Source organism: Huijunlia imazamoxiresistens (genome assembly GCF_037132455.1).
In the GTDB taxonomy this organism is placed as follows: Bacteria; Bacteroidota; Bacteroidia; order Chitinophagales; family Chitinophagaceae; genus Flavisolibacter; species Flavisolibacter imazamoxiresistens.
Genome location: NZ_JBBBEI010000005.1, coordinates 78,305 through 135,975 on the forward strand (window position 1 = coordinate 78,305; position 57,671 = coordinate 135,975).

Below are 57,671 nucleotides of genomic sequence, written 5' to 3' on the forward strand. Positions count from 1 at the left end.
GTCCTTGATGAAGGCGTCGATCAGCAGGTGCGAGGCGCCCAGGGTGCGGCCGTTGGGATGGTTGCCGACCAGGATGTAGTAGGCGCGGCGGTGCGAGAACGTCAGCACGCAGGAAGCCACCAGCTCGCCCCTGGCCGTAAACACCCCGTAGGTAGTGGCCATCTGCCGCGACCGCAGGAGGTGGTACAGGCGCTCGAACCGCTGCAGGTCTTCTTCGGCTACGGCCGCCGGCCCCGTTTGTGCCTTTGCCAGTTCCATCACCCCTTTGATGTCGATATCACTTTTGGCAGCGCAGCCATAGCCCACTGCCTTTTTGAGGTTCCGTTTGAGGTTGTCGCGGTAGGCGGCGTACACTTCCTCGTAGGGTCTATGCAGGTCCAGCACGAAGTTGGTGCGCTGGTGCAGCGGAAAGGCGGGCAGCATAAACAGGTTGTGGCGGTTCAGCGGGAAGCTCCAGATTTTGAATTGTTTGGGGATCGCCTTCAAGAAGGCTTCCAGCAGGGCGGCGTCCAGCCCGTTGCCGAACAGTCCCAGCTGGGCGATGAGGGCGGGGAAGTAGAGGTAATAAATGCCGTACTTCCTGCGCCACGGCAGCGGCATTACGGCTTCATAATCGTTCAGCACCAGGGCCGCCCAGTGGGTGCAGAGAGCGTCCAGGTAAAACGAATAGGCATAGACCGCCCCGTTGGCGGCCCGGTCCACCGCACTGTCCCATTGGGCCGTGTCAATGGCTTCCCGCCAGAGAAACCGGATGTTGCCGCTCATTGCCACAACGATTTGCGGTCCAGCAGGAACCGGTGGTTGATGCGGTGGATGTCGAGGCTGAAGGTCCAGCGCCGCAGCCAGTTGCGCTGCTCGGGCAACTGGGACAGGTTGTCGCGGAACAGCTTGCTGGAGAGTACCGGCACATACACGTTCACCAGGTTTTTCAGCAGCGGCACCTGCAGGCCGGCCACGTACAGGAAGCGGCTGTTGCCGGTTTCGTCCTGCGGCTGCCAGGCTTCGCTGTACGTGCCGGCGTCGAGGAACAGTTTCAGGGGCAGGGGCATAAGCTTTTTGGGCAGCGAGGTGGACAGGTTCAGGGCTGCCACCCAGTTGCCCGAGCGGCCCTGCAGGAACTCGTACTGGTCGGCCCGCAGCTTGAAGGCGCCGTCGCGCAGCATGATCTGGCGGGCGGCTATGCCCTTGTTCTCCACGGGGTCGTCGCCGCTGTAGGCAAACGAAGCCGTCCGTCCCATAAAATAGTTGCTGTAGGTATAATCTTCCTCGCCGGTAACGCCCAACAACTTGGGCCGGTACAGGTAGGTGGAAAGCGGGCGGCTGCTGCCGAGGGTGCCGAAATGGGCGGCAAACAGCCGCAGGTTCAGGCCCCCGCCGCCGGCATAGTTGAAAAAGTAGTGGGCCGTGGCGTTGAGGCGGTACCAGCCTTCGCCCTGTTGCGCCTGCAACTGGTAGTCGTAGGGGTACAGCGCCCGCGTATTGGTTTCGGTAAAGGAGACCTGGTTGATATAGCGCCGCGACCAGCCCATGCTGTCCACGAACAGCGACTTGTTGTCCGACCTCCGGGTTACGCGGTTAGAAAAATTGTTTTCGCTGATAAAGAAGGTTTTCAGCTCCAGGCTACGGTTGCGGCTGCTCTGGACGTCTTCGCGGAAAAAGAACGTCAGGGAGGGCGTGAGGCGGTAAAAGGATTCGAACGACCGTTTGCCGTTGGTGTCCAGTCCTTCTTTTTGGGAAAACTTCATCCCGCTGACCGCCAGCTCCACCAGCCGGAAGCGGTTGTCGGGGTAAACCGAATAGCTGACCCGGCCGAGGCCGTTCCATTTTTTAGAGTGGGTACCGTACAGGGGCAGGGCCAGGAACTGCAGCTTCGAAGGCGGCAGGCCGTAGTTGGTTACCAGGGGGCCCAGCATCAGGCCGTCGTACGCGTTATAGCCCGGGGCGGGCGTCACCAGCAACAGGTTTCCCGGGGGCTGGGCGCCGTATTTCCGCAAACTGGAGGGGGCCAGGGGCGACACCAGGCTCCAGCCTTTATGTGCCGGCTGCCCGAACCCTTTTTCCGTTTGCAGGTGGAAGAGGGAGTCGGTGGCCGTGCCCAGCACCGGCCGGAAGGCTGTTTTGAAATCTTCGGGTTGCGGGTGGCGGAAGCGCCAGCGGGTGTAATAGTCCTGCATGGCCTGCCGGAAGGCGGCGGGTCCGGCGGCCTGTTCGAGCTGCTGCAGCCACAGGGCCGTTTTGTGGTAGGTGACCAGGAAATAATTGATCGTGTGGAGCGAGGGGGCCGGCGCTTCAATCGGCTGGTCGCTGTTTTCCGCAACCCGGGTCTGCAGCAGCATATTATTGAGCTGCTGGCGGCTCCCGTATTTCTGTGCGGCGTACTTATGGTCGTAATACGAATTCAGGCCTTCATCCATCCAGGGATGTTCCCGCTCGTTGCTGCCCAGGATCCCGTAGAACCAGTTGTGGCCGATCTCGTGGGCCAGCACCTGGTCCAGCTCTTTTTCCGAAGGGATGGGCGAGATGACCGTGATGGTAGGGTATTCCATGCCACCGCCAAAGCTTTTCGGTCCTTGTACGGCCCGCAGCACGCTGTAAGGGTATTCGCCCACTTCGGACGAATAGAACCGCACGGCATCCTTGCAGAACTGCAGGCTGTTCTTCCAGTATTTTTCCTGTGCAGGCGTATAGTAGGTGGCCACGTCGATGACCCTGCCCGAAGGAAGGGCGCAGGTGTCGCGGTTCACGATAAAGTCCTTGTCGGCGAACCATGCAAAATCGTGTACGCTGTCCTGTTGGAAGTGTACCGTTTTATAGGTTCGTGGTTTGTAGTTTGTGGTTGGTGGTGGCTCCGCCGGTGGGGCTTTTTTTACCTGCGGGGTATTTTTCTTCAGCGGCGGCCGCGGAGGAGCGTTTTTGACAGGAGCCTTTTTGCCTTTTCCTTCCTTCGTATTCCGTACCTCGTACTTTGTACCTTTTTCCACGCCTTCCTGTAAAATACCGGTGGCGGCTACGGTATATGTATCCGGCAGGGTGATGCGGACGTCGAAGGAGCCGAACTCGCTGTAAAATTCGCCCTGGTCGAGGTAGGGCATGGCGTGCCAGCCGTTGCGGTCGTACACGGCTGGCTTGGGGTACCACTGGGTTACCTGGTAGGATTGGCCCTCGTGGCCGCCCCGGGAGAAGTTGTAGGGCAGCTTAATGTGGAAGGGCGTGGTGATGCCTACCTGCCGGCCGGGGGGCAGCGGATCGGGCAGTACCAACTTGATGATGTCGATATGCTCCGGGTGGTCCTCGGTGCGGGCAGGCGTGCCGTCGACCTTAAAGTTCAGGCGGTTGATGTATCCCCTCTGGTCCCTGGAAGCAAAATAAAATTTGGTGCTGCCGTTGCGCAGCGCCTGCTCGCTGTAGGCGGTGCGGTCGTTCTTGTAGGCATTGGGCCAGAGGTGGAACCAGATATAGGTAAGGGTATCGGGCGACTGGTTGGTATAAGTAATCTTTTCGAAGCCGTCGAGGGTATGGCTGCTGTCGTTCAGCGACACATCGATGCTGTAATCCACCCGCTGCTGCCAATAGGATAATTGGCAATAAGCAATGGGCAATTGGCAATAAACAAGAACAGTAAGAAAGAGTTTCTTCACAAAGCTGTTTTGTCAAAAGTAGCGGGTAGGCAGTGAAAAGTAAAATAATACCTCACCCCCGGCCCCTCTCCAGGTGGAGAGGGGCCGGGGGTGGCTGCTTACAGTTGCCCCTTCGCTTTCAGCTGTTCGAAATAAGGCGACAGGTCCTGGCCCGTTTCCTTTTCCAGCACGGCCTTCAGGTCTTCGGGGTAGGGGTGGCGGAACTTCCATTGCCGGAAATACGCCTGCATGCCTTTTTCCAGCGCTTCGCGGCCCAGGGCCTTTTCGAGGCGGTACATCCAGATGGCTGTTTTGATGTAGGTCACCAGTCCGTATTCGTCCTTGTTCTTAAAGTCGCCGGCGGGGATATCGATGGCTTCTTCCATGGGCATCTGGCGCAGGGCGTTGAAGGTAGCCGCCTGGAACTCCGGTACCGGCAGTTGCCGCACCGACTTCGGCAGGGAAGGGCCGAAGACCTCGCAGCCGCGGTATTTCTCGGCCTCGTAGCGGAACTGGTAGTAGGTGTTCAGGCCTTCGTCCATCCAGGCGTGCTCCCGTTCGTTGCTGCCCAGCATCCCGTAAAACCAGTTGTGGCCCACCTCGTGGGTGATCACGGCATCCAGCCCTTCACCGTCCGCTTCCGGGCTGGTGATCAGGGTGATCATGGGGTACTCCATGCCGCCCGACATGACGTTTTTGGGACCTTCCACGGCCGCTACTACCGGGTAGGCATATTCGCCCAGCCAGCCGGAATAGGAGGTCACTGCCGACTTGATGTAATCGGTGCTGTTCACCCAGTTCTTATTTCCTTTGGGGTGGTGGTAGGAAAAGACGTCCACCACCTTACCGCCGCTGAGCTGCAGGGTGTCGTAGCGCAGCACGAAATCCTTGTCGGCAAACCAGGCGAAGTCGTGGATGTTCTCGCCTTTGAAGGTGAGGGTTTTGGTGGGCGCGGACGGTGCTTTGTAGGCGGTGGCGTTCTTGCGGCCGCCGGCAAAGAGGTTGCTGCTGCCGATCGCTTTGTACTGCTTCAGCTCCGCTTCGTTCTGCAGCACGCCCGAGGCGCCGACGATATAGGCCGGCGGCAGGGTGATGTTGACGTTGAAGGAACCGTATTCGCTGTAAAACTCGCCCTGGTCGAGGTAGGGCATGGGGTGCCAGCCTTTGCGGTCGTACACCGCCGGCTTGGGGAACCATTGGCACACCATATACGACTGGCCCTCGTGGCCCGAGCGGGAGTTGTAGGAGGGCAGTTTGACGAAGAAGGGCGTGGTGACGGTCACCTTTTCGCCCGGCTGCAGGGGCTGGGGCAGCACTACCTTGACGATGTCGGTGTAGGCGGCCAGGGCTTCGGTTTGGACCGGGCTGCCGCCCACCCTGAAGTCGAGGCTGTCGATGTAGCCCCTTTCCTTGATGCTTTCAAAGCGTTTTTTGCCGTCGTTTTCGCGGAGGATCTGGCGGGCGAAGGCCGTGTTCTCATCGCGGTAGGCGTTGGGCCAGAGGTGAAACCAGATGAAGTCGAGCCGGTCGGGCGAGTGGTTGGTGTATTCCAGCTCCAGGAAGCCTTTCAGGCTGTGGGCCTGGTCGTTGAGCGTGACGTCGATGTTATACGCCACCTGCTGCTGCCAGTAGGAGGACTGGCTAAAAGCAAAAGGCAGGGAGCAAAAGGACAAGAGGGAAAGAAATAGCTTTTTCATGTAAAGAGTTTGGTGAGGTTCCCGGGGCGGAAAGCGGTAGGACAACCGGTTGCCCGCCCTGGGAAAGCCTACATAGTTACGTTGTGTTTCTTTAAAAAATCCCTAATCCTGGCCGGCTGGACGCCATAATTGAAATTTATTCCGCTGTAGGCGGCAGCGTTCACCGATACCAGGCGGCCCATTTCGTCCAGCACGGGTGCGCCGCCGTAGCCCGGCAGCAGGGGAATGGAGTACATCATTGTATAGTCGCCGGCGTTCTGGTCGATCCATCCTTCCGACAGCTGGGATTTAATGCCCTCGGGGGACTGTTGGAAGCCGGTGCCGAGGGGATACCCGATCAGCACCAGCCGTTCGCTTAATTGCGGCAGCATACTGTCCTGGTCGCAGCGGGCGATGCGCGACAGGTCGGGCAGGGGGAGCGGGGTAACCGGCAGTTGGCCGTTTTCCACCTGTACCAGGGAGAGGTCCACCGTAGGGTCGTCGGGGTGGCCGACAGGGTGGCACCGGATGCCGTTGCCGTCGCCGGTGGTGGGAGTGCCCGGCAGGAAGACCTGCAGGTCGATGGGGATCGTGATGATGGTGACGTCGCCGGCGGCAATGTTGCTGACGGTGGCCTCCGCCAGATTAAAGGAAGTTGCTCCCTCTTTGTCGAGCTGGTGCACCATCATTGTTACCATCAGCTCGTGCAGGGCACCGCCGGGGTCGGCCGTCCCCAGCTGGCGGTTGGTCAGCAGCTTTCCGTCGCTACTAACGAAGAAGGCGGTGCCCAGATGGGGTTCGGCCGCTTGGACGGCTTCCAGGCTGTCGGTGGTCAGCCCCGTGATGTCGCCGGTATAAGGGCCGGTGGACGTGAATTCGTTGAAATAGAATTTGCCCGAGTTAGTGGTTGCCTGGTAGATGTACTGGTGGCGGATCAGCACCACCCCGGGGGCGAAACGGGAATAAAGCTGCTGGTTGTTCTGGCGGAGGTGGGCGGGTACCGTCACTACGGGGGCTTTCTTTCCTAACAGGAATTTGCCTCCGGCATAGCCGATAATCACCAGGAGCACCAGGGCCAGTGCGGGTACCAGCCACCGTGGGAGGCGGAAGGGTTCGGGAGGAAGCAGGTGTGCCATCGGCTGCAGGTCGGGGAGTTGGGCCGCCTTGGTCCAGGTGTGCAAACCCGGGTGCCAGATCTCGGTGCCGGCGTGGAGGCCGCAGTTTTGTAATTCTTCAAGGGTAAAGGGGCCTTGCGGGCGGCCGCCTTCCCGGAAAAAGTAACGTTTGTTTTCCATGAGCAGTAGGGTAGGTTGGGTGCCTTCCGGGTCCCGCAACGGCGGGCATTGAAAGATCCCGAAGGGCAGCGCGCCAAAGATAATGGTTTCCCGGATGCAGACAGGGGCGGGAGGATGGGCTATTTATGGCCCTGGGCTTACATTCCTTTGCCCAGGAAGATAATGCGCAGCGTGTGCAGCAGGATCTTGAAGTCGAGGGCCAGGGAAATGTTTTCGAGGTACACCAGGTCGAAGTGGCTGCGCTCGATCATTTCGGAAATGTTCTGGGCGTAGCCGAACTGCACCATGCCCCAGGACGTCAGCCCGGGCTTGACTTTTTGCAGGTATTTGTAATACGGGAATTCGCGGGTGATGCGGTCGATGTAGTATTTGCGTTCGGGCCGGGGGCCTACGATGCTCATTTCACCGCGGATGATGTTCCATAATTGCGGCAGCTCGTCGAGCCGCCATTTGCGCATGGTGCGGCCCCAGGGCGTGATGCGCGGGTCCTGGTCCGACGACAGGGCCGGCCCGTCCTTTTCGGCGTCGGGGTACATCGAGCGGAACTTGTACATGACGAAGGGCTTGCCTTTGTAGCCGATGCGCTCCTGCCGGAAAATGACTGGTCCTGCCGACGACAGCCGTACCCGCAGGGCGATGTAGGCCATGAAGGGCAGCAGCAGCAGAAAGGAGCCGGAAGCCAGCAGGATGTCGAGCAGGCGCTTGAAGTTCTGCTGCCATTCGGGCATCAGGCCGGTGTTGAGGTCGATGAGCACGGGGCCCAGCACGTTGGAGGTCTTTACCGAGCCCAGGAGGATGTCCATGGTATTGGGCGGCATCTTTACCTCCACATCCTTTTCGCTCAGGCGGTCCACCACCTTTTCAAACAGGGGCTGGTCGCGTTTGTCGATCGCCAGCACCACCATGCGGATGCCGCCGGTGTCGATGAGGGTTTCCATGCGGTCGAGGGTGCCCAGCTGCTCCAGTTCCGAGGAGGCGCTGCTTTCCGCCTGGCCGATATAGCCGGAGACATGGTAGCCGGCCACCGCCAGGTTTTTTCGGGAACGGCGGTAGATATGGTGGGCATAGGCATGGTCGCCGATGATGGCCGAATTGAAGCGGACCAGGCCGCTGCGGATCTGGTTCTTGGCCAGGTGCACCAGCACCAGGCGGCCCGAGACGGTCAGGAGGAAATGCACCAGGAAGAGGCTGATGAAGGCCGAATAGTAATACACGTAGTTCTCGTGCATGTCGTCGAGCACCACCAGGAAGAACAGTGCAATACAGCCGATGATGGAAGCGGCAAAGGTGTTGATCACTTCCATCAGCCGCGACTTTTTATAGACCGAGTGGTAGTTGCCCACCAGGGTGTACAGCATCAGCCAGCCAACGGGCAGCAGCAGGATGCAGGTCCACAGCACGTAGTTGCTCAGGGCATAGTTGGCGCGGAAGATGGGGAGGCCTCCCAGCAGCACTTCCCGGATCTTGTAAAAGGAAGCCCAGGCCAGGGCGGCGCTCACATAATCCCAGGCGGCATACCAGAACGGGCGAATGTATTTTTTAACCGGCATTCTCCGCTCAGGCAGTTAACTGGTTTTCGATCTTGTCCAGGATCTTATGGGCGATTTCCATGGCCCGGTAGCCGTCGATCTCGTTAACGGTGGTTTGTGTATTATTCAGGATGGCGCCCACGAACTCCTGCAGCTCCAGTTTGATGGCATTGACCTCGGGCACCTGCGGGCTGGTCATGGCGATGGTGCGGGTGCCTTTAGGTGTTTCGATATCGAAGGTGAAGGCACCTTCGTCGCTTTCCTGTTTCAGCTTGATGATCTCGGCCTTCTTGGTCAGGAAGTCCACGCCGATGTAGGCGTCTTTCTGGAACAGGCGGATCTTGCGCATCTTTTTCATGGAGATGCGGCTGGAGGTAAGGTTGGCCACGCAGCCGTTGTGGAACTCGATGCGTACGTTGGCGATGTCGGGGGTGTCGGTCATCACGGCCACGCCGCTGCACGAGATGGTGCGCACCTCGCTTTTGACGATGCTCAGGATGATGTCGATGTCGTGGATCATCAGGTCGAGGATCACGCTGACTTCGGTGCCGCGGGGGTTGAACTGGGCCAGGCGGTGCACTTCAATGAACATGGGGTGCAGCTCGAGGTCCTTGATGGCCAGGAAGGCGGGGTTGAAGCGTTCGACATGGCCCACCTGCAGCTTGACGTTGGATTCCTGCACCAGCTTTACCAGTTGTTCGGCCTCTTCCATGGTGTTGGCCAGGGGTTTTTCCACGAACACGTGCTTGCCCTTGCGGATGGCGTTGGAGCAGATGGCGAAGTGGTAGTTGGTGGGAGCGACCACGTCGATGGCGTCGCAGGCGGCGATCAGCTCGTCTTCCGAGGCAAAGCGCTTCAGGCCGTACTGGGCGGCCACCGCTTCCGCGGTTTCGTCGTTGGGGTCGTAAAAGCCCACGAGTTCGGCTTCAGGAATTTCTTTCCAGTTATTCAAGTGAAACTTACCCAAGTGCCCGGTTCCGAAAACACCTATTTTCAACATGTAGTTCAGGTTAAGGGGCCAAAGATAACAGAGCTGGAAGCAACGCGATAAAAACTGAAAAATTTTTCCGCTAAAAATTTTGTTCGTGAAATTCCTTTTCCCTTATCTTTGCAACCCCAACGACGACGGAACGGCTTGAAAAATGCTTCGAAAGCGTTGATAGAGAAAGATAAGAATCGCTCTTACATACTTTGGATCGGTAGTTCAGTCGGTTAGAATGCCGCCCTGTCATCTCGCCTGGGGCGAGACGGGTTCGAGTCCCTAGTAAATGATTAGTATAGTTCTTAAATATTTTGGATCGGTAGTTCAGTTGGTTAGAATGCCGCCCTGTCACGGCGGAGGTCGCGGGTTCGAGTCCCGTCCGGTCCGCAAGAAGCCCTAGAGTAATCTGGGGCTTTTTTGTTTTATAGCTGTCTTGTTCAGACCGGTAGTTCAGTCGGTTAGAATGCCGCCCTGTCATCTCGCCTAGGGCGAGACGGGTTCGAGTCCCGTCCGGTCCGCAAATGAAACCCTGCGAAAGCAGGGTTTTTTGCTTTGTGCCTATTTGTCCCTTGAAGCTTTAATCCTCCAGATGGAATACTGCAATAAAAATTTTTGCATGTATTACGTTTACATCCTGGAAAGTCTGGTAGATGGAGATTTTTATAAAGGGAGTACCAGCGATTATTTTCAGCGCCTGCTCCGGCATAATAATGGAGAAAGTGAATTCACGCGTACCAAAGTTCCGTGGAAATTGATATTTGTTCAGCAGTTTGAAACGAAAAGAGAAGCGCTTATTCGGGAAAAGAAATTGAAGCGTTGCAACAAAGAATATCTGCAGTGGTTGATCGGCCAACCGGAAAACTTGCTTCTTTCGTCAGGCCGGTAGTTCAGTTGGTTAGAATGCCGCCTTGTCATCTCGCCTGGGGCGAGACGGGTTCGAGTCCCGTCCGGTCCGCAAAAAGCCTCAGAGAAATCTGGGGCTTTTTTGTGCCTCACCCCCGCACCGTCGAATTCCGCACCATCAGCTTCGTATTTAAAATCTTCACGATCGGCTTCCATTTCGATACGTCCTTGTCCATCAGGTCCAATAATAATTTCATGGCTACCTGGCCCATTTCGTCCACAGGCTGGGCGATGGTGGTGAGGCTGGGTTCGATGAAGGAGGAGGCGTAGTTGTCGCTGAAGCCCACTACCGCAATGTCTTCCGGGATGCGGCGGCCCATTTGCTTGATGGACTGGATCGCCTCGATGGCCGTGGGGTCGTTGAAGGCAAAGAGGCCGTCCGGCGGGTTGTCCTGGTCCAGCAGGTGTTTGACGTAAATGCGGATTTTGCTCAGGGTAAGATCGGAGGCGATGACCAGGTCTTCGTCGTAGGGCAGGTTGTATTTTTTAAGAGCGTCCTTATAGCCTAAATGTCGTTTGCGGCTGATGGCCAGCGAGTCGGGGCCTGCCAGGTGGGCGATCCGCTTTTTGCCCGTGGCAATCAGGTGCTCCACCGCCTTGAAGGCCGCGTCGTGGTCGTCCACCACCACCTTGGGCACCATCATGTCTTCGCATACCCGGTTGAAGAAAACAATGGGGATCCCTTTCTTTTGAAAGGCCTTGAAATGGTCAAAGTTCCTCGTTTCCTTGGAGAGGGACACGAGGATGCCGTCCACCCGGTTCGTCAGCATGGCTTTGGCATTGGCTACTTCCGTTTCGTAGGTTTCGTTGCATTGGCTGATCAGCACATTGTAGCCGGCCTGGGTGGCCACTTCCTGGGCCGCGATTACGAAGCGGGGAAAGAAGGAGGTGATGAACTCGGGGACGATGATGCCGATGGTTTGGGTCTTGTTGGTGATCAGACTAATCGAGGAGATGTTGCGCTGGTAGTCCAGTTCCTCCGCCAGCTCCAGCACCGCCTTGCGTGTTTGCTCCTTCACGCTGGGGTGCCCCGTCAGCGCCCGGGAGACCGTGGACTTGGAAACATTCAGCCGCTGGGCGATGTCGACGATGGTGATCTGGTGACTTTTCATGGAACTAATATACCGCCAATTTGCAATCGGCAGATAAAAATCCGTGGGACCGTTCCCAAAAAATGGGACCGTTCCCACGCGTTTTTGGCTGGGAAACAGGGCCTGTGGAAGGCGTTCGTGGATAACTTCGGTTCCGGATCGAACGGTTGTCTTGCAAGGTTGCGGGACAGCCGTGTCCGACAACTGAAACCATGAAAAAAGAAATCTTTGCCATTAAAAGAGAATTAAAGACCATCGACCTGGCCACGGACCTCGTCGTTGTCGGCGGCGGGCTCTCGGGCCTTTGCGCCGCCATCACCGCCGCCCGTGCGGGTATAAAAGTGGTGTTGCTCCAGGACCGGCCGGTGCTGGGAGGAAACGCTTCCAGCGAAGTGCGCCTGTGGATCCTGGGCGCCACCTCGCACATGGGCAACAACAACCGCTGGTCGCGGGAAGGAGGCGTGATCGATGAAATACTGGTGGAAAACACCCACCGAAATCCCGAAGGCAATCCCCTCATCTTCGACATGATCCTGCTCGATAAAGTAAAGGCCGAGCCCAATATTACCCTGCTGCTGAATACCGCCGTCTTCGACCTGCAAAAGAAAGACAGCGATACCATTGAAAGCGTGATCGCCTTCTGTAGCCAGAACTCCACCCGTTACCATGTACGGGCACCCTTGTTCTGCGATGCCTCCGGCGACGGGATCGTGGGCTTCCTGGCCGGCGCCTCCTTCCGCATGGGAGCGGAAAGCCGCGACGAGTTCGACGAACAGATGGCCCCTACCGCGGAATACGGCGAGCTGCTGGGCCATTCGCTTTACTTCTACAGCAAGGACACGGGCAAGCCCGTAAAATTCACCCCGCCCTCCCTGGCGTTAAAAGACATTACCAAAATTCCGCGGTTCCGCAACTTCAATTCCAAAGAGTTTGGTTGCAAGCTGTGGTGGGTGGAATACGGCGGCCGCCTGGATACGGTGCACGATACCGAGCAGATCAAGTGGGAGCTGTGGAAAGTGGTGTACGGCGTCTGGGACCATATCAAGAATTCCGGGAAATTTCCCGATGCCGAGAACCTCACCCTCGAATGGGTAGGCACTATCCCCGGCAAGCGCGAAAGCCGCCGCTTCGAAGGCGACTACATTTTGCACCAGAAGGACCTGGTGGAGCAGCGCCGCCATGACGATGCCGTGGCGTATGGCGGCTGGTCCATCGACCTGCATCCCGCCGACGGCATCTACAGCGAGCGCCCGGGCTGCAACCAGTGGCACAGCAAGGGTCTTTTTCATATTCCCTACCGCACCCTGTACAGCAAGAATATTACGAACCTGTTTTTAGCCGGCCGCATCATCAGTGTCAGCCACGTAGCCTTTGGCGCCACCCGGGTGATGGCCACCAGCGCCTACGTGGGACAGGCCGCCGGCATGGCCGCCGCCCTTTGCCTGGAAAAAGGGCGTACGCCCCGCGAAATCCTTACCCAAAATCATATCCAGGAATTGCAGCAGCGGCTGTTGCGGACCGGTCAGTTCATTCCCGGGCTGACCGTGCAGGCTCCCGGCGACCTCGTGCCCGCCGCCCGCATTTGGGCTACCAGCGAGCTGCTGTTCCGGGGCTTTGCCCACGAAGGGGCCTGGCGGACCCTGGATCTTTCCTCCGCCCAGCTCTATCCCTTTGGCAAGGGAGCTGTTCCCGCTTTCCGGGTGGCCGTGAACGCCTTGCAGGACACCGTGCTGAAAACCAGCCTGCGCGGCAGCGAACGAAAAGGTAATTTTACACCGGACGTGGTGCTGGCGGAAAAGGAGTATTCGCTGCAGAAAGGCGGGCAGGTGATCGATATTTCTTTCGATGCCGTGCTGGAAGAACCAGCCTACCTGTTTATCCAGTTTGAAAAGAACCCCGATATGCAGTTGGGGGTAACCGAAAAAAGGGTAACGGGCATCCTGTCGGTCTTCAACACGGTAAACAAGGCGGTGTCGAATTACGGCAAACAGGAGCCGGGGCGGGGCATGGGCGTGGAGGCCTTTGAATTCTGGTGCCCGCAGCGCCGGCCGCAGGGGCAGAACATCACGTTGGAAGTGGGGGAGGGGCAACCGGTATTTGCCGCCGCCAACATCGCCAACGGCCTGGACCGGCCTGCCACCCAGCCCAATGCCTGGGTGGCCGACCCCGCCGACGGGGCGCCGGGGCTGCTGCTGGAATGGGACGATGTGCAGGAGATCGCAAAGCTGGAACTCTGGTTCGATACGGACTTCGACCACCCGATGGAGTCGGTGCTGATGACGCATCCCGAAACGGTCATGCCCTTCTGCGTACGGAACTATACGGTCTACGACGATTCGGAAAACGTGCTGGCCGTGGTGAAGGACAACCACCAGACCTGCAACCGCATTGTTTTCGAAAAACCGGTAAAAACCCGCAAGCTGGTGATAAAGGTGGAGCATCCCTCCGCCAACGTCCCGGCCTCGGTATTTGCCGTCCGCTGCTATTCCCATTAACCCGAACAACTCATTCAATATGGCAAATCTGGACTTTGTGGTCATGGGCGTCTTCGCGCTGCTGATCTTTGCAATCGGCCTCACCTTTACCCGGGTGGGCAGCAAAAGCGGGCAGGCCTTTTTCGAGGCCGGGGGCGAAACCCCCTGGTGGATCAATGGCCTGTCGCTCTTCATCTCTTATTTTTCTGCCGGCACCTTCGTGGTCTGGGGCTCCATCGCCTACAAGCACGGGCTGGTGGCCAACGCCATCCAGCTCACCATGGCCATCAGCGGCCTGATCGTCACCCTGTTTATCGCGGGGCGCTGGAAGCGCTCGGGGGTGGCCACCGCCGCCGAATACATCGGCAAACGGTTCGGTGCCGCCGAACAGCAGTTCTACACCTACATGACCCTGTTGTTAAGTCTTTTTACCACGGCTGCCGTGCTGTACCCCGTGGGCAAGATGGTGCACGTGGTTACGGGCATGGATGTGAACTGGAGTATCCTCATTATCGGCCTGATCATCGTGCTGTATACTGCTGCCGGCGGCCTGTGGGCCGTGCTGGTGACCGACGTGGTGCAGTTCGTGATCCTGTCGGCCGCCGTGGTCATCGTCATCCCCATCGCCTTCGCCCATATCGGGGGCGTGGAGCAACTGGTCACCCGCTCGCCCAAGGGTTTTTTCCTGCCCTTCAACGAAGATTATACACTGGGTTTCATGCTGGCCTTCGTGGTGTACCAGACCTTTTATATCGGCGGCAACTGGTCGTACGTGCAGCGGTATACCAGCGTGTCTTCGGAAAACAATTCCCAAAAAGTGGCCGGCATCTTTACGGTACTTTATCTTGTAAGCCCGGTGATCTGGATGATCCCGCCCATGGTGTACCGCATCATCAATCCCACGCTCCAGGGACTGGATACCGAGGATGCCTACATGATGCTGATCCAGCAGGTGATGCCGGCGGGACTGATCGGGCTGGTGCTGGCGGGCATGGTGTCGGCCACCTCCAGCAAGGCCAATACCACCATCAACATGGCCGCCACCGTTTTTGCGCAGGATATTTATAAAAACCTCATACGGCCAAAGGCCGCGGAGAAAGAAGTGATCCGGATGGCAAGGGTGTTTACCCTGCTGTTCGGGGCGGCCACCGTGGGGGTGGCCATGTGGATTCCCAGTGCCGGCGGCATCGTGGAAGTGGTGCTGAGCACCGCCTCCATTGCAGGCGGTGCGCTGTTTGCCCCTATTATCTTCACCCTGTTTTCCAAACGGCAGACCGGCTTTTCGGTGGTGACCACCACGCTGGTGTCGCTGGGGGTGAATTTGTTCCTGAAGGTGGTGGCGCCCGCCACCGTCGGGCTGAAGCTGGGACGTACCCTGGAAACCGTTTGCGGCATGGGCATCCCGGTGCTGTTATTAGTGTTGTTCGAGTGGTACTACTACAGCAAAGGCCATGTTTCTGCAAAAGCGGTTGCTCTGAGCCATAAAGTTGCTGCAGAGAGCTTGCCGGTAGCCCAATCGCTCCACCATGCGGAGGCGGAAAAGCAAAACATTTTCGGCATCCGGGTAATTGCCATTGCCATGGGCAGCGTAGGCATCGGCATCATCATCCTGGGCATGCTGGCCACCGGCTATTCGGGCATCGTTATCGGCGTGGGCCTGGCGATCCTGCTCTGTTCCCTGCTGATCGGAAGGGTAACATTTAAAATGGCGGTACGGTTAAAACCGTTTTTAAAGGAGCGTTCGCATGTATAAGCTCATTGGCCTGCTCCTATTTATTCTTGTTTTTCTTTCCCTGCCCGCTTTTGCGAAAGTGCAGTTGCCGGCTTTCTTTTCCGACAACATGGTGCTGCAGCAAAAAAGTCACGTACGCATATGGGGCACGGCCGCTGCCGGGGAAAAAGTGGGGATAACCCCCTCCTGGAACCATAAAAAATATACTGCCAGGACCAATACATCCGGCCGGTGGGAAGTGGATGTGGAAACCCCGGCCGCCGGCGGGCCCTTCACCCTGGAAATAAAAGGGAAAAACAGAATAGTACTGCAAAACATATTGATCGGGGAGGTGTGGCTGTGCTCCGGCCAGTCGAATATGGATATGCCGGTCAAAGGTTTCTGGGGGGCGCCCGTGCTCCATGCCAACGACCTGCTGGTGGAGGCGCCCAACAGCCGCATCCGGTTGTTCCATGTGGCCCGTAAAGCGTCCGGAACGCCCCTGGCGGATGTGGCCGGGAAGTGGGCGGAAGCCGATGTGGCGTCGGTAAAAGAATTCAGCGCCGTGGGCTACCAGTTTGCCCGGCTGCTGCAGCGGCACCTGGGCGTGCCCGTAGGAGTGATCCAGTCCTCCTGGGGCGGCTCGCCCATCGAGGCCTGGATGAACGCCTCCTCCCTGGACAGCCCGTCGAAAGCAAATGGGCTGACGGGCGGGGCCACTACCAGGGCTCCGCACCAAACGCCTTCGAACCTGTTCAACGGCATGATCGCGCCCCTGGCGGGCTATGGCCTGGCGGGCGTGCTCTGGTACCAGGGGGAACAAAACCGCTTTAACTACCGCGACTATGCGCTGCTGCAGCCTTCCCTGGTGCGGGAGTGGCGCCGGCTGTGGGGCCGCGGCGACTGGCCGTTCTACTACGTGCAGATCGCGCCCATGCGCTACCCGCAAAGCCAGAAAGCGCTTTTGCCGTATTTTCGGGAAGTGCAGCAGCAGCTGGCAGCGCAGATTCCCAATGCCGGTATGGCGGTTTCCATCGATGCGGGCGAGGAGGACAACATCCACCCCGCCAACAAGGAGGTCATTGCCAAACGCCTGGCCTTCCTGGCCCTGTCCCGGACGTATGGAAAAACGGGCATTGCCGCCTCGGGACCGCAATACCAGTCTTTTGCGGTTTCCGGCGATACGCTTTCTTTGCGTTTTTCCGGGGCGCCCATGGGCATGACCGTCGCCGGGAAGGAACTGACGCAGTTCGAGGTAGCCGGGGCGGATAAAGTATTTTATAAAGCCTGGGCGCGGCTGAAGGGCACGACCGTGCAGGTGCGCAGCGAAGCCGTGCCCCACCCGGTGGCGGCCCGCTATGCCTTCAGCGACTGGGCGGTGGGGGAGTTGTACAGCGCTGAGGGCCTGCCCGTAGCACCTTTCCGAACGGACGACTGGTAATCGGCACCGCTTCCTGTTTCTAAAAAAATAATCATTCAAACCATATGAACGCTTTCAACCAACTCAGAAAAACGTTTTTGACCGCCCTGGCGGCCCTGTGCCTGTCCGCCAGCCTGCAGGCCCAGGAGACTCAATCCACTTATTGGACTACCATTCAAAAATTCCGGGCGGCGGACAGTGTGCAGGCGCCGCCGAAAAAGGCCATTCTTTTTGTCGGCAGCTCCTCCTTTACCCGCTGGAACAATATGCAGGAGTGGTTTCCTGCCCATACTGTCCTCAACCGGGGTTTCGGCGGTTCGAAGCTGCCCGATGTCAAGCTGTATTTCGAGCAGACGAAGCTGCCCAAAAAGCTGAAGCAGGTCGTCATTTATGCCGGCGATAACGACCTGGCCGGCGGCAACGTGGCGGCCCGGGATATCCTGCAACGCTTCCAGGACATTGTAAAATTGATCCGGAAAGAGCAGCCCCGTATTCCCATTGCCTTTGTTTCCATCAAGGGCTGTCCCTCCCGGGCGAAGCTCATTCCCCTGGTAAAGGAAGCCAATGCCCTGGTAAAGGCCTATGCCGACAAGGAAAAAAACATAGATTTTATCGACGTCTTTTCCCCGACCATGACCCCCGATGGCCGTCCCATGCCGGACATTTACGTGGAAGACGGCGTGCACCTCAATACAAAAGGCTATAAGATCTGGGCGTCGGTGATCGAGCCGCATTTGAAGAAGTAATTGGATCGGATCATCGTTCAATAAAAAATCCCGCGGAGCCATTTCGCGGGACTTTTTTTGTTGGACCGGCGCAAAACCAGTGTGATTCATAAGTGGAAAAGCTGTTGCCTTTTTTTTCAGGATGAATTGCTTTTCGAAGGGGGAAATATGCTAGGCCAGGGACGAACAGGTTAGTACTGTAATTGAAAGAAGATTAAATATTTATCATGCACGATATGGGCGCCGTAGGCGCCTCCTGTTTATAGAAACATCCTAACGGAGAACCTCGCTCCAGAGGAGCGCCCGGTGAAGAAAAGACCAGTTCCCTCCCTGTAAAGGAGCAGTTTCTGCCCCACAGGGCTCCTATAGTGCGGTGCTTCAACTATTTAAGGCGCCCCGTACCCGGTAATTGTATTATAGGAAAGGCATTCAACCTGAAGCTCTTTAGGATGAAGTGTCCTTCCCCGGAATGCAATTCCCGGGGTACGTTATCCCTCCGTACTTTGCAAGGCTTTTGCGGACATGGGAAAGGCTTTTGCCATTGCCCGTAAAGGAAGGCAAAAGGAAATAAAAGCAGGACATAACTGAGGCGACCCACGTACCCTGGAATTGCATTCCGGGGAAGGACACTTCATCCTAAGATACAACAACAGGTTGAATGCCTTTCCTATGATACAAACCCTTCCGGCGTGATCTTACCTTTATGAAATGGTGCACGGCACTAACGGCGCCCGATTTTCCCAGTTTGGATTTTGCTATAAACAGGAGGCGCCTATGGCGCCCATAGCCTTAATTGGAACGAGTTTCTTTCTCCAATTCAGGTATTCCACGAGATTAAGGGAGGGGGTTTTCTATTGTCGTTTCTGTTAATGGACGTTCCTCCTGCGAAGCTACGCCACCCTTCTCCATTTGGAGCGGGTGCCCAGCCTCCGGTGGGGCGGGTGAGGTCCCGATAGCCCGGCGATAGGCCTCGTCGTTGAACTCGTTCTCGCTGCGGGCGATGACCATGGTGGCCACACCGTTGCCAATCATGTTGGTGAGGGCGCGGGCCTCCGACATGAAGCGGTCCACCCCCAGCAGGATCGCTACGTTTTCCGCCGGCATGATCTTCATGGCCGCCAGCGTGGAGCTGAGGACGATGAAGCCGCTGCCGGTAACGCCTGCCGCCCCCTTCGACGTCACCATCAGGATGCCCATGGCCGTCAGCATCTGCCCGGCGCTCATGGGCACATGGAATACCTGCGTCAAAAATACCAGGGCCATGGCCAGGTAAATGGAGGTGCCGTCGAGGTTGAACGAATACCCCGTAGGGATCACCAGTCCCACGATGGACTTGGAGCAGCCGATCCGCTCCAGCTTCTGCATCATGCTGGGCAGCACCGACTCGGAAGAAGACGTGCCGAACACCACCAGGATCTCTTCTTTAATGAATTTTAAGTATTGCCACAGGCTGATCTTGTAATAATACAAAATGAGGTTGAGCAGGCCGAAAATGAACAGGATGCAGGTGGCATAAACCGCGATCATGATCTTGCCCATGGGCAGCAGCGTATGCAGCCCGTAGGTGCCGATGGTAAAGGCCATGCCGCCAAATGCCCCGACGGGCGCCAGCTTCATCACCATCTTCATCATATAAAACAACACTCCTGAAAGCCGCTCAAACGTGCGTATTAACGGAGTGCCGGTGGCGCCCATCCGGCTCAGGCCGTAGCCAAACAGGATGGCAAAGAACAGGATCTGCAGCATTTCGCCCTTGGCAAAGGCGTCGAACACGTTGCGCGGGATGATGTGGGAAATGAATTCCAGCCAGTTCATGCCTTCGGCGGCCGGGGCGGCCACCGCCTTTCCTGCCGGCACGGTTGCCTGTACGCCTTTGCCCGGCTGCAGCACGTGGGCCACCAGCAGGCCGATGGCCAGTGCCAGGGTGGTCACGATCTCAAAATACAACAATGCCTTGCCGCCGACGCGTCCCACCTTTTTCATGTCGTTCATGCGGGCGATGCCCAACACGATGGTGAGGAAAACGATCGGGGCGATCAGCATGCTGATCATATTAATAAAGGTGCTGCTCAGCACTTTGGCCGTGGGCGCAAAGCCGGGGAAGTAGTGGCCGACCAGTACGCCGGTCGCGATGGCCACAAGGACCTGGAAGGTCAGGTTGGAAGAAATCTTTTTCATGTTGAATAGGTGGGACGTATTGATTTAGGAGGATAGCCGGCTTTGTGCGCCGGTGGCAATCGAGGGCCGGTAGCCGGCCCTCCCCAAAAATGCTCCTTTTTTTCGGCACTGCCGCCTTTCTGCCCAAGGTTTTTAGGGAATGCAAATTTTGGGAACGGTTTCAAAAAATGGGACCGTTCCCACGGAAAAAACTGGATTTTTTTAAAAGTAGGGCCGTAGTCCTGGTCTACATTTGCTTCCAGGTTATTATTTATTACACTAAACGATTGACTTCCAATGGGAAAATTTACCCGCCGCCTACTGGTCCTGGTTTCCTCGGTAACCGTGATGGCAAACAGTCATCCGGCCCTTGCCCAGCGCAGGGCCCCTTCCCTCCCGGTATCCGCCGATACCCTTGCCGCCGACACCACAGGCCTTGTCTCCCTGATCTACTTCCAAAAAGCCCGCTCCCTGTCCACCGCCTCCACTGCCTCTGTCAAGGGAACTGAATTCGCCCATACGCCGGTAGGGCCCTACCCGATAGCGCTGGCCGGCCGCCTGCCCGGGCTCAGTATTTCCCAAAGCTCCGGCCAGCCCCTGAACGAAGGCTTTGGCATCACCTTGCGCAACCAAAGCCCCCTGGTGCTGGTGGACGGCATTCCCCGCGCCCTTACGGAAATAGGCATGGAGGAGATCGAATCCGTGACCGTATTGAAGGATGCGGTGGCTACGGCCATGCTGGGCGTACGCGGCTCCGGCGGCGCCCTGCTGGTGACCACCAAAAAAGGACAGGCCCTAAAACAAAGCATTAATTTCAACGTCCAGACGGGTGTGGCCAAGCCCCTTCAAAATAGTGTGTCCGCTCCCCTGGACGCCTACCGCTATGCCCAGCTATACAATGAAGCGCTGGCCAACGACGGCCTGCCGGTGGCTGCTTATGGGTTCAGCCCCGAGGCGCTGGAAGGCTTCCGCACCGGTTCCGACGGGGCCAAATACCCCGACGTGGACTGGAAGAATGAAGTGCTGAACCGCTCCGCCTTCTTTGCCCGCTACAACGTAAATACGCAGGGCGGCAACAACTTTGTCAAGTATTTCGTGTCGGTGGAGCATATCAACCAGGAAGGCCTGCTCAAAACCAGCGACAGCAACAAGTACAACACCAACGCCAGCCTTAAAGGCTATTTCGCCCGCTCCAATGCCGACCTGAAACTCACCAACCACCTCTCGGCCGGCATCTACATCCAGGGACGGATCCTCAATACCACCAGCCCCGGCGACGACGGCACCGAGGGACTTTTTTCCTCCCTGCTGACGACGCCCCGCAACGCTTCTCCCATCTACAACAGCAATGGCTCCTATGCCGGGACGGCGCCCTTTCCCGCCAATATCGTTGCCCGCAACATCGGCTCGGGTTATTCGCTGAGCAACACCCGCACCGTTTTATCCGACTTTTACCTGAAAGGCAACCTGGACCAGCTGACCCAAGGGCTGTGGGTAAAGGCCCGCGCCTCCTTCTTCAGCAATTTGAATGAAAACATCCGCCGCAGCAAGTCGGTGGCCGTATTCGAACAGACCGGCGTTTCTTCCACCGGCGAGCCCACCTATCGCCAGTACGGCACCAACAGCAGCCAGTCCAACGCCAACGCCATCAGCTTCCAGAACCGCTCCGACTTCCAGGAGCTGTCGGCCGGCTATGCCCGCGGCTTCGGGCCCCACGAAGTGGAGGCCACGGTGCTGGCCAACCGCGACAACCTGGTCAACGGCTCCAACCTGCCCTACACGATCCAGGGCATTTCGGGACATGCCGCTTATCATTTCAACAAAAAATACCTGGCGGAAATTTCCGTCGCCTATAACGGCGCCAACCGCTACCCCCATGAAGGCGGCTTTAAATACGGATGGTTCCCGGCCGTAGGCCTGGGCTGGAACCTGAAAGAAGAAGCCTTGATCCAAGGGATCAGCTGGCTGGACCGCCTGAAGCTGTATGGCTCGTACGGCAAAACGGGAAGAGACAACGCTTATTACTATACCTACCAGCAGGTGTACAACGCTTCGCCGACTGCTATTTTTGGTTCGAGTGCGGCGGCAGCCACTACGGTAGGGGAGTCCTTCCTGGCCAACCCGAATATTACCTGGGAAAAAGCCAAAAAACTGAATGCCGGCCTGGAGGGCTCCCTGTTCCGCAATCAATTGTCCTTCGGACTGGAATATTACTTTGACCGCTACTCCGACCTGAGCATTATCCGCGGTACCAACTCGGGTTTGCTGGGCATCAGCTTTCCCAGCGAGAACATCGGCCGCGAACGCTACAGCGGCTGGGAAGCCCAGTTGGGATGGAAGCAACAGAAAAAGAAAATAGGCTACTCCATTGCCCTCAATTCCGCTTTGCAACAATCGGAGCTCTTGTTCTCGGCTGAAGGGCAACAGCAGTATGACTGGATGAAGCGTACCGGCCAGCCGGTGGACCGGCGGTTCGGCTACGTGGCCGAGGGCCTCTTCCAGGACCAGCAGGAGATCGCCTCCGCCCCCACCATCGAAGGCTACCAGCCGCAGCCCGGCGACATCCGCTACCGCGACCTCAATAACGACGGCATCATCAACCAGTACGACCAGACGGCCATTGGCAAAGGAAAACCCTTCCTGCTCTTGGGCGCCTCCCTGGGGCTGCAGGCCTATGGCTTCGACCTGTCGGTGCTGCTGCAGGGCTGCGCCCACCGCGAGCTCTATCTTTCCGGCGACAGTTTTTGGGAATTCCAGAACAGCGGCAAGGGCCAGGCCTTCGGGCACCAGCTCGATCGCTGGACCCCCGCCACGGCGGCCACCGCTACCTACCCCCGCCTCACCACCGGCCTGGGACCCAACGACGGCTCCAGCAACAACTGGGTCACCTCCTCCTACTGGCTGCGCAAGGGCGACTACCTGCGGGTGCGCTCGGCGGAACTGGGCTACGCCGTTCCGGCGGTTTACAGCCGTAAGCTGGGCATCAGCCTTGCCCGCTTTTATGTCAACGCCTTCAATCCCCTGACCTTCGCCTCCAAAGAGCTGAACGGCGCCGACCCCGAAAATTATTCCGGTAACTACCCGCTGCAACAAGTGTACACCGCAGGGGTGCAAATTCAACTTTAGATACAAACCATATGAAAAGGATCTCTCCCTTCCTCCTGCTTGCGCTCCTGGCTTCGGCGGCCTCCTGCGAAAAGAAGTTTGAAAAATACCCGGAAGAACGCACGTTCGAAACGGATGTTTTCGACTCCACGGATAAAGCCGGTACCCTCTCCACCGCCTACTTGCTGGGTATCTATTCCTTCCTGCCCGGGGGCTTCAACCGCATCGACGGCGACTTCCTGGACGCCGCCACCGACGATGCCGTTCCTTCCTCCCTTGCTTCCTCGGTCAAGCTGCTGACCAACGGCCAGCTGACGGCCACCAACTATCCCGATAACAACTGGGCCAACAGCTATACCATCATCCGCCGCAGCAACGTGTTTTTGAACAATATCGGCCGGGTGCCGGTGCCCGACGACATTAAAAAAAGGCAGGTGGCCGAAGCGCGCTTCCTCCGGGCCTTCGCCTACTTCGAGCTGGTGAAGCGCTATGGCGGCGTGCCCCTGGTGGGCGATACCGTCTTCCAGCTCGAAGACAACCTGGACATAGCTAGAAATACGTTCGAAGAATGCGTGGACTATATCGTGACGGAATGCGACGCGGTAAAGTCAGACCTGCCCAAAGGCGTGAACGTCGCCTCGGGCGAGTTCGGCCGCATCCCCGCCGAAGCCCCCATGGCCCTGAAGCTGCGCACGCTGCTCTACGCCGCCAGCCCGCTGTTCAACGGCGGCGGCACCGAAACCGACCCGCAGCGCAAAGCCCTTACCGGCTATCTTTCTGCCGATCCCCTGCGCTGGCAGGAAGTGATCACCGCCGCCGAGCAGCTGATGGCCATGGGCTATTACAAGCTGCCTTCGGGCACGGGCACGACGGCTTATGCGTCGGTCTTCACCACCAAGATCAATACCGACATCATCCTGTCGAAGCAGTCGGCCAACTCCACCTCCCTGGAGGCGAGCAACGCCCCGGTAGGCTTTGTGGCCCCCGCGGCCAGCAACGGCCGCACCAGCCCCACGCAGGAGTTCCTGAACGCCTTTCCCAACCTCAATGGCACGGCCTTTACCGGCGCCACCAACACGGCGGCGCAGTACGAGAACCGCGACCCGCGCCTGAAGGCCACCGTCTTTTACAACGGCGCCCAGTGGCTGAGCCGCGGCGTGCAGACCTTCGAGGGCGGCCTCGATAAACCGAACATCCCCTTCAAGACCCAGACCCGCACGGCCTACTACCTGCGCAAGTTCCTGGGCGACTTCTCCGCCTCCGCCACCTATTCCAACACCAGCCACAACTTCCCCTACTTCCGTTTTTCCGAGGTGCTCCTGACTTATGCCGAGGCCCTGAACGAGCGCGGCCGCACCGAAGATGCCGTCAAGCAGATCACGCCCCTGCGGGCAAGGGCGGGCATCACCGCCGGCACCGGCTCCCGCTACGGCATCAGGACGGGCATCACCCAGGCGGAGCTGCGCGACCTGATCCGCAACGAGCGCCGCATCGAGCTGGCTTTCGAGGAACACCGCTTCTGGGACCTCCGCCGCTGGAAGCTGGGCGCCACCGCCCTGTCCGGCCCGGTGAACGGGCTCTCGATCACCTCCAATGCCGGCAACTTAATCTACCAGGCGAAGCCTGTGGATACGCTGGTGTTCCAGCCGAAGTACTACCACATGCCCCTCCCGTACAGCGAGATCACTAAAAACAAAAAACTTATTCAAAACGAAGGCTACTTCTAGTGCCCCTGTTTCAAAATTCTTAAGCAATGAAAAGAAATCCATTCATCATACTGCCGCTGTTGCTGCTTTGCCTGAACGTACGGGCGCAGGTGCGGGAAATCACCGGGCAGGTACGCGATCAAAACGGCCCGCTGGCCGAAGTGACGGTTTCGGAAAAAGGCGCCCCGGCCCACAGCACCAAATCCGGTCCCGACGGCAGGTTTCACCTGAAAGTTTCCGGCAATACCCTGTTGCTTTCCTCCGTCGGTTATGCCTCCCGTGAAGTCTCCCTGCAGGAGGGCGGCGCCCTCACCATCGTGCTGCAGGAAAGCCCCAAAACCATGGACGACGTGGTGGTGGTGGGCTACGGGCAGAAAAAGAAAATTACCCTGTCCGGCGCCGTGAGCTCGGTCAGCGGCAAAGAGATCCGCCAAAGCCCTTCGCCCAGCCTTCAAAACGCCCTGGCCGGCCGCATCACCGGCTTTACCAGCCAGCAGCGCTCCGGCCAGCCGGGCCGCGATGCCGCCGTCTTCAACATCCGCGGCGTCAGCTCCTACACCGGCAACAACACCCCCCTGATCCTGGTGGACGATATCGAGTTCACCTACGACCAGTTTGCTTCCCTCGACGCCAACGAGGTGGAGTCCATCAGCATCCTCAAGGACGCCTCCACCACCGCCATCTACGGCATCAAGGGCGCCAACGGCGTGGTGCTGGTGACCACGGTCCGCGGCAAAGCCGGCCGGCCGCAGATCAGCTTCCGCTCCGAGTACGGCCTCAACCAACTGACCCGCCGGCCCCAATATCTCGACGCCTACGGGGCCGCCTCCCTCATCACCGAGGCGGAGCTCAATACCAACAAGGTGAATCCCAACCCGAGCTTCGTGCGGACCTTTTCGGAGGCCGACCTCGAAGCCTATAAGAACGGCACCGATCCTTACGGCCATCCCAATAATAACTGGACCGACCTGCTGCTGAAAAAGTTTGCGCCCCAGTTCCGCGGCAACTTCGACATCACCGGCGGCACCGACCGCGCCAAGTATTTCGTGGCCCTCGGCTACGTTAATCAGGGCGGCCAGGTAAAGGACTACAGCGCCGACCTCAATAGCAAGTACTACTACAAGCGCTATAACTACCGCTCCAACATCGATTTTAAAGTCAACAAGAACCTGGACGTGCGCTTCGACCTGTTCGGCAACGTGGACGAGATGAATGCCAACAACGCCACCGCCAACAACAGCCTGTTCAGCGACCTGGGCCGGAGCGCCGAGACCGCCCCGTTCAACTACCCCGTCTACAACCCCGACGGCAGCCTGGGCTACAGCACCTGGCAGCGCAACGCCTCGGGCCGCAACAACAACAACCTCATCGGGCGACTGATGTACAACGGTTATTCCCGCTCGTTCTCCAACAACATTAACCTGGCCTCCTCCGCCATCCAAAAGCTCGACTTCATCACCAAAGGGCTGTCGCTCAAAGGCACGCTGGCCTACCGCAACCTGTATGGCTACGGCCGCAACCTGCAGCGCCCCACCAGCGGCACCGGCTTTATCTCCCAGATCTACAACCCCACCACCGACAGCTATTCCTTCGGCCAGCGCGACAACGTCTACCGCCTGAGCATTCCCTCGCTGACCTACAGCCCCGGAAGTACCCAGCGGGCGCTGACGATCCAGGCTATTCTGAACTACAACCGCAGCTTCGGCGACCACCACATTGCCGCCCTGGCCCTGTACAACCAGAACAGCAAGACCGCCGCCAATACCAGCAATACCGACTACAACTTTATCCCCGAGAACTTCCGCGGTTATACCGGCCGGCTCAACTACGATTTTCGGCAGAAATACCTGGTGGAAGTGAGCGGCGCCTATAACGGCAGCGATCGCTTTTCCAGGGACCAGCGCTTCGGCTTTTTTCCCGCCGCCTCCCTGGGCTGGAACCTGGCCGAAGAAGCCTTTTTCCAGGACCATGTAGCCGCCATCGACGTGCTGAAGCTGCGGGGCTCCTATGGCCTGGTGGGCGTGGACAATACCAACGGCGTGTATGCCTACCTGCAGACCTACAGCACCGGCTCGGGCACCGGCCTGTTTGGGCTGGCGCCGAACAACGGCTACGCCACGGCGGTGGAAGGCACCCTGCCCAACGATGCCGTGACCTGGGAAAAGGAAAAGAAGCTGGACGTGGGCCTCGACTTCGCGGCCTTCAACAAAAAGCTGAACATCACACTGGACTATTTCGACAACAACCGCTTCGACATCCTCACCACCCGCGGCACCGTGTCGGCCGTCTTCGGCCAGGCGCTGCCCAGCGTGAACCTGGGCAAGACCAACAACAAGGGCTTTGAAGCGGAAGTGGGTTTTTCCAACAAGGTGGGCCGCGACTGGAACTACCAGGTCAAAGGCACTTATTCCTTTGCCAAAAACAAGATCGTGTTCATGGACGAAGCCGTGCCGCTCTATCCGTGGCAGGCCCTGACCGGCCAGTCCATCGGCTCGGCGCTGAAGTACAAATGGACCGGGGAATTTTACACCGAGGCCGACATTGCCGATCCCAAGGTGCCCAAGCCGGTGATCGGCGGCCGCCCCGGTGACCTGAAGTACCAGGACCGGAACGGCGACGGCGCCATCGACGCCTCCGACCGCTCGTACTTCGGCTACACCAACCTGCCCAACACCACCTTCGGCCTGACCCTGGGCGGCGGCTACAAAAGGGTGAGCGTGTCGGTGCTGTTCCAGGGAGCCGCCAACTTCGTGGCCAGCGCCCAGGGAGCCGTGATCCACCACAACGCCTCCAACGCCCTGCCCATTCACCTGCAGCACTGGACGCCGGAGCTGGGCAACAACGCGAAATACCCCCAGCTGTACACCACGGCCCTGAGCCAGAGCCCGCGAGACTTTTATTCCGACTTCTGGGCCATTCCCGCCGACTACCTCCGCCTGAAGACGGCCGAGATCAGCTACACGGCCGGCCCGAATGTGAGCCGCCTGCTCCGGGTAAAATCCCTAAGGGTATACGCCAACGGCTACAACCTGCTGACCTGGACGAAGCTGGATAAGCTCTATAACCTCGACCCCGAGGTGCTCGAGTCCTCCGCGGACCTGCCGTACCCGCCCACCCGCATCCTGAACCTGGGCATCAACCTCACCTTCTAACGATTCTTTTTATGAAAAAAACGATACTGATCTTCCTGTCCGTCGCCGCCCTGGCTTCCTGCAAAAAAGCCTCCTTCCTCGACGACAAGACCAACGGCCTTACCGAAGAAGCGGTGTTTTCGGACAGCCTGCAAACCATGAACTTTTTGAACAAGGTGTACGCCGATGCCGGCTACACCTTCGGCCCCTCGCGGTTTTCGGGGGCGGGCGGTTCGGGCAATACCGAGCTGGCCACCGACAATGCCGAAGGCGCCAACAACCTGGCCGTGTGGGCCGATGCCTATGTGCAGGGCGTGGTGGGCCCCTCCAACGTGGGCAGCACCTTTGCCACCGACAAGGACTTCTGGAACACGCCCTATAAAAACATCCGCCGGGTGAACCTGCTGCTCGAAAAGCTGCCGCAGGCGCCCTTTGCCCCGGAAACACGGAAGCGGCTGGCCGCCGAGGCGAGGTTCCTGAGGGCTTTTTACTACCACTACCTGGTGGCCGCCTTTGGCGGCGTACCCCTGGTTGGCGACCAGGTGTTCGGCATCGACGACCTCATTAATCTTCCACGCAACTCTTTTAGCGACTGTATCGCCTATATCACCGCCGAGCTGGATGCTGCCGCTTCCGAACTTTCGGGTACAGTGTACCGTGATGCCGATTACGGCAGGGTGACCAGCGGCGCCTGCCTGGCCCTGAAGTCGCGGGTGTTGCTGTATGCCGCCAGCCCGCTGTTCAACGGCGGCGCCCTCACCACTGATGGCGCCCTGGCGGCCCTGGTCAGCTATCCTTCCGAAGACAAGGGCCGCTGGCAGCTGGCCGCCGATGCCGCCGAAGCGGTGATCCAATCGGGCACATATTCCCTGAACGTCGACAACGCCACCCGCCCCGGCAACGGCTTTTACCAGCTGTTCCTCAAGCGGGTCAACAGCGAGTACATTTTTCCGTACAACCGCCCGGCGCAGAAAGAGTTGGAAACGTTTTACCTGCCGCCCACCCGTTCGGGCAGCAGCGTGATGAGGCCGACGCAAAGCCTGGTGGAAAGCTTTCCCATGCGCGACGGCAAGTCCATCAGGGAAAGCAGCCAGTACCAGCCCAACGATCCCTATATAAACCGCGATCCTCGGCTGGAGTATTCGATCATCTACAACGGCATGTCGTATATGAGCAATACGGGTACGAAGTCGGCGGTGCTCACCTACACCAGCACGGGTTCCACCATCGCCAATACCACTTCCGACGCCTATACAGCTACCAACAGGTTCACCGGCTATTTCTCCAGGAAAATGCTGGATGAGAACCTGTCGAACAACAGTTCGGGTTCCACCGAGCGGGCCTGGCCGCTGATACGATATGCCGAGATCTTGTTGAATTATGCCGAAGCCATCACCGAGGCGGGGCGGCCCGAAAAGGCCTACGACCCGCTGAAGCTGCTGCGGGAGCGGGCGGGCATCCTGCCCGGCGCCGACGGCCTGTACGGCCTGAGGGGGGGAATGACGGTGGCCGAAATGCGGGAAGTGGTCCGCAATGAGCGGCGCATCGAGCTGGCCTTCGAGGATCACCGCTGGAACGACATCCGCCGCTGGAAGATCGCCGGTGAGGTGCTGAAAGGCTACAACAGCATCGACATCATCACCCGCACCGGTACCACCACCTATGTGCATACCACCGGCACGGCCCGCCGCCCCCTGAATTTCCGCGACGCCCTATACCTGCTGCCATTGCCCTTAAGCGAGATCCAGAAAATGCCGAAAATGGTGCAAAACCCGGGGTATTAACCATCCTGTGAACCTATTCCATCAATAACATATTCCACCAACATGAATAAGCAATTCTCATTTATCCGATTTTTTATCCTGCTGGCTTTTTGCTTTGCCTTTGCCCTTCACGGGCAGGCAAAGGAAGGGGAGGGGTGCATGCACCCGAAGGAGCAGATCGCTTTTGTCAGGCAGCAGGTAAAGCAAAAGAAAGAACCTTATTACTCCGCCTTCCGCCAGCTGCTGGTGCAGGCCGATTCCGCCCTGCTGGTGACCGAGCATGCCGTGGAAGACTTCCGCGTGCCGGGCTTTTATTCCGACAAGGACGGCCATCGCAAGCAGTCCCTGGCGCTGCAGGTGGACGGTTTTTCGGCCTACAGCTGCGCCCTGGCCTGGCAACTGACCGGCAAAAAGAAATACGCCGACAAAGCCCGCTACTTTTTAAACGCCTGGGCCACCAAAAACAAAACCTACTCCCTGCTCGACGGCTCCCTGGTGCTGTCGTATTCGGGCACTACGTTGATGATCACCGCCCAGCTGTTGAAGGACTATAAAAAGTTTACCCCCGCCGAACAGCAACAGTTCGCCACCTGGACCCGGGACGTGTTCCGCAAGGCCGCCAACAGCATCCGCTACCGCAACAACAACTCCGGCGACTGGTCGCGCTTCGCTTCCCTGCTGGCCGACTGTTATCTTGGAGACAAAGAAGACTTTCAGCAGAATGTATCCATGATCAAAAAGGACCTGTTTGAAAAGATCGCTCCCGACGGGCATATGGTGGAAGAAGTGAAGCGCCAGGGCAACGGCATCTGGTACACCTACTTCTCGCTGGCGCCCCTGACCGCCTCCTGCTGGGTCATCTATAATTTTACCGGCGAGAATCTCTTTTTCCAGGAAAAAAACGGCGCCTCCATCAAAAAGGCCCTCGACTACCTGCTGCACCACAACCAGCACCCCGGGGAATGGAGCTTTTTCAAAAACCCCGTTACCGGCGACGAACATACGGCTACCGGCTTCTGGCCCGCCAACCTGCTGGAGGCCATGGGTCCCGTCTACGGCAGCGACGCCTACCGCTCCTTCGTGGCGCCCTACCGGCCCATCATGTACCCCCGCCACGACTATGCCTGGACCTTTCCCACTCTCATGCCCCTCAGCCTGAACGGCTATAAATAAATGAAGCAATGATGATGAACAAGACACTCCCGATACTGATGGCGACGGCCGCCCTGGCCGGCTGCGCCGGAACCAACAGCGCCCAGACGGTCTCCGACCGCTTTATTGCCGATGGCTACAAGCTGGTATGGGCCGACGAATTCAACAAAAACGGCGCTCCCGATCCCCGCAACTGGAACTACGAAATGGGCTTTGAACGCAACGAAGAACTGCAATGGTACCAGAAAGACAATGCCTGGTGCGAAAACGGCCTGCTGGTGATCGAAGGCCGCCGGGAAACAAAACCCAACCCGATCTACCGGGAAGGGGCAACCGAATGGCGCAACAGCCGTAAAGAGATCCACTACACCTCCTCCAGCATCAAAACCCGCGGCAAGCACAGCTGGCAGTACGGCCGGTTCGTGATGCGGGGCAAGATCGACATCAGCAGCGGCCTGTGGCCGGCCTGGTGGACCCTGGGCGACAAAGGCCGCTGGCCCGCCACCGGCGAGATCGACATGATGGAATATTATCGCAACAAGCTCCTGGCCAACATCGCCTACCTAGGCGCCAATCAAAAGGATGCCTGGTACTCGGAAACGCGGAACGTGGACTCCCTGGGCGGCAAGGAATGGGCCTCGAAGTTCCATACCTGGCGCATGGACTGGGACGAACAGGGCATTGCCCTCTACGTGGACGATATCCTGCTGAACCAGGTATCCATGGACAAGCTGGCCAACCAGGACGGCACCGGCATCAACCCCTTCCAGCAACCGCACTACATGCTGCTGAACCTCGCCATCGGCGGCCAGCAGGGCGGCGACCCGGCCCCCACCACTTTTCCCAACCGCTACGTGGTCGATTACGTGCGGGTGTACCAGAAGAAAAACAAATAACCCGCCTTTACCCCCAACTTTATGAAGCTATTCCCCTCTTTCCTGCTGGCCGGACCGCTCCTGGCGGCGGCCCTGCCCGCTCTTGCCCAGGGAGGTACATCGGTCGCTCCGCAACTGGGAAAAAATCCCGTAAAAGAAGTGGTCGCCGCCATGACCCTGGAGGAAAAAACACAGCTGGTCGTGGGCGCCACGGAGCTGAAGAAAACTTCTTCGCCGGAAGGCGGCACTACCATCGGCTTTACCGAACAGCGGGTGCCCGGCGCCGCCGGTATTATGGCCGCCATTCCACGGCTGGGGATTCCGGCCCTGGTGGTGAGTGACGGGCCGGCGGGCGTACGCATCAACCCCACGCGCAAAGGCGACAGGAGCCGCACCTACTATGCCACGGCCTTTCCCGTGGGCACCCTGCTGGCCTCTACCTGGGACCCCGCCCTGGTGGAAGAAGTGGGCCGGGCCTTTGGCAACGAGGTGCGGGAATACGGCATCGACATCCTGCTGGCGCCGGGCATGAACATCCACCGCAACCCGCTGAACGGGCGCAATTTTGAATACTATTCCGAAGATCCGTTGGTATCGGGTAAGATGGCCGGCGCCCTCGTGCGGGGCATCCAGTCGAACGGGGTGGGCACTTCCGTCAAACACTTTGCCGGCAACAACCAGGAAGCCAACCGCAACGGCGTGAACGTGGTGGTGAGCGAGCGGGCCCTGCGCGAACTGTACCTCAAAGGCTTCCGTACCGCCATCGGCGAATCGGATCCCTGGACCGTCATGTCGTCCTACAACAAGCTGAATGGCGTGTTCACCGCCGAAAGCCGCGACCTGCTCACCACCATCCTGCGGGAGGAATGGCACTACAAAGGTTTTGTCATGACCGATTGGGGCGGCGGCCGCGACCGCCCGGCCATTATCCGGGCCGGCAACGACCTGATCATGCCCGGCCGGCCCGGCCAATCGCAGCGCATACAGGAAGCCGTGGCGCACGATTCCCTGGACGTAAACGTCCTGGACCAAAGCGTGGAACGCATCCTGAACGTTATTCTAAAGTCGCCCACCTTCCGCCGGTACGCCTATACCGACCGGCCCGACCTGGAGGGCCATGCGGCCCTGGTACGCCGGGCGGCCGCCGAAGGCATGGTGCTGCTGAAGAACGAAGGACAGGCCCTGCCCTTCGGACCCCAGGTGAAAAAGATCGCCGTGTTTGGCAATACCGCTTTCAAAACCATTGCCGGCGGCACCGGCAGCGGCGATGTGAACAAAGCTTATGTGGTTTCGGTCATGCGGGGGTTGTCGGAAGGGGGCTATACGCCCGACAGCGCCCTGCGCCAGGCGTACCTGCGCTATTTTACCCGGGATTCTGCCGCCCAGGTGGCCGCAGGGGCCAAATGGCCGAAGCCGGCACCCGAAATGGCCGTGTCCCACGCATTGATCGATCAAACAGCCGACGGCTGCGCGATGGCGCTGATCACCATCGGCCGTAATTCCGGCGAAGTGTACGACCGCGACCTTGCCACCAATTACCACCTCCTGCCTTCGGAGATCGGGCAAATCCAAAAAATCGCTGCCGCTTTTCATGCTAAGGGCAAGAAGGTCATCGTGCTGTTGAACATTGCCGGCGTGATTGACCTCAAGGGCTGGGCCGATCATGTCGATGCGCTGCTCCTGGCCTGGCAGCCGGGGCAGGAAGCCGGCCGCTCCATCACCGACGTGCTGAGCGGCAAGGTAAATCCTTCGGGCAGGCTGGCCACGACCTTCCCGGTCCGCTATGCCGATGTGCCTTCCGCCAAAAACTTCCCGGGCACGCCGGTGGAAAAGCCCCTGCAGGTGGTGTATGAAGAAGGCATTTACGTGGGTTACCGTTACCACGAAACCTTCCGCGTGCCGGTAGCTTATCCCTTCGGCCACGGCCTGTCCTATACCAGTTTTTCGGTTACAGATTTCCGTTTGAGCAAGCCTGCCGCCGACGGTTCGTTCCAGGTCACCTGCACACTGAAAAATACCGGCAAAAGAGACGGCCGCCAGGTGGTGCAGCTGTATGTGTCTGCCCCCACGGACTCCCTGGACAAACCGGCCAGGGAGCTGAAAGCTTTTTATAAAAGCAAGCTGCTGGCTCCCGGCGCATCGGAAGTAATCAACCTGCACGTTAAAGGCAGCGACCTGGCCTCTTTCTACTCCGGCCGTTCGCAGTGGATCACCGATGCCGGCCGCTATGAAGTGCAGCTGGGTTTTTCTTCGAAGGATATTCAAAAAAGGGCCGTCTTTACCTTACCCAAAAGCATTATGGTGGAACAGACGCATAAAGTGTTGCAGCCCGTAGTACCCGTTAATGAATTGAAAGCTTCTTTATTCCAGGCTCCATAACAATCAAGGACAAACGAAAATTATTGCCGATGAAAAAAATTGTACTCTCGTTGCTGATACTTACCCATAGCCTCCTGGCCTGCAAAAAGGGCGGGAGCGATGCCGCGGCTGCCACCGGCCCCTCCGACCCCTCGGAAGACCAGGCGATCCGGGGCAATTCCATCATTTCCCCCGAGCCCGAAACTGAAAAGCTGCTCCGCAACCCGATGACGGGCTGGGCCATCTACGGCAGCGCCGGGGTGACCCCCTCCTTCTGGACCGACTTCGACAACCTGACCGTGCCCGAACTGCCCAACCAGAAAGTGAAGGTGGGCGACTATGCCAACATCCTCTACATCCGCACCGGCTGGGCCGACTGGGAACCGAAAGAAGGGGCGTATGCCTGGAACAACAATGATATCATCAAAATGCTGATTAAAGGCGCCAAAGACCGGGGCATGAAGCTGGCCTTCCGCATCGTGGTGGACAGCCGCGACAAGCCCCGGGATTTTACCCCGCCCTTCGTTCGGGAAGCCGGCGCCCGGGGCTATTACACCAATACCGGCAGCAAAACCGTCTGGTCGCCTTATCCCGACGATCCCGTTTTCCAGCAGAAGTACACCAACTTCGTCAAAGCCTTTGCCGCCCAGTTCGACGACCCCGACGTGGTGGATTTCGTGGACGGCTACGGCCTGGGAAAATGGGGCGAGGCCCATACCCTCAAATACCTCAACGATGCCAATAAAACGGCGGTATTCGACTGGATCGTGGACCTGTACCTGGAGCAATTTAAAAAAGTGCCGCTGGCCATCAACTACCACCGACTGATCGGCGCTACGAAGGAGTGGGGTGATCCCGATCCGCAGAGCAAGCTCCTGCTGGCCAGCGCCCTCAGCAAAGGCTATATGCTGCGCCACGACGCCTTCGGCATGACCAGCTATTACGGCGGTTTCGAAAAGAACATCGTCAAAGAATTTTTCCCCTCCCGCCCGGTGATCGTGGAAGGCGGATGGCTGCATAACGGCAACGGCTACCAGGCCGATCCCCGCGGCTACAAAACCTGGGGCGACGCCTGGAAAGGCGAGTACGACGATGCCGTGGAGGCCCGCGCCAACGTGATGGATTTTCGCGATATCAAGGAAGCCTCCTCCTGGTTCGAAACCTCTTACGGCCTGATCCGGGAGTTTATCGCCACCGGCGGCTACCGCCTCTACCCCGACCGGATCTCCCTGCCGAAGACGGTGGCCAACAACAGCACCATCAGGATCGCCCACCGCTGGAAGAACCTGGGCATCGGCATGTGTCCCACCAACCTTCCCCAGTGGAACCAGAAATACAAGGTGGCGTTTGCCCTGCTGGACAAGCAGTCCGGCGCCATAAAATCTGTTTTCGTGGACACCCAGACCGACCTTTCCAAATGGCTGAAAGCGGCCGCTACGGCTTACGAGTTCAGCCTGCCGGTCCGCAATATTCCCGCAGGCGCCTACCAATGGGCCGTGGCCATTGTCGATACCACCAAGAACAATGAAAAGGGCATCAACCTGTCCGTAAAAAATAAGGTGACGGCTTACGGCTGGCTACCCCTGTTGGATGTAACTGTGAATGAATAAATGGATGAGAACAATGAAGATTAGAAAAATCTGTGCGGCCCTGGCCGTCCTGCTGCTCACCGGCAGCCTGCGGGCGCAGAAGGGCTACCTGCCCCTTGAAAGCCGCAACAATGCGCTGGTATTGGAGGTGGCTCCCGGCAGCGTGCCCAAAGTGGTGTACCTGGGCAAAAAGCTGGCGAATGCGGACGAATACAAAATGATCGCCGGCCAGTATCGCCAGGGCGATGATTACTCCCGCGTGCTGAATGCCGCCTACACCCCCTCGGGCACGCATAACCTGGTAGAGCCGGCCCTGGCCGTTACCCATGCCGACGGCAATACCTCGCTGGACCTGCAGTACGTACGCCACCAGACAAAAGGGACGGGGGAAAACGTATCCGAAACCGAAGTGCTGCTGAAGGATCCCGTTTATCCCTTTGAAGTGATGCTTCACTACAAGGTATATGCGAACGAAGACGTGGTGGAACAATGGGCCACCATCCAACACCGGGAAAAAAAGCCGGTAACACTGCACAAATATGCTTCCGCCAACCTGTATGTGAAAGGTGACAACTTCTTTTTGAAACAATATCATGGCGACTGGGCAAAGGAAATGCAGCCCGAGGAAACCAGGCTGACCCACGGCATCAAGTTGCTGGACAGCAAGCTGGGCACCCGGGCGCACCTCTACCAGCCGCCGGTCTTCATGGTCTCCCTCGACCGCCCGGCCCTGGAGGCAGAAGGCAACGTGCTCCTGGGACTGATGGAGTGGTCGGGCAACTTCCGGGTGGACCTGGAGCTGGACCCGCTGAATAACCTGCGCATCATTGCGGGCGCCAACAACCATGCGGCCGAATACAGCCTGGCCCCCAATGAAGCGTTTTCCACGCCGGTATTCCTCTATACTTTTTCCGATAAAGGCAAGGGCGGCGCCAGCCGGCAGCTGCACCGCTGGGCACGGAACTACCGCATCCTGGACGGCAAGGGCAGCCGCCTGACCCTGCTGAACAACTGGGAAGCCACCTTCTTCGACTTCAACGAGCAAAAGCTGGCCCACCTGCTGAAGGACACCAAACAACTGGGCGTGGACCTGTTCCTGCTCGACGACGGCTGGTTCGGCAACAAGCACCCCCGCAACAGCGACAACGCCGGCCTGGGCGACTGGCAGGAAAACCGGCAAAAGCTCCCCGGCGGCATCGGCAACCTGGTGAAAGAAGCCTCCGCCAACGGCGTGCAGTTCGGCCTCTGGCTGGAACCCGAGATGGTCAACCCGCGCAGCGAACTCTACGAAAAGCACCCCTCCTGGATTATCCGCCAGCCCGCCCGGCCCGAACACCTGTACCGCAACCAGCTGGTGCTGGACCTCAGTAACCCCGAAGTGCAACAATTCGTATACACCACCATCGACGGACTGCTTACCCGCAATCCCGGCCTGGCCTACATCAAGTGGGACTGCAATGCCGTGGTCTACAACGCTTATTCCGCCCACCTGGGCCGGCAGTCGCACCTGTACCTCGAGTACGTAAGGGGCCTGTACGCCGTGCTGGAAAAGCTCCGGGCCAAATACCCCAGGTTGCCGATGATGCTCTGCTCCGGTGGCGGCGGACGGGTAGACTACGCGGCCCTGAAGTATTTTACCGAGTTCTGGCCCAGCGACAATACCGATCCGCTGGAGCGCATCTTCATCCAGTGGGAATACTCCTATTTCTACCCGGCCATCGCCAGCGCCAACCACGTCACCGACTGGGGCAAACAACCCCTCAAATACAAAACGGACGTGGCCCTATCGGGCAAGCTGGGATTCGACATCGACATCGCCAAGCTGGGAGAAACCGACCGGGAATTCTGCCGGCAGGCTGTACAAACCTACCATGCCATCAAGCACCTGGTGTGGCAGGGCGACCAGTACCGCCTGCAGGATCCCTGGCAGCACGACGCAGCCTCGGTGCTGTTCTGCGACTCCAGCCGCTCTTCCGCCGTGCTGTTCGCCTACCTGGCGGGCAACCGCTACGGCGCCGGCACCAAAGCACCGGTGCGCCTGGACGGCCTGGACCCCCAAAAGAAGTACCGGGTGAAAGAGCTCAACCTGTATCCCGGCACGAAATCACCCTTCGGCACCGAAGCCGTTTATTCCGGCGAGTTCCTGCTGACCGTGGGGCTTAACCCCGAAGTCAACGCCGCCCGCCGCAGCGTGGTGCTGCAAATTGAAGCCGTCAACCCATAATCAAAACCGTAAACTATCCCACGTCAAATACTTTTGTTATGAAGCTTTGTTCTCTTAAACTATTCGGCAGCCTGGCTTTCCTGCTGTTGCAGGTCGCCGCCTTCGCTTATTCCGGCGACAGGCCGGTGCGTGATTCCCTGTTCGCGCCCGATAACATTCTCTTCCAGGTGCGCCGGGTGGCCGACTGGCAGCTGCTTACCTGGAAAACGGCCGGCTTCCGCCACCAGAAGGCCGACTGGACCAATGCCGTCTGCTATACCGGCCTCTTTGCCGCCGGCTCGCTGAAGGGCGGTGAAAAATACCGCGACGCCCTGGTGGACATCGGCAACGAGCTGAACTGGAACACCGGCCGCCATCGCTTTTATGCCGACGACTACTGCATCGGCCAGACCTATGCGCTGTTGTATGCGAAATACAAGGACAAAAAAATGATCACTCCCTTCCGCCTGCAGGCCGACAGCATTGTGAACAAAAACCACGACGAACCCCTGAACTGGAAGAACAACATCCAGCTGCGCGAATGGGCCTGGTGCGACGCCCTGTTCATGGGTCCTCCTTCCCTGGCCTACCTGGGAACGGTTACGGGTGACCGTAAGTACATCGATGCTGCCTGCCGCCTGTGGTGGAAAACCACGGACTTTTTATACGATTCCACCGAGCAGCTGTATTTCCGAGATGAAAGCTACTTTTTGAAAAAGGAGAAGAACGGGGCCAAGACCTTCTGGTCGCGGGGCAACGGCTGGGTGCTGGGCGGCCTGGTACGGGTGCTGGAGAACCTGCCCAAAAGCTACCCCGACCGTCCGCGCTTTGAAAAGCTGTATCAGGAAATGATGGCCCGCATTGCTTCCCTGCAGCAGCCCGACGGCAGCTGGCATGCCTCCCTGCTCGACCCGGAAAGCTTTCCCATCAAGGAAATGAGCGGCACCGGCTTTTATTGCTATGCCCTCGCCTGGGGACTGAACCACGGCCTGCTGGACGCAAAAACCTACCTGCCCGCAACCCAAAAGGCCTGGAAGGCCCTGACCGCCTCCGTTATGGAAGACGGCAAGCTGGGGTATGTGCAGCCCATCGGCGCCAGTCCCGACAAGGTGGATGCCCAGAGCACCGAAGTGTACGGTGTCGGCGCCTTCCTCTTGGCAGGTACGGAGCTGTACCATTTTTCGAAAAAGCATCCTAAAGCCTGGAGGTAAAACCCATAATCTGATGAAACGCATACTACTTAAAAGATCATTTTTCCCTTTGAAAACCCTGCCGCTGATCGGGCTTTGTTTGCTGTCACTGGCCGGCCATTCACAGCAACAGCCCTCTATAACCGAAAAGGTGGAAGCGCTGCTGGCGCAAATGACGCTGGAAGAAAAAGTGGGCCAGCTGAACCAGTATACCAGCGACCGCCTGGCCACGGGACCGCTGCAGCCCAACAGCGAGAAGTACCAGGAGATCCGCGATGGAAAAGTGGGCTCCATGCTGAACGTGAAAGGCGCTAAAGAAACAAGGATGGTGCAGGAACTGGCCCTGCAGTCGCGGCTGAAAATTCCCTTGCTCTTCGGCCTCGACGTCATTCACGGCTACCGGGTCACCTTCCCCGTGCCCCTGGCGGAGGCCGCCAGCTGGGACCTGAAAGCCATCGAATCCTCCGCCCGCATCGCCGCTACCGAAGCGGCGGCCGCCGGCATCCACTGGACCTTTGCGCCCATGGTGGATATTTCCCGCGACCCGCGCTGGGGCCGGGTGATGGAAGGCGCCGGCGAAGACCCCTTCCTGGGCTCGCTGATCGCCCGGGCGAGGGTGCGGGGCTTCCAGGGCAAAAAGCTGGGCGAGCTCGACGCCGTGATGGCCTGCGCCAAGCATTTCGCGGCCTATGGCGCCGCCACGGCGGGCAGGGATTACAGCGCGGTGGACATGAGCGACCGGCAGCTCTGGGAAGTGTACCTGCCGCCTTTTAAGGCCGCTGCCGAAGAAGGGGTGGCCACCTTCATGAACTCCTTCAACGAGCTCAATGGCATTCCTGCTACCGGCAACAGCTACCTGCAGCGGGATATTTTAAAAGGCAGGTGGCACTATCCAGGCTTCGTGGTCAGCGACTGGGAGTCGGTCAGTGAGATGGTGCTGCATGGCTTTGCGGGGGACAAGACCGAGGCCGCCCGCCTGGCCATCACCGCCGGCAGCGATATGGACATGGTCGGCCGCGCCTATATCACCAGCCTTCCGGGGCTGGTGCAGCAGGGCAAAGTGCCCCAAAGCCTTATTGATGATGCCGTGCGGCGCATCCTGCGGAAAAAATTCGAGCTCGGCCTGTTCGACGATCCCTTCCGCTTCAGCAACGAAGACCGCGAACAAAAGGTGCTGAATGCAGCCGCCCACCACAAAGCCGCCCGGGAAGTGGCGGAGAAGAGTATCGTATTATTGAAAAACCAGGGCTCCCTATTGCCTTTATCTGAAAATAGCAAAACCATAGCAGTGATCGGTCCGCTGGCCAAATCCAGCAGGGACATGCAGGGCGCATGGTCCGTTTATTGGGAAGGCGACCACCTGGTATCGCTCTACGAAGGGCTGCAGGCCCGGGCCGGCAGCAAAACGAAGTTTCTCTATGCAAAGGGCTGCGGCATCACCGATTCTTCCCGGAAAGGTTTTGCGGAAGCGGTGGCCGCTGCCCGCCAGGCCGACGTGGTGGTGCTGGCAGTAGGCGAGGCGTTCGACATGAGCGGCGAAGCCAAAAGCCGCGCCAGCATTGCCCTGCCGGGGGTGCAGGAGGAGCTGGTGAAAGCGGTAAAGGCTACCGGCAAAAAGGTGGTGGTGCTGGTGATGGCCGGCCGCCCGCTGATTTTCAACTGGACCGCCGACCATGCGGATGCGATCCTGTACACCTGGTGGCTGGGCAGTGAAGCCGGCAACGCCATGGCCAATGTGCTGTACGGCAACTACAACCCCTCGGGCAAGCTGCCGATCACGTTTCCCAGGGCGCAGGGCCAGATCCCAATTTATTACAGCTATAAGAACACCGGCCGTCCCCTGGTGGAAGGCAGCGATGTTCCATATCGCTCCGCTTACATTGATGCCGGCAATAAACCACAATACGCCTTCGGCTACGGCTTAAGCTATACGACCTTTTCCCTGGCCGATCTGAAGTTGAGCAAGCCGCAGGTAAAAGGAGAGGAGACCCTAACGGTAACCTGCATCTTGAAAAATACCGGCCGCTATGCCGGGGAAGAGGTGGTGCAGCTGTACCTGCAGGACCCCGTGGCCAGCGTCACCCGCCCGGTAAAGGAATTGAAGGATTTTCAAAAGGTAAGGCTCGAACCCGGTGAAAGCAAAACGCTGACCTTTACCATCGACCGCGAAAAGCTCTCCTTCTACAACCAGCAAATGCAATGGGGCGCCGAAGCGGGCACTTTTAAAATAATGATCGGCAATGCTTCCGATAACATCCGCCTCACCGGCGAATTTGAATGGATAGAGTAAGAGGTCTACACGCGCTGGACCGCCATCGGAGCCCATTCCCTTTGAATCAGCTTATTGACCAGCAGGTCGTAATAATAGGAAAACAGCAGGGTGATGGTCAGGCTCAGCGGGATAAAATAAATGGAATTGCAGAAATCCTGGAAGCTCAGCAGGAGAACGTCCAGCACCAGCATGTGCATCAGGTAAAGCGAAAAGGAAAAACCCGTGATCCAGAAAATGAACTTATGCAGCGCCTTCCCCTTCCGGTACAGCAGCACCACGATCGAGCTGTAGGCGACAAAGGAAAAAATATCATTCAGGTTCACGCCGATGGTGCCCCCCCGGACGGCCAGCAGGTACGTCATCAGCGTGCCGCCGGCAGCCGCCAGGATATAGTAATAAAGCGGCTGATGGATCAGCTTATCCAGCAGCCGCTTCCGGGCCACCACCATCCCCAGCATGAACTCCCATAAAAACTGCAGGAAAAAGCCGGTAAATACCCGCTCCTGGGCATAGGGCGAATAGGATAGGGCCATGCCGTAACCCAGGGAAATGACCAGGGAAACCGCCAGGATGGCTTTATAGCGGCCGGAGTTCAGGAGCCGCAGCAACAACGGGAACAGCAGGTAAAACTGGATGATGGTGGAGATAAACCACAACTGCCAGCCCAGCGAACCCTCGTATTCGGGCACAAACATTTTATACAGCAGCAGGTGGCTGATATATTCCGGCAGCCCGTCGTCATACACCCGGAAAACCAGGTTGATCAGGAAGATAAAGGTGACGGCGATGTAGTAAGGGGTCAGCACCTTTTGAAACCGCCTTTTCAGAAAACTGCCGAAGGTGGTGTAGCTGCTGCAGGCCAGGCCGAAACCCGATGCGAAAAAGAACAGGTGGATGCCGGCACCGCCGAACTTGATCATGTGGGAAAACGGCAGGGGCAGGGTGTGCCACTGAAGAAAATGGAAAATGACGATGGTTAGAATAGAAAATCCTCTTGCAAAATCAATAAAGGTGCTCCGCTGCATTAGGTCATACTTAGGTATTGGGAATAGGTTCGCACGGCAAGAATCTACCTCTCAGGGCGGCAAAACTGCGTATTCTCCCTTATTCTCAATGCTTTTTTCCCAATCTCTTAAAAGAATCTAATCGGATTCTAATGTGCGGCGGGTCCTAAGGGTGCCGGCCTTTACGGCCGGCTCCGGGTTTTTTCTTAGTCTATAATCCTTCGTCCACTAAGTACAGGATCGATTCGTAATTTTTTTTGACGGCTTCCGACAAGGCCATCTCGCAGGTTTTGGTGGAGGAGTAGTAACCTTCGAAGGTTTTTCCGGTTACTTCCGATGCCTCCGGGCGGGTGGCCGAGGCCGTCAGCTCGGGGAAAAGGAAGCCCCGGTCGCCGGCCATACCGCAGCAACCCGCAGCGGGGGGCACCGTCACTTCCTGCGCAAACTGCTTCGCCACCCGCAGCAGCTTATGGCTCGTTTTCATCTTCTCCAGCGAACAGACCGGGTGCAGCACGATGCTGCCTTTTTTGCGCTTCACTTCGGTAAACGGCAGCACCATGTCGTGCAGGAAGTCCACGCTGTCGAGGATCGTCAGCTGGCCGAATTTCCCCTTATTCGCTTCCGAAAGCACCGGGCGGAGGTGGTGCAGCGTATAGGCGCAGGAGCTCACGTCGATCACCACCGGCAGCGCCCCCTCGCGGCTGGCCGTCCACAGGCGCTCCACAACCTGGTTGGCCGTAAAGGCATAGGCGGAGGCAAAGCCCTTGGAGGCAAAGATCTGGCTGCAGCAGCTGCCTTCAATGTTGTCGGGGATGACCACGGCGATGCCGCTTTTCTGGCAGATGCTCAGAAAGGTTTCCATGCCGTTTTTGGGCTTGCCCTGGTAGGTGCCCATCATGCGGGTGATGCAGGCCGGGAAGTACACCACCGTGCTGTCGGCCTGCGGGAGGGACGGAGGGTTCCGCAGCACCCCCAGGTCGGGCGGGACGGGCAGCTGGTCTTTCCAGAGGGCCATGGCAGGGACGAGCTTTTTAAGGCCGCCGGTCAGGCGGGCCATGGTGTGGCGGCCGAAGGTGCGGTTCAGGGCGGTGCCGGCCTTCAGGGCGGTACGGGCGGCCCACTCCACTTTGTTGAAGTTTTTGGCGGCCCAGAGGGCGGCCCTGTTGGCAGCAGGGGAGTGGTTTTCGCGGCGCAGGCGTTTGACCAGGTCGCCGGTATTGATGTCTACCGGGCAGGCCGTGGCGCACAGGCCGTCCACGGCGCAGGTGTCCAGGCCTTCGTACTGGTACTGGTCCAGCAGCAGCTTGTGGTTCGCCGTGTCGCCGGCGGCCTGCAGCTTTTTCAGCTCGCGGCGGATGACGATGCGGCGGCGCGGCGTGGTGGTCAGGTCGCGGCTGGGGCACTTGTGCTCGCAGAAGCCGCACTCAATGCAGCGGTCCACCTCCTGTTCCACCGAGGGCAGTTCCTTTAAGTTTTTGATATGCACGTCGGCGTCTTCGTTCACGATCACGCCGGGATTGAGCAGCCCTTCGGGGTCGACGGCCTCCCGGATCTTTTTCATGATGGCGTAGGCGGGTCCGCCCCACTCGGTTTCCACGAAGGGCGCCATGTTGCGGCCGGTGCCGTGCTCGGCCTTCAGCGTGCCGCCATATTTATCCACTACCAGCCGCACCACCTCGCGCAGGAAGCGGTCGTAGCGGTCGATCTCTTCGGGGGTGTTGAACGACTGGGTGACCACGAAGTGGATGTTGCCGTCCTTGGCATGGCCGAAGATGATGGCGTTGAGGTAATTGTATTGGCGGAACAGCTCCTGCAGGTCCAGGATGGCGTCGCCCAGCTTTTCCACCGGGAAGGCCACGTCCTCGAGGATCACGGTGGTGCCGCTGGCCCGCACGGCGCCCACCGCCGGGAACAGGCCCTTGCGCACCTTCCACAGGAAGGCCTGCTCTTCGGGATCGTTGGTGAACACGGGGTCGTTGAACAGCGAGAGGGCGGAGGAGGAGGCCAGGAATTGTTTGACCCGTTCTTCCAGTTCGGAAAAGGTGGCTTCCTGGAATTCAATGAGCAGGGCGGCCGCCGTTTCGGGCAGGGTTTTGACGATGGCGGGCATGCCGGGCATGTTTTCCACCGCGTGCAGCGAGGCCCGGTCCATCAGCTCCACCATCAGGGCGCCGGCCTGCGTCAGCGGCACAATGGCACTACAGGCGGCGTAGATGTTGGGAAAGTACAGCAGGGCCGTGGACTTGTAGGGATAGTCGGGCACGGTTTGCAGCACGGCTTCCGAAATAAAGGCCAGCGTGCCCTCGGCGCCGATCAGCAGGTGGGCCAGGATGTCGAGCGGGTGCTGGTGGTCAATGAAGGCGTTGAGCGAATAGCCCACCGTGGTCTTGGTCCGGTACTTATCGCGGATCTTATTATATAAAACCTGGTCGGCGGCGATCTCGTCGCGGAGGGCGGCCAGGCGCCGGTGCAGTTCGGCACAATCCGTTTCGAAGCGGGCATAGTCGGCCGGCTGTTCGGTGCTGAAGGTCTGGCCGTCGGGCAGGATAAAGCGGATAGAGCGGGTGGTGTGGTACGAGTTGAGCTTTACCCCGCAACACATGCCGCTGGCGTTGTTGGAAAGAATGCCGCCCATCATGGCGGCCGCTATGCTGGCGGGGTCGGGACCGATCTTGCGGCTGTACTTTTTCAATAAAGCGTTCACCATGGCGCCGGTGATGCCGGGCTGCACCCGCACCAGCTCGCCGTTCTGTTCCACCTGGATGCGTTTCCAGTGCTGGCTCAGGTCAACCAGGATGCCGTCGGTGATACACTGGCCCGACAGGCTGGTGCCGCCGGTACGGAACACCAGGGGCACGCGGTGCTGCCGGGAAAAGCGGAACAGCGAAATGATCTCTTCTTCGCCCACGGGCTGGACGACGGCCTGGGGCACCAGGTGGTAAAAGCCCGCGTCGGAGGCAAAAGAAACACGGTCGATGTAGCGGGCCCGGATACGGCTTTGAGGCAAAATACGGGTTAAGGCAGTTGCAATGTTCATGATAGGGAAGTAGCTGAAAGGGATAAAATTAGGGGATCCTCCTGCATCATGAGAAAATCAGCCTCCAAAATCATCCTGGAGCCATTTCTAAAAGGTGCGCAGGAGGGGACTTTGGTTGACCGGCTCCAGGAGGCTCTGCGCTAAAGAAAATAAAATCAAGACATTTAGGTGTTTATAATTAATATCTTTAGGTGGATAAGGTTAGGTAATTCTGCTCCGTTTCACTCCCTGTTGTTCTATAATTTTAGGAGCCGGGCACCGGGTAGCGGACCAATTTCCCGGCTTGGGGACGTAACAGGGAAAAACAGGAAGGAGGGCTTATGGATGAGCTTGTTGGTCTGTTAAGGAATTATTAAAAAAACCTTAAAAAAAACTAAATGCTTTCCTTTTTACACAATAAAATACTAAGAGTCTTTAGGGAAACGGAGGAAAATGGCATAGGGGTAAATATGTATTGTAAACCGTTTTGGTGGTATTTTAGCCAACGGGCCGGACCAAATGAAAAAATTTGGTAATAGGGTTTACGAGGCTGTACTAATGGGACTTACGTAGTTATTATTTACTTTCGTCGCACTTAAAACTTTAAAAGTTAAACATTGCTGGCCATTGGGAATAGAATATAAATTATGGCTGAATTCATCTATCCAAATCCTGATTTAATGAGCTGCTTATCTGAGAACCTACCCAAAGTGATCGTTATTGAAGACGATCCTTTTATGCAAGGGATCCTGAACCAGTGCCTGAATGAAAGTTTCGTACCGGTGCTTTTTAGTGATGGACTGGAAGCTTTCGCTTATTTGCAGGAAGGAAACATCCCCGACATTATTATTTGTGATTTGAACACGCCGCGGCTCAACGGATTACAGTTCCTGGAGCAGCTGCGCAGCAGTGGCTTTTTCGGTTCCATCCCGGTGATCATGATTTCCGGAGCGGAAAGCACCGAAACCCGGGTCAAGTGCCTCGAAGCCGGCGCCGACGACTTTATTGTGAAGCCGTTCAATCCCCGCGAGCTGGTAGCCCGGGTAAAGATCATTTTAAAAAGATCAGGCAAATACATCCAAAACTAATCGTCTTCATGGAGCGAAATTTTTTATCGGAAAATACACCCCCGGTTATTGTGCTGGTGGGTGCGGATGAGATGTTGGCGCGCCTGGCGGCGGGCCTGGGCCACCGGGGCTTCCGGCTGGTGCAGGTAGCCGACGGGGCCGAACTGCAACAGCAATGGACCCGGCAAAACCTGCCCGTAGCCGCCGTTCTAACGCGTTCGGAGGTGATCAGCACCGGTGGCGTTTCGCTGTACCAGTCCCTGCGCGACCAGCAACTGCCCTCTGTTCCCTTCTTTATCGTGGCCGACCGGTTGGACGATAACCTGCTGAAAGTGGCCCTGCAGGCCGGGGTTGCCGACGTGTTTTCCCCCACTACCGGCGCAACGACGTTCTGCAACCGGGTGAACTTTATGGTGAACCACTGGGATCGCCTGAGCAAGAGCCCTGTGGTGCAGCGGCAGGAGCTGTACCGCCTGCCCCGTATCAAGCGGGCGTTCGACATCGTCTTTTCCCTGCTGGCGCTGCTGGCGCTGTCGCCGGTGTTGCTGCTGGTAATCCTGGCCATCCGCCTGGAATCGAAAGGGCCGGTATTTTATTATTCCCTGCGGGCCGGTGCCGGTTACCGGATCTTTCGGTTTTACAAGTTCCGCTCCATGTATATGAATGCGGACCAGCGGCTGAAGGACCTCAAGCACCTCAACCAGTATAGCGGTGGCGAAACGGGAAAAAACACCTCCGCCTCCCTGGAGCTGGTCTGCGAGGACTGCGCCCGTACCGGCGGCAAATGCACCAACTCGCTCTTTGCCGATAAGCAGACCTGGTGCGAAAAGCAATACCTGAGGTCGCGCAAGGTCGCTGCCGGCTCCGCCTTTATCAAGATCAAGGACGACCCCCGCATTACCAAGGTGGGCAGGATCCTGCGCAATACCAGCATCGACGAGCTGCCCCAGCTGATCAACGTGCTGATCGGCGACATGAGCATCGTGGGCAACCGGCCCCTGCCGCTGTACGAAGCCGAAAAGCTGACCGTGGACAAATACGCCCAGCGCTTCATCGCCCCCGCCGGCATCACCGGCCTGTGGCAGGTGGAAAAACGCGGCAAAGGCGAAATGTCGGAAGAAGAACGGCTGATGCTGGACAATGCTTATGCCCGCAACCACGGCTTTATGAACGATATCCGGCTTATCTTGCGCACCATTCCGGCCCTGTTCCAAAAAGAAAATGTGTAAAGCAACAAGCATGAAATTAGGGAAGCTCCTCCTCCCGGTCCTTACCGGGGCGCTGCTGCTGGTGTCCTCGCTCTGCCGGGCACAGGTGGCGCCCGGCATGGATTCGCTGCTGGTGCGGGCCCTGGCAACGGATGAACTGTTGCCCCTGCTGATCGATTCGGCCCTGAAGAATTCGCCGCAGATCCGCGTCGCCGGCAATACCGCCGACATCGCCCGGGCCAACCTGCGGATGAATAAAAAGTCCATTTACAACGCCCTTTCCGTCTCCACGGTTTACGGCTACGGCAATACGGTCACTGCAGGCTCTAACCAGCCTACCGGCGGCACGACCATCAACAATCTCGTCACGCAGGAACGGGCCAACTATAATGTAGGCGTGGGCTTGTACCTGCCCCTGACCCAGCTGCTCAACCGCAAGGACATGATCCAGGCAGGCAAGCTGCAGATCCGCATCGCGGAACATGAACGGGAAAACGATTCCATAGCCATCCGCCAGGAGGTGATCCGGCTGTACCAGGCCATGAAGCTGGCGCAGCGCCTGGTAACGGTCAGCGGCAAAAGGCGGCAGGGTGCCCAGATCAACAACAGCATGGCGGAAAAAAACTTCCTCCAGGGCCAGATCACCATCGACCAGTATTCTGAAATTTCCGAGCGCCATGCCCAGGCGCTGCAGGACTTCGAGACGGCGGCCAATAACTTCCAGACCAGCTTTTTGCTGCTGGAAGCGTTTACGGGCGTCCATCTCTCCAAATTAATCAGTCAGGTAAAATGAGCTTTATACAGTTTATCAGGATCGTGGTCCGGAACCTCAAATGGTTGCTCCTGGTGCCGCTGGTCCTGTCTTTTTCTATTTATTACTTTACCCGCCACCAGAAGAAGAGCTATTCTTCCGAAACGGTGATCTATACCGGTATCGCCTCGGGCTATACCCTGAACCAGAGCAGCGACGTGAACTACCTGTCGGTCAGCAATGCCTTCGACAACCTGCTGACCCTGATCAATTCCCGGGAAACGAGGCAGGAGGTGGCCCTGCAGCTGCTGGCCGAACACCTGACCCTGCCCCGGCACGAGCCGGCCGTACTATCATGGGACACCTATTCCTCGCTGAAGCAACTGGTGCCCGATACCCTCCGGGCGCGCCTGGCCGGGCCTACCGCGGACGAAACCTTCGAAAAGCTGTCGGCCTACCTGCGGGGCTCCAATTCGAACGCGATTTACCGCCTGCTGCATTCCGACGCCGAATTTTACTCGGTCAACGCCCTGAAAAATTCCAGGGCCCAGCGCATCAGCTCCAGCGACCTGATCCAGATCTCGTACGAAACCTCCGACCCGGCGGTCTGCAAGCGTACCCTGGAGCTGCTGGTAGCCATCTTTATGCGCAAGCAGCTGGCGCTGAAGGAAGGCCAGACCGAGTCGGCCGTGGCTTATTTTGAACGGCAAACCCGCGACGCCTATGCCCGCCTGGACTCCGCCGAGCGGCAATTCCTCGATTTCAGCAAGAACAACGAGATCATCAACTACGTCGACCAGACCAGGGCCGTGGCGGTGCAGCGCGAAAACCTTTATTCCCAGGGACACGATATCGAGATGGACGAAAAGGCCGCCGAACGCTCCCTGGAAAAGATGGACGAAAACATCCGGGGGCGCATTTACCAGAGCACCTACGGCACGGAGCTGATCCGCGGCAAGGAGCAGCTGGCCGACCTCTACAGCAAGATCGCCCTGAGCGAAACCATGACCGCCCAGGACGGGGGGGCAAAGCGCCTGGACAGCCTGAAGCATGTGGCCGCCGGGCTCGAGCGGAAGATGGACGGCACCATGGACAAGCTCTACGAAAAATCCAATACGCCCAACGGCATTCCCACCCGCGAAGTGCTCGACGAATGGCTGCAGGCATCGCTGGCCTACGAACGCAACAAGGCCAAGCTATCGGTCATGGACAAACGCAAAAGAGAGTTTGACACCGAATACCGCAAGTATGCGCCCCTGGGAGCCACCCTCAAAAAGATCGAGCGGCAGATCGGCGTCACCGAACGCGAATACCTCGACTACCTCCACAGCCTGTCGCAGGCCCGGATGACCCAGCAGAGCAACAAGCTGTCCGGCAACCTCACCATCGTGGACCCGCCCTTCCTGCCCCTGAAGCCCAATGCCTCCAAGCGGATGCTGCTGGTGGCGGTAGGATTCGTGGCCGGCTTTGCCCTGGTACTGGCCGTGGTGCTGGCCCGGTTTATGCTCAACCGCACCCTCCGCGATCCGAAGCGGGCGGCGGCCGTCACCGGGCTGTCGCTGATGGGCCTGTACCCCCTGAAAAGCGCCCCGCCGGCCTTCCTGGCCCGGGCGCAGCTCCGCCTGCTGCAGCAACTGCTGTCGAAGGTCCATTTTACCGAAACACCGGTCCGCATCGGCTTTATCAGCACCCAGGAAGGGGAGGGGAAATCCACCCTCATCGACCTGTTGCACGAAAGCCTGTCGGAACGGAACTATAAAGTGGAAAAACTGCAGTGGACCCGCGACGGCCTGACGGGCAGACGGGCGGCAGCCGAGATCGAGCTGGTCGAGTTCCCCGCCCTGGAAACCGTCGTCATCGGGCCCAACCAGTTCCCGCACCTGCACGGGGCCTACCTGGTATGCCGGGCCAACCGGGTGTGGGTCCGCAACGACAAGGACCTGCTGGCCATTTTTACCCGGACCACCGGCCTGACCCCTTCCTTTATCCTCAACGGGGTAGAGAAGGACTTTGCCGAGGAGTACATCGGTGATGTGCCCAAAAAGCGCTTCCGGGTGCGGACGGCCGCCAAGCGCCTGTTCCGCTTCGAGTTCGGCGGCCGCAGCGCCTTCAGCGGCAAATAAGCCGGTGCTCCCTGCCGCCACCAAACCTTATTCCTTCATCCAGCAGCAAGCCCCCGTGGAAAGAAACCTGTTCGATACTCCTGCCTCTCAAAAATACAGCGGACTCTGGCTGATCCCGGGGCTGCTGGCGGCGGTGTACCTGGGGTGGCTGGTGTCGACGGCCGGCATCCCCCTGGCAGGTTTACTGCTGGGATTGCCCTTCGGGGTCGCCTTCGTGTGGGGGGTGTTCCGCTACCCGAAGGCCGGCCTGATCGCCGCGCTTTGTTATGGCTTCGGGATGCCTTATATCAACCGGCATTTTCCCGGGCCGCAGTACGGCCTGGCCCTGGACGGGCTGCTGGTGCTGTCGTGGCTGGGGGTGCTTTTTTACCAGGGCAACCGCTTTCGCTGGCGCCACCTCCACAACGACCTGGTGTGGCTGATGGTGGCCTGGATGGGCCTGACGGTGCTGGAGATTGCCAACCCCTCGCGGCCCAACCTGCAGGGGTGGCTCCAGGAAATGCGGGGCAGCGCCCTGTACTGGTTCCTGACCGTTCCGCTGGTGTTCTTTGTCTTCAACCGCAAGCGCGATATCAACGTTTTCCTGCACCTCATCATCGCCTGGTCGCTGCTGGGGGCCCTCTACGGCGCCAAGCAGCTGCACCTGGGGGTGGATGGCGCGGAGCGGGCCTGGCTGGAAGCCGGCGCCAAGCGCACTCACATCCTGTTTGGCAAGCTGCGGGTCTTTTCCTTTTACGCGGAGTCGGCGCAGTTCGGCGCTTCGCAGGGGGCGCTGGCAGTTTCGTGCCTGATCCTGGCTGCCGGACCGTACAAGGGGCTGAAAAAGCTGGGGTATGCCCTGGCGGGCGCCGTCATTTTTTACGGCATGCTCATTTCCGGCACCCGCGGGGCCATGGGCGCCCTGCTGGGCGGCGGCCTGGTGTTCCTGGTGCTCAGCAAGCAGCTGCGCAGCCTGCTGGTCGGCCTGGTGGTCTTCGGGGCATTTCTCGGCATGCTGAAGTTTACCACCATCGGCAACAACAACGACCAGATCCGGCGACTGCGCTCTTCGGTAAACCCCAACGACCCCTCGCTGCTGGTGCGGCTCAACAACCAGGCGATCCTGCGGGAGTCGCTGAAAACAAAACCCTTCGGGACGGGCGTCGGCACCATCGGCATGTGGGGCGTCACGTTCAACAAACATATTTATACCTCCGCCATTCCCCCCGACAGCCTGTATGTAAAAAACTGGGTGATGTACGGGGTGGTGGGCTTTACCATCTGGCTGGGCATCATGCTGTACATCATCGGTAAGGCGGCGGGGCTGGTGTGGCGCACCCGCGACCCGGCGCTGCGCAACCAGATGATGGCCCTTTGCGCCGGCGCTTTCGGGCTGCTGGTATGCAGCTACGGCAACGAGGTGATGAACCAGATGCCCTCGGTGCTGGTGGTGGCGGTGAGCTGGGCCCTGTTGTGGCTGTGCCAGCGCTGGGACACGCCGGCCCCTGGCCCGGCACCCCAACAGGCGGTCCTGGAAGCCCCCTTTTAACGAACCTGAATTTATGAAGGCAACAACAAAAATAAAAGTATTGCAAGGCATCCGCCAGGGCAAGATCGGCGGGGGCGAAAGCTACCTGCTGGGCCTGGTAGAACAGTTGGACAAAAGCCGTTTTGAACCGGTGGTCCTTTCCTTTACCGACGGGCCCATGGTGGACCGGCTGCGGGGATGGGGCGTTGCCACCCACGTTATTTATACCGAAAAACCCTTCGACTTCAGCGTTTGGGGCAAGGTTTCCCGCCTCCTCCGGGAGGAAGGGATCGACCTGGTGCATGCCCATGGTACCCGCGCCATGTCCAACATGTTCCGGCCGGCCGTTCGTTCGGGCCTGCCCCTGGTGTACACCTGCCACGGCTGGTCGTTCCACCGCGGGCAGCACCCCCTGGTGCGCAAGGTCCGGATGGTGAGCGAAAAATACCTCACCCAAAAGGCCAGCGTCAACATCTGCGGCGCCCGCGCCAGCCGCGACGAGGCCCGCGAATGCTTTGGCCGCTTCGACGCGGAGATTATTTACAACTCCATCGATTACCAGCGCTTCAACCCGGAGGGCCAATATAAAGACGTCCGCCGGGAACTGGGCATCCCCGCCGACGCGCTGGTGGTGGCTTCCATTGCCCGCTTCACCCATCAAAAGCAGCCGCTGCTGCTGGTAGAGGCCTTTGCCCGCATGGCCCAAAAAGTGCCCCACGCCCTGCTGCTGATGGTCGGCGACGGGGAACTGAAGGAAGAAACCCTGCAGCTGATCGAAAAGCTGGGCATCGCCGACCGGGTGGTACAGCAGTCCTTCCGCACCGATGTGCCCGACGTGCTGGCGGCGGCCGACATCTTTGTGCTGCCTTCCCTTTGGGAGGTATTTCCCATTGCCCTGCTGGAGGCCATGGCCATGGGCAAGGCGGTGATCGCCACCGGGGTGGACGGCACGGCCGAGATGGTGCAGCACGGCCAGAACGGCCTGCTGCTCGACCTCAACCACCTGCTGCCCGACCTGGAAGCGGCCCTGCTGGAACTGGGCACCAACGAAGCCCGGCGCAAGCAGCTGGGCGCCAATGCCCTGGCCAGCGTGGCCAACAAGTACCGCATCGACGAGCTGGCCCGTAAAAACGAACAGATCTATCAACGGCTGGCAGCCCGTTAAGCTGCCACGGGTACCGCCCGGATCCCAAAATTCAAGAGCATATGAACCTTGTTTTCTCCCTATTCATTTGGCTGTTCCTGGCCTTCCTGCTGGTGCAGGTGGGCTACCTGTTCTTCTTTTCCCTGGCCGGCACACTGGGCCGCAAAAAGGGGCTGCAGGCGGCGGACAGCCTGCGCCGCATCCGCATTTTCATCCCGGGCTACAAGGAAGACGCCGTGATCCTTTCCTCCGCCGCTTCTGCCCTGCAGCAAGATTATCCCGCCCACCTCGTCGAGGTGGTGGTAATCGCCGACTCGTTCAGCGAAAGCACCCTGGCGGCTCTCCAAAAGATGCCGCTGAAGGTGGTGGAAGTGCGCTTTGAAAAAAGCACCAAGGGCAAGGCCCTGCAGAAGGCCATCGACGCCACCCGCCACGATCCCGTGGCCATCGCCCTGATCCTGGATGCCGACAACCACATGGCGCCGGGCTTCCTGCACGCGGTGAACAATGCCTTTGCCGCCGGCTACCAAGCCGTACAGGGACACCGCACCGCCAAGAATACCAATACGGCCTTTGCCTTCCTGGATGCCTGCACCGAGGAGATCAACAACCACATCTTCCGCCGCGGCCATGTGGCCGTGGGCCTGCCCTCCGCCCTTATCGGCAGCGGCATGGCCTTCGACTGGCAGCTGTTCGTGCGCATGCTGGCCGATATCGGCGATACCTCCGGCGAGGACAAGGAAATGGAGTTCCGCCTGACCGGCGAGGGCCACCGCATCGCCTTCCTGGACGGCGCCTACGTTTTTGACGAAAAGGTGGCCAATACCGAGGTGTTTGCCCGCCAGCGCAGCCGGTGGCTGGCGATGCAGCTGGAGTTTTTTGAAAAGTATTTTTTCAAGGGCTGGAAAGAGCTGTTTAAAGGCAACGTCGCCTTTTTCAACAAGGTGCTGCAAACCTTCCTGCTGCCCCGCGTAATGCTGGTGGCGGTGGTGGGGCTGTGGACCCTGGTGGCGCTTTGCTGCTTCCCCCAGCTGCTCGGGCTCAGCCTGGCCCTGGCCGGTGCGCTGGTCCTTTCCCTGCTGCTGGGCATTCCGGGCCGCTGGTACAACCGGCAACTGCTGCAGGCGCTGCTGCAGGTGCCCGGTGCGCTGCTGGGGATGTTCCGTTCGGTCTTCCATATCGGCAAGGCCCGCAAGCAATTCATCCACACGCCCCACGGCGAAACCCATTCCCACTAGTATGCCCTGGAACCTCATCATCCTGCCGGTTGCGGCCTGCCTGGTCTGGGGATTCCTCCGGGGGCTGAAGGCCAAACGCAAACGGCCGTTTGCCCGGAAAACCGAACTGTAGTCTTATACCTTATCAACCTGTCCGCATGCTGTCCAAAAGCGAATTCGAAAAGCTGCCCCTGTTCATCACCACCATGTCGCGCTGGGATGGAAGCCTGTCTTCCGCCTCCCTGGCGCTGGCCAAGGTGTTCAGCCAGACCAATCCCGTTTATTATATCGATTACCCGATCACCTATGCCGATTTTTTGAGGGAATACAAAACCCCCGGGATCCGCCGGCGCCTGCCGGCGCTGGTGGCAGGCCGCCGGTACCTGACCCCCGTTCCGGGCCAGCCCGAAAACCTGGTGGCCGCCACGCCCAAGCTGGTAATCCCCTCGTATTCGCTGCCGGCAGGCCCCGTGGCCGACCGGGTGATGCACCACAACAACAAGGTGGTGGCCGCCCTGGTGCGGCGCATCCTGAAGGAAAAAGGGCTGCGCGACTACCTCTTTCTCAATTCGTTCAACCCCGGCTATTTGTCCCGCATACGGCAGTACCTCGATCCCACGCTGGCCGTTTACCAGAGCCGCGACGCCGTGGAGGACAGCCTGAAGGACGGCATTGCCAAGGAAAACGAATGCGTGCAGCAGTACGACCTGTCGGTGGCGACCTCGCTGCAGCTGTGCCGCAATATTTCGGCCCGCAACCAGCGGCCGGTGCACTACCTGCCCAACGGCGGCGACATCAGCCTGTTCCGCAAAGCCCAGGAGCAGGAGGGGCCCCGCCCGGCCGACCTGCAAGATGTTCGCACGCCCATTATCGGGTATACCGGGGCGGTCTGCCAGCGCATGGATTACGAGCTGCTGCTGAAGATGGCGAAAGCCCATCCCGACAAGACCATCGTGCTGGTAGGCCCCCTCAAGAAGGAACACCTGCAGGGCATCGACCTGTCCAGCCAGCCCAACATCCTGTGCACGGGTGCCAAACGCATCGAGGAGCTGCCGGCCTACCTGCGCTGCTTCGATTGCGCCGTCATCCCGTTTTTGCGCAACAACCTGACCGGGGGCATCTACCCGCTGAAGATCAACGAATACCTGGCGGCCGGCTGCCCGGTGCTGACCACCCACTTTTCCGAGGACATTGCTTCGTTTTCCGACCAGGTGTACCTGGCCCGGTCGCACGACGAATTCCTGGCCCTGCTGCCCCAGGCCCTCGGGGACCACAGCCCCGAACGCCGCCGCCAGCGGCTGGCCGCCGCCGCCGGCAACTCCTGGGAGCGCCGCGTGGAAACCTTCTGGCAGCTGGCCTGGGAGGCCTACCGGCAAAAGCACGGCAGCCCCGCCCGGAACCCCATCCCCCAAACGACCCTGTAAATGATGGAAAATAGTATGCTGACAGAAGAGGTAATCGCAGCGCGCGAAGCCGTGGCGGAGCCGCAGGAAACCTGCCGCTACCAGCAAAAGTGGTTCGACAAGCACCACCTTAAAAAGAACCTGAAGGAACAGTCCGTAAAGGGCGGCTTCAGCACCCTGGGCAGCCAGATGATTATGTTTGTGCTGACCATCGGCTCCAACATGATCCTGGCCCGCCTGCTGGCGCCCGAGTATTTCGGGCTGGTGGCGATGGTGACGGCTTTTACCGGCGTCGTTACCATCTTTTCCGACCTGGGCCTGTCCACGGCCATTATCCAGAAAGAGGCGATCAACCACCGGCAGGTGAGCGCCGTTTTCTGGATCAATGCCGGCATTACCACCGCTATTGCCCTGGTGCTGGCGCTGCTGGCGCCGGTGCTGGTAGGGTTTTACCACGAAGAGCGGCTGCTCCGGATCACCCTGGCGTTTGCAGGGGGCATCTTCCTGTCGGGCCTGGGGCTCCAGCACAGCGCCCTGATGAAGCGGCAGATGCGCTTCAAGGCCCTGTCGCTGGTGCAGATCGCCAGCACGGCGGCGGGTGTGCTGGCGGCGGTGCTGCTGGCCTGGGCGGGCTTCGGCTACTGGGCCATCGTGGCCGTCAACGTGCTGCCGCAGGCGTTCCTGACGCTGTTTTTGTGGATGGCCTGCGACTGGCGCCCCGGTTTTTACCTGAAGGCGGCCAACCTGCGTTCCATCCTCGGCTTCGGGGCCGGCATTACCGGCTTCGACCTGGTCAACTATTTTTCGCGCAACATGGACAATATGCTGATCGGCCGGTTTGTGGGCTCGGCCGGCCTGGGGCTTTATTCCAAGGCCTACCAGCTGCTGATGCTGCCCATCAACCAGCTGCGCAACCCGCTGAATACCGTGGCCCTGCCGGCGCTGAGCAGCCTGCAGTCGGATCCCGGCAAATTCGCGGCTTTTTTCCGGCGCTACGTATTCACGCTGGCCTTTTTCTCCATGCCCGTGGTGGTGTTCCTGGGTGTGTTTTCCAACGAGGTGATCCTTATGGTACTCGGGCCGCAATGGGTGGAGGCGGGCCTGATCTTCAAAATACTGGCCATCCCGGCTTTTGTGCAGCCTATTGCCGGGGCGCAGGGACTGGTGCTGATCACCACCGGCAAGGTGAAAAAGTATTTCCGCATCGGGCTGGTGAATTCTTTTTTTACCGTCCTGTCCTTTTGCGTGGGCATTCAATGGGGCGTTACCGGCGTGGCGCTGGCTTATGCCGGCGTTACCTGGCTGCTCCTGTTCCCCTCGGTTTATTTCTGTTTCCGGGGCACACCGGTTTCCCTGGGCCTGTTTGTACGCGAAACGGCGCTGCCGGCCCTGTTTGCGGTGGGGAGCGGCGGGGTGATGCTGGGGGTGAAGGGGCTGACCGGCTCGTGGCCCGTCCCGCTGGTCTGTGCGGCCGGGGGAGCGGCCGGTGGGCTGATGTACCTCCTGCTCTGGCAAATGGGCCCGGCCTGCAAAGGGCGGTTCCGGCAGATCCTGGAGATGGGCGATATGATCCGCAAAAAAGGAAATCCCTCACCCGCCCCTGCCGGCGGGGCGGCGCAATAAAATTTTATCAAGCACAAGCATAAACCTGCAGTACATGAAACTATTCGTGATCATCGTTACCTATAATGGCGCCCGCTGGATGGAAAGTTGCCTGGGCTGTCTCCGGACGTCTACCGTTCCGGTGGTGCCGGTGGTGGTGGACAATGACTCTACCGACAATACCGTGGAGGTGATTGAGACCTCCTTTCCCGAGGCCGTCCTGATCCGAAGCAAGGAGAACCTGGGATTTGGCAAGGCCAACAACATCGGTATCGAATATGCGCTCCGCCAGGGGGCCGACTACCTGTTCTTATTGAACCAGGATGCCTGGATCTTCCCCGACACCCTGGAGCATATGGTGGCGGTGCACCAAAAGCATCCCGAATACCATATTATCAGTCCCCTGCACCTCGACGGCACGCTGGAGCAGCTGGACGACAACTTTGCCAAGTGGATCTCGGCGGGCGATTGCCCGGGCCTGCTGTCGGACCTGGCCGTGAAGGGCGGGCCGGTCAAAGAGGTGTACGGCGCTTCCTTTGTCAATGCCGCCCTGTGGCTGTTGCCGCGGGAATGCGCGCAGGTGACCGGCGGCTTCAATCCGCTGTTCCGCCATTATGGCGAGGATAACAATTTTGTGCACCGGGTGCTGTTTCACGGCTATAAGCTGGGCGTATGCCCGGGAGCCCGGGGCGTGCACGACCGCCG

The 57,671-nt window shown here is 58.9% G+C and carries 36 protein-coding genes and 2 tRNA genes (2 of these 38 running past the window's edge); 28 read left to right on the forward strand and 10 right to left on the reverse strand.

The annotated features are described in order from the left end of the window. The 6 genes from V9K67_RS07825 to V9K67_RS07850 all read right to left on the reverse strand — a co-directional run. Positions 1-765: the 5' portion of a GNAT family N-acetyltransferase gene (locus V9K67_RS07825; RefSeq protein WP_336721274.1), read on the reverse strand. The gene continues 150 nt to the left of window position 1, outside the view; only the first 765 of its 915 coding nucleotides appear in the window; it begins with the start codon at positions 763-765; the stop codon falls past the left edge of the window. Then, a complete protein-coding gene (locus tag V9K67_RS07830; RefSeq protein WP_336721275.1) occupies positions 762-3,638 on the reverse strand; it encodes a M1 family metallopeptidase in 2,877 nt (958 codons plus the stop codon). Before V9K67_RS07830 ends, V9K67_RS07825 begins: the two co-directional genes overlap by 4 nt. Before the next feature lie 98 nt (positions 3,639-3,736). Beyond that, positions 3,737-5,314 carry a M1 family metallopeptidase gene (locus tag V9K67_RS07835; RefSeq protein ID WP_336721276.1) on the reverse strand — a complete coding sequence of 526 codons (1,578 nt, stop codon included), beginning with the start codon at positions 5,312-5,314 and terminating at the stop codon, positions 3,737-3,739. A gap of 68 nt (positions 5,315-5,382) precedes the next feature. Then, complete coding sequence (locus V9K67_RS07840; protein WP_336721278.1) at positions 5,383-6,588, reverse strand: trypsin-like peptidase domain-containing protein; 1,206 nt, start codon at positions 6,586-6,588, stop codon at positions 5,383-5,385. A gap of 137 nt (positions 6,589-6,725) precedes the next feature. Next, the gene (locus tag V9K67_RS07845) at positions 6,726-8,138 is read right to left on the reverse strand and encodes a sugar transferase (protein ID WP_336721279.1); all 1,413 of its coding nucleotides are present in this window, start codon (positions 8,136-8,138) and stop codon (positions 6,726-6,728) included. Positions 8,139-8,145: 7 nt separating this feature from the next. After that, positions 8,146-9,117, reverse strand: a complete 972-nt coding sequence (locus tag V9K67_RS07850) for a Gfo/Idh/MocA family protein (protein ID WP_336721280.1) — start codon at positions 9,115-9,117, stop codon at positions 8,146-8,148. Positions 9,118-9,412: 295 nt separating this feature from the next. Between V9K67_RS07850 and V9K67_RS07855 the strand changes: the two genes are divergently transcribed. The 3 genes from V9K67_RS07855 (at position 9,413) to V9K67_RS07865 (ending at position 9,985) form a co-directional block, all read left to right on the forward strand. Continuing rightward, positions 9,413-9,486: transfer RNA gene (locus V9K67_RS07855), tRNA-Asp, on the forward strand. Positions 9,487-9,539: 53 nt separating this feature from the next. Then, positions 9,540-9,617 (forward strand) — tRNA-OTHER (locus V9K67_RS07860). Between the two features lie 98 nt (positions 9,618-9,715). Continuing rightward, entirely contained in the window at positions 9,716-9,985 is a 270-nt protein-coding gene (locus tag V9K67_RS07865; protein WP_336721282.1) for a GIY-YIG nuclease family protein, read from the forward strand. A 106-nt stretch (positions 9,986-10,091) separates the two neighbouring features. On the opposite strand, the gene V9K67_RS07870 is transcribed toward V9K67_RS07865, so the two are convergent. Beyond that, positions 10,092-11,114: a LacI family DNA-binding transcriptional regulator gene (locus V9K67_RS07870; RefSeq protein WP_336721284.1), complete on the reverse strand. Its 1,023-nt coding sequence runs from the start codon at positions 11,112-11,114 to the stop codon at positions 10,092-10,094. A gap of 191 nt (positions 11,115-11,305) precedes the next feature. Between V9K67_RS07870 and V9K67_RS07875 the strand changes: the two genes are divergently transcribed. Genes V9K67_RS07875 through V9K67_RS07890 form a run of 4 tightly spaced genes read left to right on the forward strand, consistent with a single transcriptional unit; the run spans position 11,306 to position 17,444 of the window. Then, complete coding sequence (locus tag V9K67_RS07875) at positions 11,306-13,588, forward strand: FAD-dependent oxidoreductase (RefSeq protein WP_336721286.1); 2,283 nt, start codon at positions 11,306-11,308, stop codon at positions 13,586-13,588. 19 nt (positions 13,589-13,607) lie between these two features. Then, positions 13,608-15,320 carry a sodium:solute symporter family protein gene (locus tag V9K67_RS07880; RefSeq protein ID WP_336721288.1) on the forward strand — a complete coding sequence of 571 codons (1,713 nt, stop codon included), beginning with the start codon at positions 13,608-13,610 and terminating at the stop codon, positions 15,318-15,320. Continuing rightward, positions 15,313-16,719: a sialate O-acetylesterase gene (locus V9K67_RS07885; protein ID WP_336721290.1), complete on the forward strand. Its 1,407-nt coding sequence runs from the start codon at positions 15,313-15,315 to the stop codon at positions 16,717-16,719. The genes V9K67_RS07880 and V9K67_RS07885 overlap by 8 nt, the downstream gene beginning before the upstream one ends. Positions 16,720-16,763: 44 nt before the next feature. Then, positions 16,764-17,444 carry a GDSL-type esterase/lipase family protein gene (locus V9K67_RS07890; protein ID WP_336721291.1) on the forward strand — a complete coding sequence of 227 codons (681 nt, stop codon included), beginning with the start codon at positions 16,764-16,766 and terminating at the stop codon, positions 17,442-17,444. Between the two features lie 813 nt (positions 17,445-18,257). On the opposite strand, the gene dctA is transcribed toward V9K67_RS07890, so the two are convergent. After that, on the reverse strand, positions 18,258-19,601 hold the full coding sequence (gene dctA, locus V9K67_RS07895) for a C4-dicarboxylate transporter DctA (RefSeq protein ID WP_336721292.1): 1,344 nt from the start codon (positions 19,599-19,601) through the stop codon (positions 18,258-18,260). 276 nt (positions 19,602-19,877) lie between these two features. On the opposite strand from dctA, the gene V9K67_RS07900 reads away from it, so the two are divergent. Genes V9K67_RS07900 through bglX form a run of 11 tightly spaced genes read left to right on the forward strand, consistent with a single transcriptional unit; the run spans position 19,878 to position 40,942 of the window. Next, positions 19,878-22,706 (forward strand): SusC/RagA family TonB-linked outer membrane protein, encoded by a 2,829-nt coding sequence (locus V9K67_RS07900; protein ID WP_336721293.1) that lies wholly within the window; start codon positions 19,878-19,880, stop codon positions 22,704-22,706. A gap of 11 nt (positions 22,707-22,717) precedes the next feature. Continuing rightward, on the forward strand, positions 22,718-24,412 hold the full coding sequence (locus V9K67_RS07905; protein WP_336721295.1) for a RagB/SusD family nutrient uptake outer membrane protein: 1,695 nt from the start codon (positions 22,718-22,720) through the stop codon (positions 24,410-24,412). 26 nt (positions 24,413-24,438) lie between these two features. Continuing rightward, positions 24,439-27,543 carry a SusC/RagA family TonB-linked outer membrane protein gene (locus V9K67_RS07910; RefSeq protein WP_336721297.1) on the forward strand — a complete coding sequence of 1,035 codons (3,105 nt, stop codon included), beginning with the start codon at positions 24,439-24,441 and terminating at the stop codon, positions 27,541-27,543. A gap of 11 nt (positions 27,544-27,554) precedes the next feature. After that, complete coding sequence (locus tag V9K67_RS07915; RefSeq protein WP_336721300.1) at positions 27,555-29,306, forward strand: RagB/SusD family nutrient uptake outer membrane protein; 1,752 nt, start codon at positions 27,555-27,557, stop codon at positions 29,304-29,306. A gap of 42 nt (positions 29,307-29,348) precedes the next feature. Next, on the forward strand, positions 29,349-30,458 hold the full coding sequence (locus V9K67_RS07920; protein ID WP_336721302.1) for an alginate lyase family protein: 1,110 nt from the start codon (positions 29,349-29,351) through the stop codon (positions 30,456-30,458). A 14-nt stretch (positions 30,459-30,472) separates the two neighbouring features. Beyond that, on the forward strand, positions 30,473-31,333 hold the full coding sequence (locus tag V9K67_RS07925) for a glycoside hydrolase family 16 protein (protein ID WP_336721304.1): 861 nt from the start codon (positions 30,473-30,475) through the stop codon (positions 31,331-31,333). Positions 31,334-31,354: 21 nt separating this feature from the next. Continuing rightward, positions 31,355-33,691: a glycoside hydrolase family 3 C-terminal domain-containing protein gene (locus tag V9K67_RS07930; RefSeq protein ID WP_336721305.1), complete on the forward strand. Its 2,337-nt coding sequence runs from the start codon at positions 31,355-31,357 to the stop codon at positions 33,689-33,691. Between the two features lie 29 nt (positions 33,692-33,720). Further along, on the forward strand, positions 33,721-35,280 hold the full coding sequence (locus V9K67_RS07935; RefSeq protein ID WP_336721307.1) for a DUF4832 domain-containing protein: 1,560 nt from the start codon (positions 33,721-33,723) through the stop codon (positions 35,278-35,280). Positions 35,281-35,293: 13 nt separating this feature from the next. After that, positions 35,294-37,483, forward strand: a complete 2,190-nt coding sequence (locus tag V9K67_RS07940; protein ID WP_336721309.1) for an alpha-galactosidase — start codon at positions 35,294-35,296, stop codon at positions 37,481-37,483. Between the two features lie 38 nt (positions 37,484-37,521). After that, on the forward strand, positions 37,522-38,673 hold the full coding sequence (locus tag V9K67_RS07945; RefSeq protein ID WP_336721310.1) for a glycoside hydrolase family 88/105 protein: 1,152 nt from the start codon (positions 37,522-37,524) through the stop codon (positions 38,671-38,673). A gap of 13 nt (positions 38,674-38,686) precedes the next feature. Continuing rightward, entirely contained in the window at positions 38,687-40,942 is a 2,256-nt protein-coding gene (gene bglX, locus V9K67_RS07950; RefSeq protein ID WP_336721311.1) for a beta-glucosidase BglX, read from the forward strand. Between the two features lie 5 nt (positions 40,943-40,947). Here bglX and V9K67_RS07955 read toward each other — a convergent pair whose 3' ends face one another. Together V9K67_RS07955 and V9K67_RS07960 are read right to left on the reverse strand one after the other, a co-directional pair. Then, positions 40,948-41,949, reverse strand: a complete 1,002-nt coding sequence (locus V9K67_RS07955; protein ID WP_336721312.1) for an acyltransferase family protein — start codon at positions 41,947-41,949, stop codon at positions 40,948-40,950. A gap of 190 nt (positions 41,950-42,139) precedes the next feature. Beyond that, complete coding sequence (locus V9K67_RS07960) at positions 42,140-44,965, reverse strand: FAD-binding and (Fe-S)-binding domain-containing protein (RefSeq protein WP_336721313.1); 2,826 nt, start codon at positions 44,963-44,965, stop codon at positions 42,140-42,142. Between the two features lie 659 nt (positions 44,966-45,624). On the opposite strand from V9K67_RS07960, the gene V9K67_RS07965 reads away from it, so the two are divergent. The 10 genes from V9K67_RS07965 to V9K67_RS08010 all read left to right on the forward strand — a co-directional run. Further along, complete coding sequence (locus tag V9K67_RS07965) at positions 45,625-46,032, forward strand: response regulator transcription factor (RefSeq protein WP_336721314.1); 408 nt, start codon at positions 45,625-45,627, stop codon at positions 46,030-46,032. Between the two features lie 8 nt (positions 46,033-46,040). Continuing rightward, positions 46,041-47,240, forward strand: coding sequence for a sugar transferase (locus tag V9K67_RS07970; RefSeq protein ID WP_336721316.1), 1,200 nt, complete (start codon positions 46,041-46,043; stop codon positions 47,238-47,240). Positions 47,241-47,250: 10 nt separating this feature from the next. Further along, the gene (locus V9K67_RS07975; protein WP_336721318.1) at positions 47,251-48,012 is read left to right on the forward strand and encodes a TolC family protein; all 762 of its coding nucleotides are present in this window, start codon (positions 47,251-47,253) and stop codon (positions 48,010-48,012) included. Continuing rightward, positions 48,009-50,093 (forward strand): GumC family protein, encoded by a 2,085-nt coding sequence (locus V9K67_RS07980; RefSeq protein ID WP_336721319.1) that lies wholly within the window; start codon positions 48,009-48,011, stop codon positions 50,091-50,093. The genes V9K67_RS07975 and V9K67_RS07980 overlap by 4 nt, the downstream gene beginning before the upstream one ends. A gap of 4 nt (positions 50,094-50,097) precedes the next feature. Beyond that, complete coding sequence (locus V9K67_RS07985) at positions 50,098-51,621, forward strand: O-antigen ligase family protein (protein WP_336721320.1); 1,524 nt, start codon at positions 50,098-50,100, stop codon at positions 51,619-51,621. Positions 51,622-51,634: 13 nt separating this feature from the next. Beyond that, the gene (locus tag V9K67_RS07990) at positions 51,635-52,765 is read left to right on the forward strand and encodes a glycosyltransferase family 4 protein (protein WP_336721322.1); all 1,131 of its coding nucleotides are present in this window, start codon (positions 51,635-51,637) and stop codon (positions 52,763-52,765) included. A 41-nt stretch (positions 52,766-52,806) separates the two neighbouring features. Beyond that, complete coding sequence (locus tag V9K67_RS07995; protein ID WP_336721324.1) at positions 52,807-53,982, forward strand: glycosyltransferase family 2 protein; 1,176 nt, start codon at positions 52,807-52,809, stop codon at positions 53,980-53,982. Between the two features lie 137 nt (positions 53,983-54,119). Continuing rightward, positions 54,120-55,385 carry a glycosyltransferase gene (locus V9K67_RS08000; RefSeq protein WP_336721326.1) on the forward strand — a complete coding sequence of 422 codons (1,266 nt, stop codon included), beginning with the start codon at positions 54,120-54,122 and terminating at the stop codon, positions 55,383-55,385. Beyond that, positions 55,386-56,987, forward strand: a complete 1,602-nt coding sequence (locus V9K67_RS08005; protein ID WP_336721328.1) for a lipopolysaccharide biosynthesis protein — start codon at positions 55,386-55,388, stop codon at positions 56,985-56,987. A gap of 34 nt (positions 56,988-57,021) precedes the next feature. Next, positions 57,022-57,671, forward strand: the 5' portion of a protein-coding gene (locus V9K67_RS08010; protein ID WP_336721330.1) for a glycosyltransferase. 328 nt of this gene lie beyond the right edge of the window; the window shows 650 of its 978 coding nt (coding positions 1-650); its start codon is at positions 57,022-57,024; its stop codon lies off the right edge, out of view.

Bases quoted from the DNA above. Each gene is read 5' to 3' on its own strand.
- V9K67_RS07835 (WP_336721276.1), bottom strand. From the start codon at position 5,314: ATGAAAAAGCTATTTCTTTCCCTCTTGTCCTTTTGCTCCCTGCCTTTT.
- V9K67_RS07840 (WP_336721278.1), bottom strand. From the start codon at position 6,588: ATGGAAAACAAACGTTACTTTTTCCGGGAAGGCGGCCGCCCGCAAGGC.
- V9K67_RS07845 (WP_336721279.1), bottom strand. From the start codon at position 8,138: ATGCCGGTTAAAAAATACATTCGCCCGTTCTGGTATGCCGCCTGGGAT.
- V9K67_RS07850 (WP_336721280.1), bottom strand. From the start codon at position 9,117: ATGTTGAAAATAGGTGTTTTCGGAACCGGGCACTTGGGTAAGTTTCAC.
- V9K67_RS07865 (WP_336721282.1), top strand. From the start codon at position 9,716: ATGTATTACGTTTACATCCTGGAAAGTCTGGTAGATGGAGATTTTTAT.
- V9K67_RS07870 (WP_336721284.1), bottom strand. From the start codon at position 11,114: ATGAAAAGTCACCAGATCACCATCGTCGACATCGCCCAGCGGCTGAAT.
- V9K67_RS07875 (WP_336721286.1), top strand. From the start codon at position 11,306: ATGAAAAAAGAAATCTTTGCCATTAAAAGAGAATTAAAGACCATCGAC.
- V9K67_RS07880 (WP_336721288.1), top strand. From the start codon at position 13,608: ATGGCAAATCTGGACTTTGTGGTCATGGGCGTCTTCGCGCTGCTGATC.
- V9K67_RS07885 (WP_336721290.1), top strand. From the start codon at position 15,313: ATGTATAAGCTCATTGGCCTGCTCCTATTTATTCTTGTTTTTCTTTCC.
- V9K67_RS07890 (WP_336721291.1), top strand. From the start codon at position 16,764: ATGAACGCTTTCAACCAACTCAGAAAAACGTTTTTGACCGCCCTGGCG.
- dctA (WP_336721292.1), bottom strand. From the start codon at position 19,601: ATGAAAAAGATTTCTTCCAACCTGACCTTCCAGGTCCTTGTGGCCATC.
- V9K67_RS07900 (WP_336721293.1), top strand. From the start codon at position 19,878: ATGGGAAAATTTACCCGCCGCCTACTGGTCCTGGTTTCCTCGGTAACC.
- V9K67_RS07905 (WP_336721295.1), top strand. From the start codon at position 22,718: ATGAAAAGGATCTCTCCCTTCCTCCTGCTTGCGCTCCTGGCTTCGGCG.
- V9K67_RS07910 (WP_336721297.1), top strand. From the start codon at position 24,439: ATGAAAAGAAATCCATTCATCATACTGCCGCTGTTGCTGCTTTGCCTG.
- V9K67_RS07915 (WP_336721300.1), top strand. From the start codon at position 27,555: ATGAAAAAAACGATACTGATCTTCCTGTCCGTCGCCGCCCTGGCTTCC.
- V9K67_RS07920 (WP_336721302.1), top strand. From the start codon at position 29,349: ATGAATAAGCAATTCTCATTTATCCGATTTTTTATCCTGCTGGCTTTT.
- V9K67_RS07925 (WP_336721304.1), top strand. From the start codon at position 30,473: ATGAACAAGACACTCCCGATACTGATGGCGACGGCCGCCCTGGCCGGC.
- V9K67_RS07930 (WP_336721305.1), top strand. From the start codon at position 31,355: ATGAAGCTATTCCCCTCTTTCCTGCTGGCCGGACCGCTCCTGGCGGCG.
- V9K67_RS07935 (WP_336721307.1), top strand. From the start codon at position 33,721: ATGAAAAAAATTGTACTCTCGTTGCTGATACTTACCCATAGCCTCCTG.
- V9K67_RS07940 (WP_336721309.1), top strand. From the start codon at position 35,294: ATGAAGATTAGAAAAATCTGTGCGGCCCTGGCCGTCCTGCTGCTCACC.
- V9K67_RS07945 (WP_336721310.1), top strand. From the start codon at position 37,522: ATGAAGCTTTGTTCTCTTAAACTATTCGGCAGCCTGGCTTTCCTGCTG.
- bglX (WP_336721311.1), top strand. From the start codon at position 38,687: ATGAAACGCATACTACTTAAAAGATCATTTTTCCCTTTGAAAACCCTG.
- V9K67_RS07955 (WP_336721312.1), bottom strand. From the start codon at position 41,949: ATGCAGCGGAGCACCTTTATTGATTTTGCAAGAGGATTTTCTATTCTA.
- V9K67_RS07960 (WP_336721313.1), bottom strand. From the start codon at position 44,965: ATGAACATTGCAACTGCCTTAACCCGTATTTTGCCTCAAAGCCGTATC.
- V9K67_RS07965 (WP_336721314.1), top strand. From the start codon at position 45,625: ATGAGCTGCTTATCTGAGAACCTACCCAAAGTGATCGTTATTGAAGAC.
- V9K67_RS07970 (WP_336721316.1), top strand. From the start codon at position 46,041: ATGGAGCGAAATTTTTTATCGGAAAATACACCCCCGGTTATTGTGCTG.
- V9K67_RS07975 (WP_336721318.1), top strand. From the start codon at position 47,251: ATGAAATTAGGGAAGCTCCTCCTCCCGGTCCTTACCGGGGCGCTGCTG.
- V9K67_RS07980 (WP_336721319.1), top strand. From the start codon at position 48,009: ATGAGCTTTATACAGTTTATCAGGATCGTGGTCCGGAACCTCAAATGG.
- V9K67_RS07990 (WP_336721322.1), top strand. From the start codon at position 51,635: ATGAAGGCAACAACAAAAATAAAAGTATTGCAAGGCATCCGCCAGGGC.
- V9K67_RS07995 (WP_336721324.1), top strand. From the start codon at position 52,807: ATGAACCTTGTTTTCTCCCTATTCATTTGGCTGTTCCTGGCCTTCCTG.
- V9K67_RS08000 (WP_336721326.1), top strand. From the start codon at position 54,120: ATGCTGTCCAAAAGCGAATTCGAAAAGCTGCCCCTGTTCATCACCACC.
- V9K67_RS08005 (WP_336721328.1), top strand. From the start codon at position 55,386: ATGATGGAAAATAGTATGCTGACAGAAGAGGTAATCGCAGCGCGCGAA.